This window comes from Lentilactobacillus senioris (assembly GCF_026798195.1).
In the GTDB taxonomy this organism is placed as follows: domain Bacteria; phylum Bacillota; class Bacilli; order Lactobacillales; family Lactobacillaceae; genus Lentilactobacillus; species Lentilactobacillus senioris_A.
This window is the reverse complement of record NZ_JAPQEZ010000001.1, coordinates 57,672-115,342: the sequence shown is the minus strand read 5'-3', so window position 1 is coordinate 115,342 and position 57,671 is coordinate 57,672. Positions and strand designations below refer to the sequence as shown.

Sequence of the window (57,671 nt, the reverse complement as noted above, 5' to 3'; positions counted from 1 at the left end):
TTCAGGAGGATTAAGCATGTTCACCTATTCAGACATTATTCTTAAGCTAATTGTTGGTTTTTTGTTTATTACTTTTTTGATCAACTTTACTGGTAAGGGTAATTTGGCTCCTACTTCGGCTTTGGACCAAATGCAAAACTACGTCTTGGGCGGTATTATTGGTGGGGTTCTCTATAATCCGGCAATTACGCTGACTCAATTTGTGGTGGTTCTGCTCATTTGGTCCCTATTAATTTTAGTCACGCGCTACGTTAAGACCCATATTCACTGGATTGGGAAGTTGATTGATGGAGAACCAGTCACGATCATTAAAAACGGGCGGATTTTAGTAGATAACTGTTTGAAGGTTAACCTATCTGCTAAAGAAGTGGATTTTAAGCTGAGAACCGCCGGAGTTTATAATATTAGTGAAGTCAAACGAGCTATTATTGAGCAAAATGGTAGTCTTACTGTCTTGAGACAGGGGGATGGAAGTATTCGTTATCCGGTGATCGTTGATGGTCAAATTGATAACGATGTCTTGGAAATTATGGGCAAAGACGAAAAGTGGCTAACCCAAGTTTTGGCTCAGCATGGGGTTACCAATGTTAAGGATGTTTTTATGGCGACCTTTAAAAACAATGAACTCAAGATTGTTCGCTATACCGATAATGATCAATAACAAGGGTATTCAACTTAACGGCATAAAATATAAAAATAGCTAAATCCTTGTTCTTAAATTGAAAACGCTATAAGATGAATACTAAATTATTTAGGAGGTTGGCAATGACACAAACAGGGCACTTATACGAAACATTTCAACCAGAGCACTACGATTTAAACATTGATATTAACCGGGCTAAGAAAACAATCGCTGGAACTTCAACGATTACCGGGAACGCGGTGGACCCAACCATTGCGGTGCACCAAAAATACTTAACGATTGAGTCCGTCATGGTGGATAACCAAGAAGTAACGTTTGAAACCGATGATAAAGCGGAATTAGTGCGGATTAATTTGCCAAGGGCGGGGAAGGTAACCGTGATGATTGCCTATGAAGCACCCTTAACTGACACGATGATGGGGATTTATCCTTCATACTATGAACTGGATGGCAAACGCCAAGAAATTATTGGGACCCAGTTCGAAACTACGGCAGCTCGACAAGCCTTTCCTAGCGTGGACGAGCCAGAAGCCAAAGCTACCTTTGACTTGGCAATTAAATTTGACGAAAAACCTGGTGAAACCATTTTGGCTAATATGCCGGAAGTGCGTGAAGAAAATGGCGTTCACTACTTTGACACCACTAAACGGATGTCGACTTACCTGATTGCGTTTGCCTTCGGTGACCTTCAAAGCAAACAAACTACCACCAAGAGTGGAGTTAAAATCGGTGTCTACTCCACCAAAGCCCATGATATTAATGAGCTTGATTTTCCGTTAGACATTGCTAAACGCTCAATTGATTTTTACGAAGAATACTACGAAACTCCATACCCATTACCCCATTCTTGGCAGTTAGCCTTACCAGACTTCTCCGCCGGAGCAATGGAAAACTGGGGCTTGGTCACTTATCGTGAATCTTACCTATTATTTGACCCAGCCAATGCTTCCATGGCTACCAAGCAACATGTGGCCACTACTATCACCCACGAACTAGCTCACCAATGGTTTGGAGATTTGGTAACCATGAAGTGGTGGGATGATCTGTGGTTGAACGAAAGTTTTGCCAACATGATGGAATACGTGGCAGTAGATGCCTTAGAACCAGATTGGCACATCTGGGAAACTTTCCAAACCTTAGAAGTACCACGGGCTTTGCAACGGGATGCTATTGATGGCGTCCAACCCGTTCACGTGGCGGTTGAAGATCCCGCTGAAATTGCGGCGCTGTTTGATAGTGCCATCGTGTACGCCAAGGGTTCTCGAATGCTGGTGATGGTTCGTTCCTTAATCGGTGATGAAGCCTTACGTTCTGGCTTAAAGAACTACTTTGCAGCTCACCACTACGGTAATGCTACCGGTGCTGATCTATGGGCAGCGCTAGAAGAAGCTTCCGGTCAAAACGTGGGAATGATTATGAATTCTTGGTTGGAACAACCTGGTTACCCAGTAGTATCTGCCTCCGTGGTTGACGGTCAATTAACGCTAAGTCAACAACAGTTCTTTATTGGAGATGGCAAAGACCAGGGACGTATCTGGCAAATTCCGTTGAACGGTAACTATGATGTGGTACCAACCATTATGGCCGGCAAAGAAATTAAGTTGGGTGATTATCAAGAACTCCGGCAACAAGCCGGGCAGGCGTTTAGATTAAACGTCGGCAATAATTCCCATTTCATTGTGAAGTATGATGAAACCTTGTTGAACGACTTATTGAGTGAGATGGCTGACTTTGATGCCATTACCCAATTACAGTTCTTACAAGATTTACGGTTATTAGCGGAAGGCCAACAAATTAGTTTTGCGAAAGTTATTCCATTACTACAACAATTTGCGGCCAGTCATTCTTCAATTGTCATTACCGCCCTTTACCGAATTACTACAGACCTTAAGAAGTTTGTGGCACCAGATTCTGCTGAAGAACAACATCTACAAGCCTTCTTAGGTCAACTAAGTAAGGACCAAGTGGCACGGTTAGGCTTAACTAAGCGCGATAGCGATACGCCTGACGACTTAGTAATCAGACCCGCAGTTATTAGTGCGGCTTTGTATGCGCAAGATAAAGAAATGATTGCCCAAATCCATGAATTATTTAATGAACATCAAGCTGACTTGATTAATTTGCCGGCAGAAATTCGAGCCTTAACGATCGGTAATGAAATTAAGCATTACAATAGTATGGAACTATTTGATCATTTAATTAATTTGTACCAAAAATCTAGTGATGCCAGCTTTAAGGCGGATTTACAAGTAGCCTTAGCTGAAACTCCAGATGCTAAACAAGTGGCTAAGTTGATTGAAGATTTTGAAAAACCAACGATCATCAAGCCACAGGATTTACGGGCCTGGTTCCCAGCGGTGCTGGCTAATGATGCTGGTCAACAAGCAGCCTGGGATTGGATCCGCAACGATTGGGGTTGGATGCAAAAGACGGTTGGTGGTGACATGGAATTTACTGGTTTTATTACCTCGATTGCTAACATTTTCAAGACCTCAGCTCGGTTACAGGAGTTTAAGGACTTCTTCACTCCTAAGCTCAATACACCAGGTTTAACCCGTGAAATCACGATGGACGAACGGATTATTGCTGGGCGAGTGGCGTTAATTGAAGCGGAACAAGCAGCAGTCAATGATGCAGTTGCTGCTGAAAGTAAATAAGCCAACTGACTTTATTAACCAGAAACTTCAATCGCAAACCTACCGCACCATGCCCGTTATCATGGGATTGTGGTGGTTAGCGATTCGAAATTATTAATCGGGTTATCAGAAAAAACACTACCCAAAAATTAAATTTCGTGTTAGGTTAAATTGACTAATCAATTGAATATCGTAACTTTAAATTAGTCCCGTGAGGCTAGGAAGTTGAAGGTTTAAATACCAGTGGCAAAATTAAGAAACCACTGTAAATTAAACGGACCAAATACTAGTCTCTTGTAGACCTGAGGCTTTTTTAGTACTTATTTTTAAATAAAGTTCGTTATTTTACACAAAAAAATAAATTTAAACGGTATATCAGCTTTTAAAACGGTAAAACACGAACTTGAATCGAAAAATAAATTGACTAAGTTCGTTTATTGGGGTTAGGATGGGATATGAATCAAATACACTATTGGAGGGACCACTTGATGAGATTTAATCACCGTGCCAAATATGGAATTGCTATTATTTCCTTGCTGTTACTATCTGTCGGCTTGACGGGTTGTGGCAAGTCTAGTGCCAAAAAGGGGGATTATACTCCTAAGAAGTTAACCGTTGAATTCGTGCCTTCATCCAATGCTGGTACCATCGAAGCTAAGGCCAAACCATTAGAAGGGCTACTGAAAAAGGAACTGGGGATTCCCGTTAAGGTAGCTGTTTCTACGGATTACAACACGATCGTAGAAGCGATGGGGTCTAAAAAAGTCGATGTTGGTTATCTCCCACCTGATGCTTATGTTTTGGCACATAAACAATACAATGCCAAGGTTTTATTACAAGCTCAACGTTACGGGGTTAAGGAACCTAACGATCAATCAACCGGCAAATTAGTTGATTACTATCGTTCTCAAATTTTGGTCCGGAAGGATAGTGGCATTAAAGATATTCAAGATTTAAAGGGCAAAACAATTGCAACCCAGGATACTACCTCAACTGCCGGTTGGATTTATCCAGCCGTAGAAATGCTAAACCACGGGGTTAATATTAACAAAGACGGAATTAAGACTGTTCAAGTGAAAGGTCACGATCAAGGGGTTCTGTCGGTTTATAACAAAAACACCGATGCAGCCTTTGTTTTCCAAGGAGCCCGGTTATTAGTACAGGGCGATGAACCAGACGTCATGAAAAAGGTAGTGCCGATTTATACTACGGGCAAAATTCCTAACGATACCATTACGGTTCGTGGTGACATGAGCTCTAAGTGGCAAAAGAAGATCTCCAAAGCGTTTAAAGACATTGCCAAAACCAAAAAAGGGCACCAAATCATCTCGAGCGTTTACAGTCATGAAGGTTACGTCGACTCTAAGGACAGCAACTTCAACATTATTCGTAAATACGATAAAGAAGCTACTAAGTTAGATAAATAAACCCCAAAACTGTGATTGTAAAATTAATACTGAAAATGGCTGCTGAAATATTCCGAATGGAGATTATTTCCAGCCATTTTTTTGGAGGAAAAGGGAAATGGATGCAAAACCAATTATTGAATTTAAAGACGTCAATAAAATTTACGATAACGGCACGGTGGGCTTAAAAGATATTAATTTGACGGTGAAACCGGGCGAATTTTTGGTGGTAGTCGGATTGTCGGGGGCTGGCAAAAGTACCTTGATGCGAACCATCAATAAAATGCATAATCCTAGCTCTGGCAGGGTGTTAGTTGATGGAGTGGAAGTAACAAACCTTAAAGGGCGGTCATTACGAGAACTTCGCCGCAAGATTGGCATGATATTTCAAAACTTTAACTTGGTGAAACGAACTAGCGTGGAACACAACGTTTTGTCCGGTAAAATTAGCTACTATCCCACTTGGAAGAGTATCTTGAACTTGTATAGTAAAGCCGATAAACAACAGGCCGCTGTGGCGTTAGACCGGGTAAACTTACTCGAAAAAATTTATATGCGGGCTGATGAATTGTCCGGGGGCCAACAACAACGGGTAGCGATTGCCCGAACTTTGATGCAAGATCCCAAAATTATTTTGGCCGACGAACCAATTGCTTCCCTGGATCCGTTGACCACTCAAGCAGTAATGAACGACTTGAAAAGATTGAACAAAGAAGACGGCATTACCGTGGTGGTGAACTTGCATTCGGTTCCGTTAGCTTTACAGTATGCGGACCGCATTATTGGGATGCGCGGGGGACAATTAGTTTACGACCAGCCGATTGACCAGGTAACTGAAGACGCCTTAAGCGCCATTTATCAACCGATTTAGGAGGACCTTCATGGAAGTCATGAAAAAACTCCCCCACCAATCCTGGGGGCAAAAGTATCACGTCAAAACGGTTAGTGTAACGGTCGTCATTATTGGGTTAGTAATTTTATCTGCTAAGGTGGCGGGTGTGGACGTTGCCATGTTCTTTACTAACTTAGATCAATTTACTGATTTATTAGTTCGAATGTCACATCCAGATTGGAGTTACATCGCCATTATTTGGCAGCCGATTTTAGAAACAATCCAAATGGCAGTAATGGGAACCACAATTGGGACGCTGTTTGCCATCCCCTTTTCCTTCTTGGCAGCTAGTAATATCGTTAAAAACTCCTGGGCGCACGGACTAATTCGTTTCTTCTTGGATTTAGTTCGGACCTTACCAGACTTACTGTTAGCGGCGATCTTTGTGGCCATCTTTGGCATTGGTTCCACCGCTGGGGTAGTGACCTTAGCCATTTTCTCGTTTGGGATGGTTTCTAAATTGTTTTACGAAGTAATCGAAACGATTGATGAAGGCCCCATTGAAGCGTTGGAATCAGTAGGCGCTCGGAAATTACAAATCATTCATTTTGCGGTGGTGCCCCAAGTAATGAACCAATTTATCAGTTACTTTTTATACACATTAGAGATTAACGTACGGGCTTCAACGGTGTTAGGTTATTTAGGAGCTGGTGGGATTGGGGTTTATCTGCAACGGTCACTCAATGAATTTAATTACAGCCAAACGGCGGTTATTATTTTGATGACGTTGGTAGTCGTTATCGTGATTAACGGAATTAGTAATTATCTAAGGGAGTGGTTAATTTAATGACAAAATCACCAGAACTAAAAATAGAAAAAAACTACTATGACCGCTACGGCTGGTTACTTTGGGCGTTTATTATCTTAGTGATTTATGGTTGGGCGTTAAAGGGGCTAAAATTAAGTGGAATTCAGGATTCGGCAGGCCCGGTGTCCAAATCTATTTTGCACGGTATTTTTCATCCGGATTGGGCCTACGTTTACAACGGTAGTGGGGAAGATTTGGTTTCGTTAATTGGTCAAACCCTGGCGATTGCTTTTTTAGGAACCATTATTTCAGCCGTGATTAGCGTGCCCTTTGCCTTTTGGGCGGCCCGAAGCAAAACTGAAAAATGGTATCTCCGTTCTGGAAGTGGCAAGTTGGTGCTCACTTTGATTCGTACCTTCCCAGAAATTGTATTGGCAATTATGTTCATTAAAGCGGTGGGCCCGGGTTCTTACGCCGGGGTGCTAGCAGTTAGTGTGCACTCCGTGGGGATGTTAGGGAAGTTATTTAGTGAGGCTATCGAAAATATGGATGGTGGGGCTGAAGAAGCGATTGTTAGTGTGGGGGGCAATGCTAGTCAGGTGTTTATGCTGGCGACGTTACCCACGATCATGCCAGAATTTATTTCCTACACCCTTTACCGGTTTGAAATCGCCGTGCGGTCAGCCACCATTTTAGGGATGGTAGGCGCCGGCGGAATCGGGACCCCCATGTTGTTTGCCATTCAAACACGAAACTGGCCCCGGGTCGGCATCATTTTGCTAGGGATTATTATTATGGTACTGGCCATTGACAGTTTGTCTGGCCGGTTGCGAAAGAAGTTGGTTTAATAATGAAAGTTAAAATTTTATCGACTAGTGATGTCCATGGTTACGTTTATCCCACGGATTACAGCACGCCTAATAACGTTGCTGATTACGGGATGTTAAAGGCCGCCACCTTGATTAAGCAACAAAAGCAAGCAGCCGCCGCAGATGAAATCGTGATTGCCGTGGAAAATGGTGATTGGATTCAAGGCTCACCGTTAACTAGTTACGTGGCTAAACAAACCACGGCCAAACAGCAAGGCATCTTTAGCCAAATTACTAGTAACATCGGCTATGACGCGGGCGTATTAGGTAATCATGAGTTTAATTACGGATTGGATTATTTACGGGCGACTGAACACTATCGTAACTATCCGCTGCTAGGTGCCAACATTGCTGGTGGGCGGCAACAACAAATTGTGGACGCCCCTTACACGATTGTGGAACAAAAGGGCATTAAGGTTGCCATTTTAGGGCTAACGACTGCTTATATTCCCGTTTGGGAACAGGCTGACCATCTAACCGGCTTAAATTTTAAGTCAGCACTGGAAACTGCCAAACTGTGGGTACCGCGATTACGTAAAATGGCAGATGTGGTCGTGGTGGCCTACCATGGCGGGCTGGAGGGAGATCTAAAAACGGGGCTCCCCAGTGAAAAAATCACGGCTGAAGATGAAGGCTACCGGATTTTGACCCAAGTGCCTGGAATCGATGCGTTGATTACCGGTCATCAACACCGCCACATCGCCGCAGTTTACAACGGCTTGCCAGTTACCCAGCCAGGAGAACGGGGCCGGTTTGTCGGCTGTATTGAACTTCAGCTGGATAAGAATAATGAAGTGCAAGGCTCAACTGCCACGTTACTAGCGACTGAAGAAATGATACCGGATTCGCCGTTAACGCAAATGACCGCCAAGCTAGAACAAAAGGTTCAGACGTGGTTGGATCAACCACTAGGACAAGTTAATGGGCCGGCAATGACGATTGTTGATCCAATGCAGGCTAGGTTACACGGGCATCCATATTTACAGTTTATTAATCAAGTTGAAATGGCAGCTACGGGGGTCGACATTGCAGCTACGGCGTTGTTTAACAACGAAGTCCGGGGCTATGAAGCGGAAGTTACCATCCGCCAAGTCTTAAACAGTTACGGTTACCCCAATACGTTAGTCGTGGAACGAATTACCGGAGCGGATTTGAAAGCCGCTCTGGAACGGTGTGCTAGTTTTTTTGAGGTTCAAGCGGGCCAAGTAGTGGTGGCAGCGGCGTTTGTGAAACCGAAAGTGCAGTATTATAACTACGATTTTTATAGTGGCATTGATTATGAATTTGATTTGCGTCAACCGGTTGGTTCCAGGGTGACCAAGCTTAAGTACCATGGCGAAACGGTAACGGCAGAGCAAACCTTGCAAGTAGCGATGAACCAATATCGTGGTAACGGTGGCGGTGAATATGACATGTTTGGAACCGCCAAAGTAGTCAAAGAAGTGAATCTGGATATGACCGAACTAATTACCGATTATTTTGAACAAAACAACCCCGTGACGGCCACCCAACCCGAAAATTTTCAAGTTAAATGGTAAATTTGCGACTATACTAAGGGAAATGGCTTCATTAAAAATAGTGGGGTGATAGTATGAACATGGTTAATTTCAAAGGCCAAGCGGTACTGCCAATTGGACTAGGAACTTGGCATATGGGTGATGAACCGCAGCATCGGGCCACCGAAATTGCGGCCTTGCGGTCCGGAATTCAAACAGGGACGGAGTTAGGGACGTTGGCGATTGATACGGCTGAAATGTATGGCGAAGGGCGCTCCGAAACATTAGTAGGGGAAGCCATTCAGCCAGTTGAGCGGCAGAAACTATATTTAATTTCTAAGGTGTATCCATGGAATGCTTCTGAGAATTTGTTGCCTAAGAGTTTGGACGCTAGCTTAAACCGGTTAGGTGTGGATTATTTGGATTTGTATTTACTACATTGGACCGGTAATATTCCGTTAGCGGAAACGGTTTTGGCAATGCAACGGGCCCAAAAGGCCGGCAAAATTCGGCACTGGGGTGTTTCTAACTTTGATACTAGTGATATGCAGGAACTTTGGCAGGTTCCGGATGGCGACCAATGTGTGACTAACGAGGTGCTATACAATCTGGGGTCACGGGGAATCGAATACGATTTGGTTCCGTGGCTACAGGCTCATAAGTTACCGGTGATTGCTTATTCACCAGTGGCTCAAGGAGATAGTTTAGGCAATGATTTAACTGCTGATCCATTGCTTAACGAAATTGCGGCTGCCCACCACGTTTCTGTTTTCCAATTACTATTAGCGTGGGTAATTCGAAACGGCGAGACGTTGGCAATTCCGCAATCTAGTAGTGCAGACCACGTTCAGGATAATTTAGCGGCAGCTAAGTTAGAGTTGACCGCGGATGAGTGGCAACTGATTCAAGCAAAGTACCCAACGCCAACTAAAAAACAACCATTAGATGTATTATAGAAAATTCTAAGCAGGGCACAAAAATGTGCCTTATTGCCATTTGGCTGGAACGGTATTTATAATATATCTACAAGTGCTGACAGTAATTTACTTGGAAAGGAAGTATATTATGGAAAATCAAACTTTAAGTAACGGGGTTACCATCCCTATGATGGGCTTTGGAACCTATCTAATTGATAAGGCCGACGTTAAAGACATGATGCAAACTGCTTTAGATGCTGGTTATCGGCATTTTGACTTTGCCGAAATTTACGGTAATCAAGCAGAAATTGGTGACGTGTTAAGCCAAACTGATGTTGCCAGAGAAGATTTATTCTTAACTTCCAAGGTTTGGAACACTGATCAAGGTTATGAAAGTACGTTGAAAGCTTTTAATAAAGCCATCAATGATCTCCAAGTTGATTACTTAGACCTATACTTAATTCACTGGCCTAACGAAGACAACTTCCAATTGTCACTGGATACTTGGAAGGCGTTAGAAACCCTCTATAAGCAAAAGAAAGTTCGGGCAATTGGGGTTTCTAACTTCTCAGAAGACCAATTACAACAAGTTTTTGATATGGCAGAAATTAAGCCAATGGTAAACCAAATTGAACGTCATCCTTACAAAACGCAAGCAGAGTTAGGGGCCTTTGATACTGCCAACGGCATCGTTAACGAAGGCTACTCCCCAATTGGTCACGGCCACTTGATTTTGGAAGATCCCGTTATTGTGGAACTTGCTGACAAGTACGGTAAGACTCCTGCTCAAGTAGTTTTGCGTTGGCAAATTGATACTGGCTTCGTAGTCTTTCCTAAGTCCAGCAAACCAGCTCGAATCAAAGAGAATATTGATATCTTTGATTTTAAGTTGGACGCTGATGATATTAAAAAGATTAACGCTTTGGATCAAGATAAACATTTGAACTACGATTAAATCAAAATAGGCTTTAACTCATTGCCATGGGTTAAAGCCTATTTTTTTGAAATTGAAAACGTAAAAAATCCCCTAATCATTTATTTCAATGTTAGGGGGTATAGAGGTATTAATCTAAAATTTTTAAGACATCGCTAACCGGTTCGCGATCGGTGTGCAGTTGGTTGATTTGTCTAGTATCATCGACGTAACCCAAACCAATGCCCATGGCAACCGCCTCCTTAGTGGGAACGTCTAGTACGCCGTAAGCTAGTTCAGGATACTTAACGAATTCGTAGGATGGTACGGTGGCAATTCCGCGATCTGTGGCTGCTAGCATTAGGGTTTGCGCAAAGGCACCCAGGTCGTAAACGGACCAGGCTAAACTGTTTTTGGGGATGGTCAAAATTGCGATTGCTGGAGCGTTATATAATGCGTATTGACTGTTGGAGTAAATGTATTGCATCCCGTCTAAGGTCTGGGCCAGTTGCACGTTCCATTTGGCCATGTTGACCTGTTCCTTAGGATGCCATTGACCATTAGCCATAGTTTCCAAAGCGGCTTTGGGTTTCTTGTTAGCTTCGTTTAAACTTTGAAACCGGCGTTTGTATTCTGCCAAACTATCACCAGTAGCAATATAAACTTTCCAGGGTTGAGAATTGCCCCAAGATGGAGTTCGTTGAGCATCGCGAACGATATCGATTAAGTCAGCTTGGGGAATTGGGGTGGACTGGAAGTCCCGAATGGCACGGCGATTATTAATCGCGGCTTGAGTTTCCATAAAAATGACCTCACTTTGTTTTTAACTAAGTAATTGTAAGTATTTAATTTACTCTTTTCTTAAGATTTGTCAAAAAAGAATTAAGCTTGAGGCTAAGTCAGCTTAGAAACTTGTTATTATAGTTAGTTTTGAGATAATGAAGGAGTTATTAAAAACAAGGAGGAAGTTAACATGCAATCACAAATGTACGCCTATTTCCATTTTATTAATGCTAGAGAAGCGATTGAATATTACCAAGAAGTTTTTGGGGCGACCAATGTGTTTCGGGTGAGTCCAGATGAGCAACAGGCTAAGGTGCTACATTTGCCAGCTAATGCTAACTTGGACAACATTACCATGAACGGTGGTTTTGACGTTTTAGGTAGCCACTTTGTCTGCGCCGATTCATTTTCTGGGGCATTGCAGATTGGTAATCAAGTTTCCGTTATGTTGGATTTGGATGCTAACGACAAAGAGAGCGTTAAAGCGGCGGCTGAATTTTATGAACGGGTTAAAGCTAGCGGTCGGGTTCAAATCACTATGCCGTATGCTGACCAATTCTGGGGTGGCAAACTGGGAATTTTCACTGATGAGTATGGTATTGAGTGGATGCTTCATGTGGCTCCTTGGGAAGAATAAATTTAACTTGCTCCTTGCAGTGGGGCTTGTTACACTAGGCTCAACAAACGATAAGTAGAAAGAAGGATCTAGATTGATAATTGCGATTGTAATCATTGCTATTATTGTGATAGCAGCGATTTTAATTTATAACGGCATGGTTAGTGCCAGAAACTCCGTAGATGAAGCGGAAAGTCAAATCGGAGTTCAACTCAAACGGCGAGCTGATTTGATTCCTAACTTGGTGAACACAGTTAAAGGCTATGCCAAGCACGAACACGATACATTTATGGATACCATTGCTGCCAGAAACGAAGGCACCAATGGTTCAACTCTTGATAACTTGGAAAGCGACGCTGCTACCATGGCTGATGACAACGCTGATTTAGCTCAACGGGTTAAAGCCAGTGATGCAGCTAGTGCCGGATTGGGACGTTTATTTGCTATTGCAGAAAACTATCCTAACTTGCAAGCTTCCCAAAACTTCAGTCAACTGCAAGAAGAACTTACTAGTACTGAAAACCGGGTAGCAGCTAGTCGGACCAACTTCAACCGAGTGGTTCGAGACTACAATACTCGAATTCAATCATTTCCAGCTAACTTGTTTGCAGGTATGTTCCACTTTACTAAGCGGGATCAACTCCCTACCGATCCAGCGACTGAAAAAGTCCCAGAAGTTAAGTTCTGAGGTGATTTGATTGGCTAGATTAGATACTTTAGGGGCTCAGGTAACCGCTAATAAACGGCGGTCTGCGTGGACCATTGCCGTTTTCTTATTATTAATCAATGTCATTTTTGTGGTGTTAGCTTACTTTTTCACCGGTGGTGACGTCAATAGTATGATTAGCTCACTAATTTGGTTAGAAGTAATTTTGGGATTATATATCCTGTACCGTTACTGGCAGGGTGGCATGGAAATTGTACGCATGAATAAGGGCCAAGAAATTCCAGAAGATACGACTGATCCGCAGTATAAGCAGGTTTATAACATTGTAACTGAATTAAGCTTAGCAGCAGGGATGCCAATGCCACGCGTGTTCGTGGTACCGGATGCTTCTCCGAATGCATTTGCAACTGGAATGAGTCCGGCTAAGGCCAGTGTTTCGGTCACTCAAGGGTTATTGGATATTATGGATCGTGAAGAATTAGAAGGGGTAATTGCCCACGAAATGAGTCACGTGAAAAACTATGATATTCGGGTCACTACCTTGTCGATCGCCCTGGTTGGGTTTATTAGTTTGATGGGTTATGGTTTAGTCCGGGTGGGACAATCAATGTCATACTTCGGGGGCTTTAGTAGTGATGACGATCGGGAAGGCAACAGTTCGGCAATGATCGGAGTCGCCTTGATGGCGGTTGGCTTTGTCATCGTGGTAGTAGGGCTACCGATTAGTTACTTGCTAGAAAAATTCCTATCTAGAAAACGAGAAGCGTTAGCGGACGTATCTGGTGCAGAATTGACAAGTAATCCCCAAGGGCTCATTAGCGCGTTAGAAAAATTACAAGAACCACAACCAGCCGCTAAGGTCTTGTCTCCTCAAGCTGCTGGACTATACTTGGTAGAACCATTATTTGGTAAGAATAATCAACGTTCATGGTGGTCAAGAATGATGGACGATCACCCACCGTTGGATGAACGAATCGCAAATTTAAAACGAGTATTGGGGGAAGAATCAGATTCCTCGGATTTTAAATAATTAGTAAAAGGCTGATATCTTAGGATATCAGCCTTTCTTTGAAGGTGAAAAATATGGCGTTTCACATTACGGTGACAGATTATGTTAAAGGGTACTTTAAAAAAGACAATGAGCAGGAGCAACTTCATCAGTTTTTAACGAATCAATTACCAGCGTATCTAACCCAACGCCCCGCCAAAATTAAGCCGGTGCACGGAGAATTCCAACAGTTATACGAGTTGAAGGTGCGCGTCGGGCGTAATTTTTATCGGTCAGCTTTTTTTCGGAATGCAGAGCAAATTCGAGTAGTATACATCACTGATACGTTGATTAAACGGAAATTTGATCAAGAAGTAACTCGATTTTTAGTAAAACAAAAAAATGCTATTTAGTTAATTGAAATAATTAACTAGATAGTTTTTTATTAGGAGCTAGTTATAAGTAAGTCGAATTGATACTAAAATCCGAGCATGTTATGATGGCGCTAACATATGAAGAAAAAGTTAATTTTTTTGTAATATAAATTGATAAGTAGCTAAATTTAGGCCAAATATGACAAGGGGGATTGTTATGCAACGGCAAGGACTCAAAAAATCATTACTACTGGTACCAGTTACATTACTATTAATGGGAATTACAAGTTATCAAAAACTAGACACCAAATTAGGTATTAAGGATAATGGTGAAGTGGCTGCTGCAACCACTCAACATGCGGATACTGATGTAGTGGCGTTTGAAGATCCATATTTAGAAAGTGATATTGAAGAAGATTTTCTAAGAGAACCAGGCCACATCAAGGGGCAAATCACTTATGGTGAACTCAGACATTATTCAGGAGATAGACTTTCAGTCAGAAACACCACCACTGGCGGAATGGATTCAACTTTTAGTAGTTTAGAGGGAATTCAGGCACTTAAAGAACTACCAGCAAATGTCAAACTAGATTTACATTTAGGACTGGATCCAGCGGTTAGTATGACTCCCCTACAGGGATTAAAAAATATTGTGCGTTTTGGCATTACTCAAGATAGTATGCATAAAAATATGACTGATCAAGATTTTGCTGCACTTAATAGTTTGGAATTTACTGAAGATACTTATTATCCAACCTTGAGATTGGATGCTTTTCAATATTATCGCAATCAGTTAGGATTAACGTCAGGCGACCTGGTTAAATTACAACCAATGCTTAAAAAATTTGCAACCGTCAATCAAACTCACACAGCTGCTGGTTATATAGACTTGACGGGTCAAGCAATTAAAGATTATTCGGTGTTAAACGGTAATGTGATCCAAGGGACAATAATTTTGGCCATAGGACAGTTTTTAAATTATTTAGGTGATGATGATCTTTGGTTATATGCAGATGATAAACTACCGGTTGCAGAGCGAAAAGTAGTAGTTAAACCGGGAACTAAGGGATTAAACGGTGAACCAATTCAAAATAGTACTAGGGATTCTTTGCTTGGATCCGATAATGCTGCGTATCGCAATGACAATATTTCGGATGGTTCCGGAACGGCAGAAAAAACCATATCTCAAATTGAGGATAAAACGGAAATGGTAGTTTTAGCTCAATATGATTCAGGAGCTAATCCTACGAAATCAATTAAGTATGCCGATGGAACTGAATTACAAGAAGACGGAGTGGAATACTACAAATTGATTTGGGGAGAAAAACCTAAGCCAACGCCAGATCCAGAACCAAAACCAGATCCGACCCCGACACCAACTCCTGATCCGGTACCTACTCCAGAACCTGAACCAAAACCAGATCCAACCCCAACTCCCGATCCTAAGCCTAGTCCCCAACCAAATCTTCCTAACCCAGGACCTGATTTAGCTCAAAAACGACAAGTAGTTTACACAACCAATAATATTTACTTGTATCGACAACCAACCTTTACTCAAAAAGCTCGTAAGTTATTTTATGCTAAAAAGGGCCGAATGAACCGGCCGATGTTTGTAGTGATTGGGTATGCTCGTTCTAACCGGGGATTAGTTAGATATAAAGTCAGGGATGTTAACCGGAATAGTAAAACTTTTGGTCAAACGGGTTACATTACTACCAAAACTAGTCGAGTAGTACCGGTATATTACCGAGCTCAACCTAAATATGTTATGGTAATTAATGCTTCAGGAGTTAATGCTTATTGTCAAAAAAATCTAACTGGTAAGGTTGCTAATTATCGTCAAGGAACTCAATTGCGGGTAGTAGAATTGGTAGAACACAACCTAACCACGCGCTTTAAACTTAGCAACGGTAAATATATTACAGCTAATAAGAAGTTAGTTTACGCTGGTAAACATTCACGAGTGACAAAAATAAAAGCGAAAACGCCAATTAATCGTTATCAAACAGTAAACCTAACCAATCGCTTACAACATTATAGTAGAGGAACCTACCTAAAGGTTAATGGTTATGTTTATTCTCACCCTAATGAGTTGCATCGGCATGATGCATTACGCTATCAGGTTAAGGGCGGTTATATTACCGGCAATAACAAACTAGTGAACAAATATAAATAAGAAGTAAAATTTAGACTAATATAATTTAACCGTTGTAGTTGTGATGGTAAATTAAAAAAGACAGATTACCTTTTGGGTGGTCTGTCTTTTTATAATTTATAATGTTTGATTTACTTTGCGGACTTGGCGACGGTATAAATACCAACCTAAGGCAGCTGTCAAAACATCGGCAACTGCTTGAGACCAAATGATTCCGTTGTAACCAAATAATAGGTTACCAATCACAATGGCAATGGTGAAGAAAACTCCTTGCCGGGAAACGGACATTACTAATGCGTTAAAAGCTTGAGCTGTAGATTGGAATACAGTGGTGTAAACCAAAATTGCACCTGCGAACGGAGTAGTTACTAGCAAAATTCTAAGCAACTGAGTTCCGTAATGAACAACATTAGGATTCTTCAAGAAGAGACTTACAATCCAAGGAGCTACTACAATCATCAAGGAAGCCATAACTAAGGACCAGAGCACTTCGACGATAATATCAAACCGAATGATAGCTTGAAGCCGTTTATGATTTTTAGCCCCGTAGTTGTAACCAACTAATGGTTGAGCACCGAAGGCAAAACCAACCATGATAGCATTAACCACTTGTGAGACTTTAGTGGCAATTCCCAAAGCGGCCACTTGATCTGCACCATAACGGGCTAAGTAGTTATTGAACAGAGCAGTTTGGTAACTGATCATTAGGTTGGTTACTGAGGCTGGAATACCGATGACTAGCACTTGCCAAACAGAGTCCCGTTGTAGACTCATTTTACGCCAATCAACAGTGATAACCCGACAACGTTTGATAATGTAAACCACTAGTAAAGCATCGGAGAGCAGGTAGCCTAATAAGTTGGCTAAGGCAGCTCCGGCAGCGCCCATATGAAGTCCTAAAATAAATAAGGGATCAAAAATAACGTTAATTACGATACCTAACACCGTGGCCACCATGGTTTCACGGGCACGGCCTTCAGTTCGCATTAAATTACCAGGAATAATCGACATGGTTACTAAGGTAGCTCCCACGTTGAAAATCCGATAAAATTGGGCAGCATAAGCATAAGTACTTGCGGTAGCTCCCATTAACATTAAAATTGGTCGTTCAAAGATCAACATTAAAATGGCAACTGCAATACTACTAAAAATACCAAAGTAAAAGCACCAACTACTAACGTGGCGAGCTAATTCGATTTTATGTTGCCCAAGTAGTCTAGAAATGTAGGCACTGCCACCTAATCCAAAAATATCCCCTAAAGCAATCATCAAATTAAAGAGGGGAGCACAGATGGCTACCCCTGCGACTAAATCGGTATTTTGGGTTAAGGACACGAAATATGTATCGGCTAGGTTGTAAATCATGCTGGCCAGCATACTAATTACGACGGGCATTGCCAGCTTAAAGTAGGCCTGTCGTATGGGTGCTTTTTCAAATAATTCTTCCAAGGCTGAAGAACCTCCTGTTTTTTCTCGATTCTTCTAGCATACTTGATTTTAAAAAAGGTGTCTAATTATAAATGATAGTTTGTGTCATTGGACTTATTGTATAATTCACAATGTATAAAAGAATAATTTCTGGGAGCTAAGCAAAAAAGGAGCTAGCAGTGGTGATACATGTTTCATGAAATGAAACACGTGTCATCTCCTTTAAGTCAAGTATCAATAGCATTGAAAACGCTTTAAAAATAGTTGGTAGTCTTTTATGATGTGTTTGTAAATTAAAAACAAAGACAGAAGAGGAGATTACTTATTATGACAAAACGCGACTTTGTAGATACTAACACATACACTCAAGATGAAATTCAATACATGATTGATTTGGCTTTGAAGATCAAAGAATCAATTAACAATGGTTACTATCCACAACTATTGGCTAACAAAACTTTGGGAATGATTTTTGAGCAAAGTTCAACTCGGACTCGGACATCTGCTGAAGCAGCTATGACTGAATTAGGTGGTCATGCTCAATACCTTGCCCCAGGTCAAATTCAACTTGGTGGTCATGAAACTATCGAAGATACTTCTCAAGTTCTAGGCCGCATCCTAGATATTATTGGTGCCCGGACCGATCGTCACAAGACAGTTGCTGAAGTTGCTAAGTACGCTAAGGTACCAGTAGTTAACTTCATGAGTGACTACAACCATCCTACTCAAGAACTTGGTGACATTATCACAATGACTGAACACCTACCAAAGGGCAAGAAGTTAAGTGATTGCAAGATCGTATTTGTCGGTGATGCAACTCAAGTTTGTGTTTCTACTATGTTTATGACTACTAAGATGGGAATGGATTTTGTTCAATACGGTCCTAAAGATTTCCAAATGAAAGACGATGTAGTTGCTATTGGTAAAGAAAATGCAAAACGTTACGGTGGTAGTGTTACCATGACCGAAAACGAAGACGAAGCATTGAAGGATGCTGACTTTGTTTACACCGATGTTTGGTACGGATTATATGATGCTGAAATGCCTAAAGAAGAAAGAATGGGAATCTTCTATCCTAAGTACCAAGTAACTGCTGACATGATGGCTAAAGCTGCTCCAGATGCTAAATTTATGCACTGCTTACCAGCAACCCGTGGTGAAGAAGTAACCGATGAAGTTCTTGATTCAGATTACTCAATTGTTTGGGATGAAGCTGGTAACCGTAAGACCGCTATGCGTGCAATCTTTGTTTACTTGTTAAACCCAGAATTAGAATATGCTTCTGAAAATGTTGCTGAAAAGTACAATGCTGAATTAGAAATCATGTTAAGAAACGCAATTGACAACCGTAAAAACTAATCTAATACCTGTAATTCTTGGTTTATAGATGGGAGACTCTATCATGACAAATGGTAAAAAAAAGTTCAGGTTGTTTGATGCAGTTTTAATGGCAGTAGTGGTTGTTTTGGTTGTTGAATCAGCAGCCCCGGCAGCGGCGATTGGTACGTCACAATTCTTTTGGTGGATCTTTTTACTAATCTTATTCTTTCTTCCTTACGGATTAATTTCATCGGAATTAGGAACTGCATACGCCGGTGATGGTGGCCTTTATGATTGGGTAAAGCAAGCTTTCGGAGCCAGATGGGGTGGCCGGTTAGCTTGGTTCTACTGGATTAATTATCCAATTTGGATGGCCAGTTTAGCAGTTTTGTTTTTCCAAACTGCCGAAAAGATATTTGGGCTGCATTTAAGTACTGCTGTTTCAATTATAGTGCAATTGATTTTCGTTTGGGTAGTGGTATTTGTGGGTAACAAGCCGGTATCTGAAAGTAAATGGATTATGAATTTAGCAGCGTTTGCTAAAATATTTACGATTGCATCATTAGCTATCTTAGGTATTTATGTGGCAGTTACCAAGGGAGTCGCCAATGACTTTTCGCCACATAACTTACTTCCCCAATTAAACGTTAAAAGTTTAAGCAACCTGTCTGTAATTATATTTAACTTTTTAGGATTTGAAGTTGTTGCCACAATGGCGGATGATATGGATAACCCTAAAAAACAAATTCCACAAGCGATTATTTATGGTGGTGCGTTAATTGCTTTCTTCTATTTAATCGCAGCATTCGGTATGAGTGCAGCAATTCCAACCGATAAATTGTCAGCATCCAGTGGATTAATCGATAGTTTTATCTTACTGGTTGGTAACTTAAACTGGTTTGTAATCTTGATTGGTGTGTTGTTCTTATACATCTTAGCTTCAGAAATGGTTTCCTGGGCATTAGGAGTTAACTATGTTGCGGATTACGCAGCTAAGGACCACGTTTTACCAGCTATTTTTGGTAAAGAAGACGCCAAGGGGATGCCAGTAGGAACCGGTTATTTAAACGGAATTGTTGGTACCATTTTAGTGGTAGTCGCTCCATTTATTCCTAACCAAGATATTTTCTGGGCCTTCTTCTCATTGAATGTTGTTGCCCTTCTGATTTCCTACACTATGATGTTTCCGGCATTTCTTAAGCTTCGGTATTCAGATCCTGACCATGAACGGCCATTTAAAGTGCCTGGTAATAAATTTATGATTCAACTAATGACTTGGATTCCAGAAGTTTTATTAATAGCAACCATTGTATTGACGGTAGTTCCACTAAATGGCAGCCAAGAAGAAATCTCAGCTAAAATGCCAATTTTGATTGGGGTCATTATTACGGTAGTCATTGGAGAAATTGTTGTTCGTTATGCCGAGCATAAAAGCAAGGTAGGTACACCGGTTGCTAATCATATAAATTAAGGAGAGATAGTTATGAAAACACTTGATAGTACCCCAAAACGTGATGGATATAGAATGCCCGGCGAATTTGAACCTCACCGTGGAGTATATATGCTTTGGCCTCAACGCCCAGATAACTGGCGTGATGGTGGTAAGCCAGCTCAAAAAACATTTGCTGAAGTGGCCAAAGCCATTTCTAAGTATGAACATGTTACCGTTGGGGTTAATGATGATCAATTTAACAATGCTCGCCACATGTTAGCTGATGAAGTAGAAGTCATTGAACTTTCTAACGATGATTCATGGATTCGTGATTGCGGGGCAACGTTTGTTAAAAACGAACAAGGTCAACTTAGAGCAGTAGACTGGACCTTTAATGCTTGGGGCGGTTTGGTTGATGGCTTATACTTCCCATGGGATAAGGACGATCGGGTAGCCCAAAAGATGGCTGAATTAGAACATACTGATCGTTACCGGTTGGATGACTTTGTATTAGAAGGTGGTTCAATTCACGTTGATGGTGAAGGGACTTTAATCACTACTGAAGAATGCTTGTTATCTGATGGTCGTAATCCACAACTGTCTAAAGAACAAATTGAAAACGTCTTAAAAGAACATTTGAACCTAGAAAAAGTCATTTGGTTGAAAAAGGGAATTTACCTTGATGAAACTAATGGCCACGTTGATAACATTGCTAACTTTGTTAAACCCGGTGAAGTAGTTTTAGCTTGGACCGACGATAAAAATGACCCTCAATACGAAATTTCTAAAGAAAATTTGGAAATTTTGGAAAATGCTACTGATGCTAAGGGTCGTAAAATTAAGGTAGATAAGCTTTACGTTCCATCACCTGTTAAAATCACCAAAGAAGAAAGCGAAGGAGTAGACGCTGTTGACGGTACTCTTCCTCGTCAAGAAGGAGACCGGTTAGCTGCTAGTTACGTTAACTATTACACCGCTAACGGAGCCATCATCGTTCCTCAATTTGGCGACCCAATGGATGAAAAGGCTAAAGAAACATTAGCTGAATTGTATCCAAACCGTGAAATTGTGGGTGTTTATGCTCGCGAAATTCTCTTAGGTGGCGGTAACGTTCACTGTATTACTCAACAAGTTCCGGAAGGTAAATAAGCAAACTAGGTGGGCCAGAACTTCTGTTTTGGTCCACTAATCTTAACCGGGTGGAGGAAATAAAAAATGGCAAGAAGAATTGTAGTGGCACTAGGTGGAAATGCAATTTTATCTAAAGATGCATCGGCGGCTGCTCAACAACAAGCATTAAAAGATACGGCTAAATATTTAGTTGAATTTGTTAAAAACGGCGATGAATTGATTGTCTCTCATGGTAACGGCCCACAAGTAGGTAATTTATTATTACAACAAGCTGCGGGAAGTACCGATACTAACCCAGCTATGCCAATTGATACGGCAGTGGCAATGACTCAAGGAAGCATTGGTTATTGGCTCCAAAACGCTTTGGATGAAGAATTACGTAATAATAATTTAAGCCAAACTGTAGCCACGGTTGTGACTCAAGTAGAAGTTAGTGAAAATGACTCAGCTTTTACTAATCCAACTAAGCCCATCGGTCCGTTTTATACTGAAGAAGAAGTTGCTAAACAACGGCAAGCTAATCCAGACTATACGTTTGTAGAAGACGCAGGTCGGGGTTACCGGCGGGTAGTTCCATCACCTAAGCCAATTAATGTTGTTGAATCAGAAGTGGTAGACACGTTGGTAGCAAATAACGTAATTCCAGTATCAGTTGGTGGTGGTGGCATTCCGGTAGTTAAAGAAGGCAATCATTTAGCTGGTCGAGAAGCGGTAATTGATAAAGATTTCGCTTCTGAAAAACTGGCAGAACAAATTAACGCGGATCTCTTAATTATTTTAACGGCCGTTGATCATGTTTTCGTTAACTTTAATAAACCGGATCAAAAGGCCTTAAGCCGTGTTACAATTGATGAGTTGAACCAATACATTCAAGAAAATCAATTTGCCAAGGGAAGTATGTTGCCAAAAGTGCAGGCCGCAATTGATTTCGTCCAAAACAAAGATGATGCTCAGGCGGTTATTACTTCGTTGGATAATATCTCTGGCTTCCTAGCAAATGGTGATGCAACCATTGTTACCAAATAAGCAGTAACTAAATATTCTAGATAAAGTTAATAAATGAAGTGGGGTGTGTCAGAAAACGTGGATTTCTGGGACACTCTTGCTTTGTTGAGAAGGGATTTTGCATAATGGAATTAGTAACTAATACAACTCCAGCTCAAGATCAATTTAGATTACCAGCAGAATTTGAACCGCATCAATCGGGATACTTAATTTGGCCGCAGCGTCCGGATAATTGGCGTAATGGCGGTAAACCAGCTCAAAAACAACTTACCCAGTTAGCACAGATATTGGCTCGCTACCAAGCCACCACCGTGTTAGTTAATGAATCCCAGTATAAAAATGCGAGAGCAATGCTGCCTAACAACGTCAGAGTAATGGAAATGAGCAGTGACGATGCTTTTATTAAGGATACTGGTCCGTTTTATGTAGTAAATGCTGATGGTGAAGTGCGCTGTGTTGATTTTCAATTTAATGCTTGGGGTGGCTTGACCGATGGTTTGTATTTTCCATGGGACAAAGACAATGAAATTGCCGGTAAATTAGCAGATATTGATAGTTTAGCAGTTTATCAAAATCCAATGATTCTAGAAGGTTGTTCAGTTATTGTTGATGGCCAAGGAACCTTAATTACGACGGAAGAGGTAGTATTATCTGAAGGTCGTAATAAAAATATGACTAAAGAACAGGCTGAAAAAATTTTTGCGGATTATTTTGGCGCCCAAAAGGTAATTTGGCTTGAAGAAGGCTTTTACTTAGATGAAGCTGGTGGGGATATTGATAACCTAGTTAATTTTGTTAGACCGGGGGAATTAGTTCTCTCCTGGACTGATGACCCTAATGATCCCCAAGCTGCTATAAGTCAGGCCGCTTATGAACAATTGCAACAAGTAACCGACGCTGTCGGGAGAAAGTTTAAGATTCATAAAATGCAGTTACCAACTCCACAAGTGTTATCGGTAGAAGAAGAACAGGGCGTGGAATCAATTAACGGGATGTTACCAAGAAATATGGGACAAAGATTAACGGCCACTTACGTTAACTACATTACCGTTGATAAAGCAATTATTTTTCCGGAATTTGATGATCCCAATGATGAATTAGCTAGGCAACAATTAATGAATTTATACCCAAAACGAGAAGTGGTTGGCATTAAAGCTCGTGAGTTTCTAACTGGGGGTGGAGGAATTCACACACTAGTAACGAGTGTCCCAGGTAATTTAAAGGAGAGTTAAAGATGAACTTCTTTGAAATTGTTAACGCCCATATTAGTTCATTGACGAAAAGCGAGCAAGCATTGTTTGATTACGTAGTTAAAAATATGGATCAAGTAAAAAACCAAAGTATTCGAGAGGTGGCTGCTGAAACCTTTGTTTCTACTGCCACGTTTTTGCGATTTGTAAAGAAAATTGGTTTTACTGGGTTTAGTGAGTTTACCACCGTGATTAAATATACCGTCTTAAATAATCAAACGGCTACTAAGCCAATGCCTTTTACCGTTCAACAGCGCGATTATCGAGAAGAGTACTTAAAAAATATTACCGAATCTGTTCGGGTGATTTCGCCAACCAAAATTAATGAGATAGTTAGTCACTTGGCCACTCATCCTAACGTTTACCTGTTTGCTAAGGGCATTAGTAAGTACGCAACGGAGTATATTTATTATTTGTATAGTATGGCCGGTTTTTCGGTTACATATCCTAAAGACTATGAGTTTCGGCAAGTAACTATGAAGCAGGTTCAAAAGGACGACCTGGTATTTATTATTTCCTATGACGGCCAAAATAGTGAATTCTTGGAAATGATGCATTCCTTTGAAGCCTCACACCAAAGACCTTTCATAGTTTCGATTACCGAAGCTGATAATAATACTATTCAGAATTTAAGTGACGTTAACCTCTACGTTTTTACGGATCAGGTAACTGTTAACCAAACTGAAATTAGTTCTCAAATTTCAACGATTGCATTATTGGAATTAGTGTTATATCAGTACATTGAAGACTATGGAAAGCGGGATTTTAACTTTATCAAACAATAAAAAACGCAAACTTCGGGGAAAGTTTGCGTTTTTTGATTGCTATTATTTAATGTGAAGCAAGCGAGCCGCATTATCATAAGCAATTTGTTGCTTGAGATCTTCTGGCAGACTTAGTTGGTCAAACCAGTTAGCAGCGTCAGAGTTATTTTCATATGGATAATCTACTGAAAACATTACTCGATCAGGGCCAAATGCTTCGATGGCACTTTCCAGTGCGTCGGTGTCATAGTGGCCGGAAGTAGTGCACATGAAATTAGTGTGCAAGTATGAGGTGAGTGGTTTAACGTTTTTGGCGTTCACTTCACCATTTCGTTGCCGGAACAAGCGATGTTCAGTTCTAGGCAAAGTTTGGGAGAGCCCTTCACCTAAGTGGCCTAAGACAACGGTGAGGTTAGGGTAACGATCGAACAAGCCACTCATAATCAAACGAATTGCATGAACCGCGGTTTCTTGAGTGAAGCCCCAAGCAGAACCGATTAATTCTGGATAGCCTTGATAAATTTGAGTAGAAGCTGGCATTGGTTCTCTAGGATGCAAGTAAACTGGAACATCCAATTCACTGATCTTTTGCCAGAAAACATCCACTTTAGGATCATCTAAGTACATAGGAGTGTTAACATCACCCATATTGGTGTAACCGTTAATCAAAATTCCCTTAGCACCCAAATCCTTTACAGCATGTTCAGCTTCCTTAGCAGCTTCGTTGAGATCTTGTAAAGCAACTGCGGCAAACATACTAAATTGCTTTGGATTGGATTTTACATAGTGGTCATAGGCATCTTGATTACTACTATGAGCTAAATCCACTGCAGTTTTAGGGTCATCGATTCCTTGAACCCCAGGAGAAGTTAATGACATTACGGTGTGAACTATGCCTAACCGATTTAATTCATCTTGATAAGCCTTGTTATCATCCCACAACCGATCTACGATAAAATCAGTATAACTTTTACCATTGCGATCTGCCTCGCCAGAGTCATTCCAGAGTTTACTATTTTCTGGTGTGGAAAAATGTTCCTCAATTGCAATTTTTTTAACAACCATTTAAAAAGCTCCTCACTACATATTTACTAAATTACCCGTTAAATGTATAGCTAACAGTGGAAATGGTCAAAAAAATTAACGTTAATTTGGGGAATATGATAAGTGCATAAATGCCCATTTAATAAGTACTTTAAGGTAAAATAACAATTAGTAAAAAAACTGGTTATACTCATAAGACAGGTGAAGGAATATGACTATTCGAATTCCGCTATATCAAAAATTAGAAAATACTATTATTAAATTAATAGAGTCTAAGGTCCTTTTACCAGGCACTAAGTTGCCTTCGGAAAGCAAACTACATAGAGATTATCAAATGAGTCGGATTACTATTCGGCGAGCATTAAAGGACTTAGAAACTAGTGGTTATATCGAAACTTTTCAGGGAAAAGGCTCCTTCGTTAAAAAACGCGAACACGAAGTAGGCGGAATGCATTACTTTAATGTTTATGAAGCAATTAAGGAAATGGGAGGTCAGGCCGAGGTTAAATTAGCGTCGTTTCGGTTAATTGTGGATGATAGCCTACAAAGTATCCGGAAAAAACTAAAAATTAATGATGATGATTATATCTATGAGATCAAGTATGTTACTACTTTTGATGGTCAAGCCGTCTTTTTTGATTCGGTGTATCTGCCATACTTGCGTTATCCGCAGATTTATCAAAGCGAATTAGCCAATTCGGGTCTCATGACGTTGTTGAAGCATAAATATAAATTTGACGGTAAGTTTCACACTACTTCTGTACCGGTAAAGGCAGCGAAGCCGGGAGAAAAAAATCCCCAAGAAGCAATGCGAGTTGAAACCTCAGCATACGAACTGCAAAACGGCCGCAAGGAAATGGTGCTCTGGAGTCGGGCGTATTCATTTGGGGAATTAATGCGGTATTTGAAGCAAACCCATTAAATAATGATATACTTAAAATTAAACGTAACGTATTATTGATTGAGAATATGGGAGAACGGAATGGAACTTACTGATCGGCAAAAAAAGATTATTGAGATGCTAAAAGCAAATAGCCCGATGACGGGTGAAACTATCGGTGAAAACTTAGGATTAAGCGTTCCAACTATTAGATCTGATCTGCGATTATTAACAGCAGTAGAAATTTTAGCAGCTCGACCAAAAGTAGGCTACATCTATCAAGGAAAACCTGCTAACCGACTTAACTATAATGAGCTATATGATCTTCCAATCGAAGATATTTTGTTGCCGGCCACCAAAATTAGTGAGGATACTAGCATGCAAGCTGCGATCACTAAGCTGTTTATTGAAGATGTAGGATCGTTATACGTGGTAGATTCTGATTCTAATTTGGTAGGATTAATTTCACGAAAAGATCTATTACGGGCTACGTTCACCAGCGATGATCCCAAGGCCGTTCCGGCCGGCGTAATCATGACTAGAATGCCTAATATCGTGATGGTAACGCCACAAACTACCATAATGGAAGCTGGCAACTTGTTGTTAACCCATGAAGTAGATTCCCTGCCTGTTACTGAAGGGGCGGGCAGTCACGTGGTGATTGGCAAAATTACTAAAAATCGAATTTTCCAGCATTTTATTGAAAACGGCCAATTTGATTCTTAAATGTAAATGAAATTAAACACTGAAAACAAGCTCTCAGGGCGATTAACCCTCTGAAGGCTTGTTTTTTATTTGTAAACGTTAGAAACCGTTTGCATTTTTCCAGAAGATAAGTTACATTATAAATAATAATTGTAATGTATTATTTTCCAGAAAGAAGGATATTATGACTCAACTAGTTTATAATTTTGCTGAAGGAAATATGAACATGCGCGATTTATTAGGTGGTAAAGGGGCTAATTTGGCGGAAATGACCAGATTAGGCTTGCCAGTTCCCCAAGGCTTTACCCTGACCACTACGGCCTGCCATGATTACCAAGAAACTCACCAACTAAGTGCAGAGCTATTACAACAGGTAGATCGGGCTTTAGAACAATTAAGTGAAACGAGCGGGAAACGATTTGAAGATGAACAAAACCCACTATTGATTTCGGTACGTTCGGGGGCGGCCATTTCGATGCCCGGAATGATGGATACGATTTTAAATATTGGTTTAAACGATAAAACCGTTGCTGTTTTGGCTAAACTAACTGCTAACGAACGGTTTGCCTACGATAGTTACCGCCGCCTGCTAGCCATGTTTGGCAACGTGGTTTATGGCATTGCTGAAGATGCTTTTGATCAAATTTTAACTGATATTAAAACCCAAAAAGGTTACCAATCTGATCTGGATCTAACTACGGAAGATTTAAAAACGGTTGTTGTGGAATTTAAACAAATTTACCGGCATTCTGATCAGGGCGAATTTCCGCAAAAACCCAAAGACCAGCTATTGGCCGCAATTAGAGCAGTGTTTGAATCTTGGGATAACCAGCGAGCTCGCATTTACCGCCGGGAAAACCAAATCTCAGAGGATCTGGGAACTGCGGTCAACGTTCAAGAAATGGTGTTTGGTAACGCCGGAGCTGATTGCGGTACCGGGGTGGCGTTCACTAGAAACCCAGCTACTGGGGAAAACAAATTATTTGGTGAATACCTGCAAAATGCGCAGGGAGAAGATGTGGTAGCAGGAATTCGAACTCCTCAATCAGTGGAAGTATTAGCCACGGAAGTTCCCCAACTTTACGATCAATTGCACACTATTGCCCACACCTTAGAGCAACACTATCGTGATATGCAAGATCTAGAATTTACCATTGAACACGGAAAGATGTTTCTATTGCAAGCCCGAGACGGTAAGCGCACCCCAGCGGCAGCCGTTAAAATTGCCATTGACTTAGTTGATGAGGGATTATTAAGCAAGCAAGAAGCTATTTTAAAGGTGAAGCCGGAATCACTGACGGCGTTATTACATCCGGAATTTGATTCACAAATGATGGCTGAGCATGCTGTTTTAACTACTGGGTTACCAGCTTCTCCGGGGGCCGCAACTGGGCAAGTCTACTTTACCGCTGCGACCGCTAAGCAGGCTAGTGATGAAGGCCACCGGGTGATCTTGGTTCGCCAAGATACGTCTCCAGAAGATATTGAAGGAATGATTGTTAGTCAAGCGATTGTAACGTCACGAGGCGGAATGACTTCCCACGCTGCTGTGGTTGCTAGGGGGATGGGCGCCACGGGAGTTGTAGGAGCCAGTGAATTAAACGTTAATTACGCCAAGAAGCAAGCTAGTGTAGGGGAGCAAGTGATTGAAGAGGGAGATTGGATATCTGTTGACGGAACAACGGGTAACCTGTATCTAGGACCAATTGAAACTACTCCGGCAACGATTAAAGGGGATTTATCGATTCTATTAGAGTGGGCGAAGGAGTTTGCTAAACTAGGGGTATACACCAACGCGGATACTCCCCGCGACTTTCAAAAAGCGTTGGAATTCGATGCCGATGGTATTGGTTTAACGCGAACGGAGCACATGTTTTTCAAACCAGAACGTTTACTGCAAATGCGGCGGGTAATTTTGGCCAAGACCGCCGACCAACGAGCAGAACCACTATCTCATTTGCTGGAAATGCAACAAGCTGATTTCTATGAAATTTACAAATTAGCTGGTGATAAAGAGGTGACGATTCGACTTCTGGATCCGCCATTGCATGAATTTTTGCCTCATGATGCAGCCGAAATTCAAGAGGTAGCCACACAGATTGGTGTTTCTGTAGATTACTTAACTACTAGAATCGATTCACTAAAGGAAAGTAATCCAATGCTGGGGCACCGGGGCGATCGATTAGCGGTAACCTTCCCAGACATTTACCAAATGCAAGTGAAAGCAATTATGACCGCTGTGTTGCGGTTATCTGATGAAGGCCAAATCGTTCACCCACACATTATGATTCCGTTGACTGACTCCCAAGCTGAAATGGGTTGGGTTCGCAAACTAGTTACCGATCAAATTGCAGAGATGCTGGCTGATCGAGATATCACGGTGGATTATACGGTGGGGACCATGATGGAAATGCCTCGGGCTTGTGTCACTGCTAACCAGGTTGCTAAAGAGTCAGACTTCTTTAGCTTTGGCACCAATGATTTGACCCAGTTGACGTTTGGTTATTCTCGAGATGACGTGGGTTCATTCATGCCAGAGTATATCAAAAAGGGAATTTTGCCGGCCGATCCATTCCAAACCGTTGATGTGGAAGGGGTAGGTGAACTGATGAAAATGGCAGTTAATCGGGGACGCTTAACTAAGCCAGACCTACCAATTGGTGTTTGTGGGGAAGTTGGTGGTGATCCGGCATCGATTAACTTCTTTGAACAAATTGGAGTAACTTACGTTTCTTGTTCTCCGTTTAGGGTCCCAGTGGCCAGACTGGCTGCTGCCCAAGCTCACATTCTCCAAACTGCTAATTAACAACTGAATGTAAAATAAAAAAGCTACCGTTCTTAACTTGGAATTAAGAACGGTAGCTTTTTTATTGTTTGATAAAATTAATATCCTACTGCACCAGCATTAGGATCTGCAGTAGCTATGCCGCTGTTAGGATCTGTGGCAGCTACATCGTTGCTAGGATCATAACTACTGGTATCACTTTGATAACTAGTAGTAGCCTCACTAGCAGTGGAATCATCGTTGTCAGAATTCTTAGAGTCTGATTTCGTAGAAGGTTTCACCGCGATGTTACCGGTTTTGGCCTTCTTTAATTCTAGCCCACTACGGATGAAGTTAGTAACTCGTTGCAGTTCTTTCTTAGGCATAACTTCCATAGATTGATCGTCGATTTGTTCTGACTTACCTTGAAGGTGAGTTTCTGATACCTTGGTAGCCTTACGGTAGTCATTGGCAATGGCGAAGAGGTCTTTGAACTGCAAGTCAGTTTTAACTTGGCTAGAAACAGAAGAGATGAAGTCTTGATTAATTAGCACTTGAGCGGCGCCACTCTTTTGGATGATTGCCATTAATACTTGGCGTTGCCGTTTTTGCCGGCCGTAATCATTTTGGGGATCATCGTAACGCATCCGAGAGTAAGCGAGGGCTTTTTTACCATCCATATGGACTTTTTTACCCTTTTTGAATTTGTAACCTTCGTATTTAAAGCTAAGGGTAGGGGTAACATCGATTCCACCAACGGTATCAACGATTTTCTTAATGCCGCCCATGTTGACTAGAACGTAAAAATCGATGGGGATGTTAAGCATTTGTTGAACGGTTTTCATACTAGTTTCAGCTTGGCCAAAAGCGTAAGCTGCATTGATTTTAGCTGGTGATTGTTTTTTATATCCCGGAATGTTGACAGCTGTATCTCGTGGAATACCAGTTAAAGTGGTTTTATTCTTTTTAGGATTTATGGTAACCACCATCATACTATCGGTCCGGCCTTTATAGTTCCGGCCTAAAGCGCCAGTATCGGTCCCCATTAATAAAATAGAAATGGGTTCTTTTTTGCTTAACTTATCGCTAGTATTTCGTTGTTTAGTCAAGTTGGTTGCCTGATAGGAATTACTAACGGTGTTTCTCAAACTTTGATACTTTAGTGCGCCAAACACGACGCCCCCGGTTAGTAAGATTGCCAAGGTGACGATAATGGCAGTCCAATGTTTATTATTGCGGTGATGTTTATTATTTGATTTCATAAATTATTTATACCTACTTTTTGGTTATGATTTTACACTATTTGATTATATTTTTAAATATAATCTTCAATCCCTAGCAAAACGATAAAACTAAAGTGGCAGTTGCTGTCTGTTTTAAAGTTCACTATAATAAGGTTAATTTAATATGTAATAACGTATTACTAATTTAACATTCTAGTCTGGGCTTTTAATGATATTTTCTGGTTAACATTTTAGAATTAGAATGCCGATTTTTTTACGAACATAATTGTAACCATATTATTAATTTGTAGCAATAACAGGCGGAGGACTTTATGAATCTTGAACCAACTTTTGGTAGCGTCAAGAATCTTGTGTAAATGAAATGCCTTCGTACATATAATATGCATCTAACTTAAATAAATGATGCTTCCAAGGTGTCCTGGAGTCCTTTGAACCCTCGGTGGATCCGCTTCAGAGACTTCTCGTTATAAACATTAAACTGAGAAACTAGTAAGCGATCCAGTGAATCTTCCGTTGGAAATTGTTCTTTGTGGTGGGTGGTGCGCTATGGTTTTCAAAAACATCCAGAGAAGTTATTTGACTTCGTTCAGCAAGGTTGCTTAACGCAATTAACCTCTAGTAGCTACATGGGGGTGTTTGGTTCAGAAGTGCAATGACTGACCGAAAAATTCATTGACGCCAACTTAGGATCGGTATTTGCTTCTGATGCCCATAACTTTGAAGGCCGGCGGTACTTGATGAAAGAAGCGTTTGCTAAGTTAGAAAATGATTTTGGAGCAGACATTGCTGAACGCTACCAGGATAACGCCCGAAACATTTTAAATGGTGATCCGGTAGACGTAGTGGATATTAAAATGGTAGATGATACTAAGAAACACAAAAAGAAGTTTTGGCTGTTTTAACATAGAAATTTTAACTTTTAGTGGGGGATACGTTTAGTAATATAGAGACCATGAGCGATAAAAAGAGTGAGGATAATTTAACTAATAAAAATAGTGATAGCACTACTTATTTACGTTATAAGAGGTTGTTTGATGTTATCAGTGCAGTTACTGGGTTAGTAATACTAAGTCCACTACTGCTATTAGTGGCTATTTTAATTAAAATTGATGATCCATCAGGTCCTGTTTTTTATTCCCAAATACGGGTAGGCAAAAATGAATCAGAATTTAGGATGTACAAGTTTCGTTCAATGTACAACGACGCTGATAAGAGATTAAAGAAGCTACTTCAATATAATGAAGTAGATGGTGCAATGTTTAAAATGAAGGAAGATCCTCGTATTACTAGAGTAGGAAAGATCATTCGAAAGTATAGTATCGATGAGATTCCTCAATTATGGAATGTTATAAAAGGTGATATGACGGTGGTTGGGCCTAGACCAGCATTACCGAGAGAAATAACTCAATATACTGATCATGATCGGCAACGATTAGTAGTGAAACCGGGATGCACAGGCTTGTGGCAAGTCGGTGCTCGCAGTGCAGTTGGTTTTGATGAAATGGTAAGGCTTGACCTTGAGTATATTCGTACTCGAAATACTTGGTTAGACATCAAAATTATGTTTAAAACCGTTAAAATTATGATTATTCCAAACGAAACAGCTTAGAAAAAAGGATTATGAGGGATAAAATCTTTTGAAAAAACATGTATTTATTGTAGGATCTAAAGGAATTCCGGCTAATTATGGTGGTTACGAGACTTTTGTTGAGTATCTAACTAAAGATCAGAGAGATCAAAATATTCAGTATCATGTAGCTTGTAAGGTAACAGACAAAAGTCAACCTTCCAGCTTTTTTTATAATGGAGCAGATTGTTTTAATGTATATGTACCTAATATTGGGCCAGCTCAAGCTATTTATTATGATATTGCCGCATTAAATCAGTCAATAAAGTATGTCCAAGATAACAATATTAAAAATCCTATATTTTATATTTTAGCTTGTCGCATCGGTCCCTTTATGAAAATAGGTAGCGTCAAGAATTGTAGCTGAGGAAAAGGAGTTTAATTAATGGGAAAATTAAAGGTAACCACAACTAACTTGCAAGACGTTAAAATTATTGAACCAGCTGTTTTTGGAGATAATCGGGGCTTTTTTACTGAATCTTATTCTGAACGTGATTTTAAAGAAGTTGGAATTGATATTGATTTTATTCAAGATAACCATTCATTATCTACCCAAGCTGGCGTTTTAAGAGGTCTGCACTTTCAACGTGGTAAGGCGGCCCAAACTAAATTAATCCGAGTTGTAACTGGGGCTGTTTTAGATGTCATTGTAGATGTTCGTAAGGGTTCTCCAACATATAAAAAATGGGAAGGCTATATTTTATCCGAAAGTAATCATCGCCAACTCCTAGTTCCTAAAGGCTATGCTCATGGTTTTGTCACCTTAACAGATAACGTTAACTTTTTGTACAAGTGTGATAATTATTATGATGCAGCAGCTGATGGTGGAATTACTTTTACTGACCCTGAGTTAAATATTAATTGGCCAATTGATTTTGACCAAGCTATTACTTCAGAAAAAGATGCTAAGCAACCAACCTTGGCAGAATTTGAAAAAGATAATCCGTTTGTCTATGGTGAAATATAGGAGTTTAAAATGAAAAATATTATTGTAACTGGAGGAGCCGGGTTTATTGGCTCTAACTTTGTACATTACGTTGTTAATAATCATCCCGAAGTTCATGTGACAGTACTAGATAAATTAACATATGCTGGTAATCGAGAAAATTTAGCTGGCCTACCTGAAGATCGGGTAGAATTAGTAGTCGGTGATATCTGTGATGCTAACTTAGTCGATCAACTTGTTAGTAAGGCCGATGCAGTAGTTCATTATGCTGCTGAAAGTCATAATGATAATTCTATTCTTGATCCTTCACCATTTATCCAAACTAACATTGTAGGAACTTATACCTTATTACAAGCTTGTCGTAAATATGATGTTCGTTTTCACCATGTTTCAACTGATGAAGTTTACGGAGATTTGCCATTGAGAGAGGACTTACCAGGTCATGGTGAGGGGGTAGGGGAGAAGTTTACCCCTGATTCTCCTTATCGTCCAAGTAGTCCTTATTCATCATCTAAGGCCAGTTCTGACTTGTTGGTTAGAGCTTGGGTACGTTCTTATGGATTAAATGCAACTGTCTCTAATTGTTCTAACAATTATGGCCCTTACCAACATATTGAAAAATTTATCCCACGCCAAATTACTAATATTTTAAGTGGTATTCGTCCTAAGCTGTATGGTAGTGGTAAAAATGTTCGTGACTGGATTCATACAGATGATCATTCTCGAGCAGTTTGGACTATCTTAACTAAAGGTAAGATTGGCGAAACTTATTTAATTGGTGCTGATGGAGAAAAAGATAACATCACCGTTTTGGAAATGATCTTAGAAGCAATGGGACAACCCAGAGATGCTTATGATCAAGTTAAGGATCGACCAGGTCATGACTTGCGTTATGCTATTGATTCAACCAAATTACGTGAAGAATTAGGATGGCAACCAGAATTTACTGATTTCAGTACTGGATTACAACACACAATTGATTGGTATACTAATCATGAAGATTGGTGGAAGAATGAAAAGGCTGCTGTAGAAGCCAAGTATGCTAAAAATGGTCAATAGATTCATATGAGCTGACAAATGTCGATGAGACGGTCAGCTTTTTGTTGTGTAAAGGAGAATGAAATTATGGAAATTTTAGTTACAGGTGCTAATGGACAACTAGGGACGGAGCTATGCCATCTCTTAGATGAGCGAGGTTTATCTTACACAGGAACAGATTCAAAGGAATTGGATATTACCGATCCTAAGGCTGTTAATGATTATTTTAAACAAAATCAACCAAAAGTGGTTTACCATTGTGCTGCTTATACAGCTGTTGACCAAGCTGAAGAAGAACCGGGAAAAAGCATTGATGAAAAAGTTAACGTATTAGGAACTGAAAATGTTGCTAAGGCGGCAGCTAAAGCGGGATCAACGTTAGTCTATATTAGTACTGATTATGTATTTGATGGAACTAATGAGGAAATGTATACGGAAGAAGATGTTCCTAATCCTAAAAATGAGTATGGTCGAACTAAATACCTAGGTGAACAAGCTGTTCAAAAATATGCAGACAAGTATTATATTATTAGAACTTCTTGGGTGTTTGGACAATATGGCAAGAATTTTGTGTATACTATGTTGAAGCTTGCTGAAACTCATGATCAATTAACAGTTGTTGCTGATCAATTTGGGCGTCCCACTTGGACTCGTACACTGGCTGAATTTATGACCTATGCGGTAGCAAATGATATTCCATTTGGTGTTTACCAATTGTCTAACGAAGGGTCATGTAATTGGTATGAGTTCGCTACTGAAATATTAAAGGATAAGAATGTTAAAGTTTTACCTGTAACCTCTGAAGAATATCCACAAAAAGCTTATCGTCCGCGTCATTCTATTTTGGACTTGAGTAAGGCAGAAAATACCGGCTTTAAGATTATTTCATGGCAGGATGCGTTGAAGGAATTTAGTACTGAAATTTAATACTGTATATTTTATTAAGGAGAATAAATAAATGAGTAAATATTTAATCGTCGGTGCCGGTCTTTACGGTGCTGTGTTTGCTAGCGAAGCTGCTAAGAAGGGGCATGAAGTTACCGTTATTGAAAAGCGGGACCACATTGCTGGTAATATCTATACAGAAGACGTTGAAGGAATTCAAGTTCATCGGTATGGTGCTCATATCTTCCATACTTCAGAACAAAGAATTTGGGATTACATTAACCAATTTTCTGAATTTAATCGTTACACCAATTCACCAGTAGCTAATTACCATGGTGAAATCTACAACATGCCTTTTAACATGAATACTTTCAACAAACTTTGGGGCGTAGTTACTCCAGCTGAAGCTCAAGCTAAAATTGAAGAACAAAAAGCCGTTCTTAACGGTAAAGAACCAACTAACTTAGAAGAACAAGCTATTTCACTAGTTGGAACTGATATCTATGAAAAGTTAGTTAAAGAATACACCGAAAAACAATGGGGTCGGCCTTGTTCAGAATTACCAGCTTTCATTATTAAGCGGCTTCCAGTTCGGTTTATCTACGATAACAATTACTTCAACGATAAGTATCAAGGAATCCCAGTAGGGGGCTACACTCAAATCGTTGAAAAAATGTTGGATCATCCTAACATTACTGTGCAATTAAACACTGATTTCTTTGCTAATAAAGATAGCTATTTGGCAGATTTTGATAAAGTTGTTTACACTGGAATGATTGACCAATTCTATGATTACCAATTAGGGGAATTAGAATATCGGTCTTTGAAGTTTGAAACTGAAGTGCTAGATATGGAAAACTATCAAGGTAATGCGGTAGTTAACTATACTGATAAGGACCATGCTTATACCCGAATTATTGAACACAAGCACTTTGAATTCGGCACTCAAGCTAAGACTGTAATTACCAGAGAATATCCAAAAGACTGGCACCGTGGTGATGAACCTTACTATCCAGTTAACGACGAACGAAATGGTGAACTTTACCACCAATACGCTAAGTTAGCCCGCCAAAATGACCAAGTTATTTTTGGTGGCCGTTTGGGCGGTTATCGTTATTACAACATGGATCAAGTTATTGGAGCAGCGCTTTACGCAGCTAAAAAAGAATTGAGCTAATTTAAATGAAACTGGTTAAAAATTATTTTTACAATGTAGGCTATCAAGTTTTTATTTTAATTGTGCCGCTAATTACCACTCCTTACATTACACGAGTCTTAGGTAGTGAAGGGGTAGGGATTAATGCCTATACCAACTCGATCATTCAATATTTTATTCTTTTAGGAAGTATTGGAATCGGATTGTATGGTAATCGGACCATTGCTTACGTTCGTGACGATAAGCAAAAAATGAGTCAGAATTTTTGGGAAATTTCGATTTTAAGATTTATTACAATTGGAATTGCGTATGCTGCCTTCCTGATTTTCTTGATTTTTACTAAGCAATATCAGCAGTTTTATCTGTATCAGTCTGTTCAAATTATTGCAGCGGCCTTTGATATTTCTTGGCTATTTATGGGAATTGAAAACTTTCAGCGGACAGTTTTACGAAACTTTTTTATCAAAACCTTATCCGTTATTGCTATCTTTGTGTTTGTAAAAAACAGCCATGATGTTGGAGCTTATATTTTGGTTTTGACCATTTCAACGTTGATTGGTAACGTTTCTCTTTGGGGATATCTAAGAAAAACTGTTAGTAAACCTAATTTTAGTCAATTAAATTTAATTGGACATATTAGACCGTCTGTTGGATTATTTGTTCCGCAAATCGCTACTCAAATTTACTTGGTGCTTAATAAAACCATGTTAGGAAGTATTGATGGTGTTCAAAGCGCCGGTTTTTATGAAAACTCTGATAAAATGGTTAAGATGGTTTTAGCAGTTGTTACCGCAACTGGGACTGTTATGTTACCAAGAATGGCGCATACTTTTGCGGCTCATGACTATGAGAAACTACATCAGTATTTGTATACTTCTTTTGATTTTGTAAGTTTTATTTCCGTTCCAATGGCGTTTGGTTTATCAGCAATTGCGCCTAAGCTAGCGACTTGGTTCATGGGACCGGAATTTGCTGTTACTGGTAATTTAATTGCGGTGTTATCAATAGTAATTGTGTTGATTGCTTGGAGTAATGTATTAGGGACTCAATATCTATTACCTACAAACCAAACTCGCCAATATACTGCCTCAGTTACAGCAGGGGCGATAGTGAATTTGCTTTTAAATATTTGGTTGATCTTACAATATCATGTAATGGGTGCCGTGATTGCTACTGTATTATCAGAGGTTGCCGTTACTGGATTACAGCTATATTTTATTCGCAATCAATTAAAAATTTCTAAATTATTTTATGGAATTTGGAAGTACTTTGTTGCGGGAATAATTATGTATTTTGCAATAAGTTATCTTAATGAAATTCAAGGAGCTTCATTTACCAATTTTGCAGTTCAGATAATTATTGGAATATTTATTTACTTTATTCTTACGGTTATATTAAATGCACCATTTATTCATGTAATACGTGGCTTTATTAAGAATAAAAAATAGGATATCTTCATATTAGATGGTAAGTCTAGTATGGATATCCTATTTTTATTTTGTTAAAAATTAATTGTCCTTTCGTACCATTACAATCATTCCATACCCCACCAACACACCTACCAAGTTAGTCAGCACATCCGTCACATCCACCGTTCTATTAATATGAATTAAAATATCTAATATGAACTGAGTTACTTCGTTAAAACCACCGATAAGAAATGCTATCAAGAGAATATGGTACCAAGCTAAATGCTTGGGAAAAATAAGAGCTAGATATACTCCAGCTGGAACAGTCATTATGACGTTAAAAAATGCACCTTTAGTAAGTATGCCGGCAGGAAGATAAATAATTTTGGCAGTGTTAAAGTAAATGTAGTGGCTGTGGTAGCTTTCTGGTGATCCAAAATAAGTGCCCGGGGTAAAAATTAGCCACCAGACGCACATTAAGTAAATAGCCAGGGAAGTAAAAATTATCCAGCCTTTAAAATTAGCGTGACACTTGATTTGATAACCACAAAAAATAATGGTGATGACGCAGAGCAGTACAAAAGGTACGTATTTAATAATTAGAGCCAACCTCCTAAAATCTAATGAAGTCCATTATAAATCAATATCATCCCCAACACTACCAAGATAACCCCGGTAATGTTTTCGCAATACTTGTTAAAGAAGACTTCAAATCCCTTGAAATGAGTTAACCACAACCCTAAGCCGCACCAGAGGCCAATTAGGATCACTAGGTAGATATTAACCAGAATAAGGTTAACGTCCGCTAGCGTTGAAAAGAATGGGATATAGATGGCTAGGTTGGCGCCACCGTCGGCTAGAATAGTAATAAAGACAAAACCTACTGAAACTACGTGGTAATTGATGGTTTTCTTTTGGTGTTTTCGCCGAGCGTGATGATCTGTCCAAAAAATCTCACAGCCCATGAAGAGGGGGATGGCCCCCAAGTCGCTGGACAACATTTTACCTCCGGACTGCCTAAATTAGCTAACAATAAGATGGCAATGCATCCTAACACCTGCCCGCTGAAAACTAGCGGATAATTATTTAAAAAATTACTTATTTGGCAGTTAGGTTTAATTTATTTAGCATTTTTAATGTATAAAAATTATTATTTAACAATAATAATTGCATAAAAAAACACTAACAATTATAATTGTTTTTAATAACTAAGCGAAAAAGGAGCGCTGATAATGAAAGTACAGTCGAAGATTTCTCTGACCGGCTTGATTTTAATGATTTTTTCTACTATTTATGGATTTGCTAATACAACGGTGGCGTTTGCCCAAATGGGTTACGCTAGCATTATTTGGTACATATTTGGGGCAATTGTGTTCTTCTTGCCATCTGGCTTAATGTTTGCTGAATATGGTTCTGCGTTTAAAGATGATCACGGTGGCTTTTACTCCTGGTTATCTGAATCAGTCGGTGAAAAAACGGCTTTTGTGGGAACCTTTATCTGGCTATCTAGTTGGGTTATTTGGTTAGTTTCTACTTCTTCGAAAGTTTGGATTCCGCTAACCACGTTGCTAACTGGATCTGATAAAACACAAACTTGGCATTTTATAGGTTTGACTCCAATTCAAACGGTTGGGATTTTAGCGTTACTGTGGATGCTAGCCATTACTTTCTTTAGTAGTAAGGGAATCGATTCCATTGCTAAAGTAGGATCAATTGGTGGGACATTTGTAATGATCTTAACCGGAATTTTCGTTGTGGCTTCTGTGATTTTACTGTTTGTGAACCACGGGCAGTTACAAGAACCAATTCATGGGGCGGCTAGTTTTATTAAGTCACCCAACGTTGGTTTTCAATCACCAATTGCTGTCTTCTCCTTCGTAGTGTACGCTATTTTTGCTTATGCTGGTATGGAATCCATGGGGGGGATCGTGGATGACCTCGATAAGCCAGAAAAGAACTTCCCTAAAGGCATTTTAATTGCTACTATCTTTGTGACCGTCTTTTACTCACTTAGTATTCTGCTTTGGGGGATTAGCACTAACTGGAGCAAGGTGATCGGCAGCGATGACGTTAACTTGGGGAACATTACTTATGTCTTAATGAATAACCTAGGGCTGTTCTTCGGTCAAAGTTTAGGGCTATCTCATTCAACATCGTTACTATTGGGCTCTATTTTAGCCCGATTTACCGGTTTAAGTATGTTCTTGGGCTACTTTGGTTCCTTCTTCATTTTGACTTATTCACCATTGAAGTCGTTTATCTTGGGATCGCCTAAAGAGCTCTGGCCAGAAAAAATGACCAAACTTAACAAAAATGGTATGCCAGCCTACGCAATGTGGGTTCAAGCAACCATCGTGTCAGTGATTGTCCTATTGATCTCATTTGGTGGTTCTGGCGCCCAAAAATTCTATCTAATCTTAACTGATATGGGGAACATTTCGACTTCCGTTCCTTACCTCTTCTTAATTGCAGCCTTCCCATTCTTTAAGCGCAAGCAAAATATTGACCGGCCATTTGTGGCATTTAAAAATAAGACTTGGACTAACATCATTGTGGCCTTTATTTTGATTATTTTGTCATTAGGGATTATCTTTACCGCTGTAGAACCAATCTTAGAACACGACTACACTACCGCCTTTTGGACTATCATTGGCCCAATCTTCTTTGGGGGCGTAGCCTTGCTATTCTACGCTAGCCAAAGCAAGCGGCTGAAGAAGCATCAGTAATTAGTTAGCAATTAAAAAGGGGAGTGGAGATTATGACTAGTAGTAAATTAGGAGTGCTCCTAACCGGGGTTAGCTTAACCTTACAGACTGCGATTGCGGTTCGCAGCACTAAAAAATTCATGGCTGCTCAAGGTGAGCAACGTCAAGAACTATTGTTACCAATGGTAGTTGATGATTTAGGAATTTTATCTGCAGCCGCAATTCATGCGTTAACCATTGTGATAGATAAAGAACATCAAGATTAAATAAAAACTGGAGTTTTGACATTTTAAGTCAAAGTTCCAGTTTTTTTGTGGGCCCCATTAGGCCGTATTTTTTTAGATCAAAATGCCCTCGCAGTGATCAATTTCGTGTTGGATAATTTCAGCAACGAACCCGGTAAATTGTTGGGTTTGCGGTTGAAACTGTTCGGTTTGGTATTTCACGGTAATGGTTTGATAACGGGTAGTGGGCCGCTCTCCCGTTAACGATAAGCAGCCTTCGTTGGTGGAGTAGGCTTGTTGTTGCTTAGTAATAGTGGGATTGACCATGATTAATGGAAAAGCACCAATTTCGGCGATGATAATTCGTTTATTTTGGCCAATCATATTAGCAGCCATACCTACACAATGTTCTTTGTGGGCTGCTAAAGTATCTTTTAAGTCGGTAATGATCTGACGGTCGGCAATTGTAGCCGGTTGGGCTTTAGTGGTTAATTGTAGGTGATTAGTTATAATTGGTTGAATCATATTAGGCTCCTATGAAAATCTAAGATTAATTATCAGGATTTATTATACGCTAACTAAGTGAGCAATTAAAATAAGTGAAGATTGTGAAAATAAAAACTTATTTTATCGCTTGATTTAATCGTAAAAACAGTATATTGGATTAGGAATAGCCATATTTAATGAAATAATTGCAATCGATTCCATCATTGATAAAATCACAAGTAATGATTATATAAGAAAACGTTACGGTAGTTGAGGTTGGACCGAATGAAATCCATGAATAATTAGTGAAATTTGAAAATGTTATTGCAATCGTTTGCATGTGATGATATTATATTTTTTGTCGCTTAATCGTTTTACTAAAAAAATAAAGTACACAAGTTTATTTTTTTGCAGCAAAAGTAAAAAGGTTTACTAAAACGTATAACCTAGTTAATGAGGAGAATTGATTATGAAAAAAACTACTGTGATTAACTCAGAACTATCAACGGTAATCGCTGGAATGGGCCACATGGATTGGCTTTCAATCGGGGATGCTGGAATGCCCGTACCTGCTGATACCAAGAAAATTGATTTGGCCCTAACAAAGCAACTTCCTAGCTTTATGGACGTTTTAAAAAACGTGTTAGCTGAAATGGAAGTTCAACACATTTACTTGGCTGATGAAATCAAGGACCAAAACCCAGAACAACTAGCTGCTATTAAAGAAGTTTTACCTAATGTGGATATTACCTTTGTTCCTCATAGTCAACTTAAAAAAGATCTTAGCAAAACTCACGCTTTCGTACGAACTGGTGAAATGACACCTTACTCAAACATTATTTTAGAAAGTGGCGTTACATTTTAATTAAGGAGGAAAATAATTTGCAAGCCAAAGAAGTCGAATCAAAACACGGTTGGATTCAATTGTCCGACGGTTATTTGAATAAAACCCCAATTTTTCAATTTATCTTAGTTTGTTTGATGTTCCCATTGTGGGGCGCTGCAGCTTCATTAAACGATATTTTGATCACCCAATTTAAGACGGTGTTCATGTTAAATGATGCTGCTACTGCCTTTGTCCAAAGTGCCTTCTACGGTGGTTACTTCTTAATCGCCATTCCTGCATCATTAGTTATCAAGAAGATGAGTTACAAGTTTGCCATTATGATTGGTTTGATTGCCTACATCGTTGGTTGTGGCTTGTTCTTCCCAGCTTCTCAAGTTGCTACTTACGGAATGTTCTTGGCAGCTATCTTTGCCATTGCGATTGGACTGAGCTTCCTAGAAACTTCTGCTGAAACTTACAGTTCAATGCTTGGACCTAAAGAATCAGCTAACTTCCGGATTAACTTTGCCGGAACTTTGGTACCACTAGGGGATATCTTAGGAATCGTCTTAGGTAAGTACTTGATCTTTGGTACCGTCGGCAACCTATCTGAAAAGATGGCGAACATGCATGGTGCAGCACGGCTTGCGTACGGTGAAAAGATGTTGCAACTTACCTTGCGACCATACAAGTACATCTTGATTGTTTTAGTAGTGATGTTGATCATCTTGGCCTTGACTCCAATGCCTGCTGCTAAAGCTACTAACGCTGCTAGTGATGGTGCAAAAGAAGAAAAGCCATCATTGGGTGAAACCTTCCGTTACTTAGTTAAAAATGCTCGTTTCAGAAAAGCCATCGCTGCTCAATTTGTTTACGTTGGTATGCAAACCACTGTTTGGTCATTTACCATCCGGTTGGCTTTGAAGATGGGGGATCATTTGACCGATAGTGCCGCTTCTACCTTCATGATTTACAGTTACATTGCTTGGTTTGTTGGTAAAGTGGTGGCCAACTTCTTAATGGGCCGTTTCTCAATTACTCGCGTGCTTGCAATTTATTCGGTCTTTGGGACAATCGCTTTGATCTTAACTATGAGTATTCCAAATATGACTTCAGTTATCATGGCTATCGCTGCTAGTTTCTTCTTTGGTCCTCAATGGCCAACGATTTACTCCCATGCTTTAGACACTGTTACTGAAAAGAAATACAACGAAACTGCCGGAGCATTCGTGGTTATGGCAATTGTTGGTGGGGCAGTAGTTCCAGCTATCCAAGGTTGGGTATCTGATATTACTGGTTCAATGCAATTCTCATTCGTTGTTCCAATGCTTTGCTTCTTGTACGTAACAATTTACTGGGCATTAGAATACCGTTATGATAAAAAACACCCTTACACGGTGGTAGAAGATTAAATTAGTAAATAAAAGGAAACCATTTAATGGTTTCCTTTTTTTGTAGTCATATATTCATTTAAGACATCACATTGAAAATGTTGAAAATAAAAACTTAGTGAAAGGCTATACCAAAATTAAAGATAATTTTTGATAAGAATGCTGAAACGATAAACTAATTGATACTCCGGTAATAAAAAAATTAAAACTGTTTGTGAAAAGTATTGTAACCGTTAACATATTATTGTAAAATTACCTCGTAAGGTATAGGAAAGCGATTTCATAATGAAGTAATGTTACATAACATTTGGAACGGATTGCCTGTATCTAAGCTCTAATTGGAGGAGGAGAATATGAAGAAAAATGGCGTAATTAATTCTCAAGTGGCCGCTGTAATTGCGGACATGGGTCACATGGACTGGCTATCCATTGGAGATGCAGGAATGCCGGTTCCTATGGGAACACCTAAAATTGATTTAGCTGTAGAAAACGAAATTCCTAGTTTTATGACGGTACTCCGAAATGTATTAACTGAAATGGAAGTTCAAAGAATCTATTTAGCTGAAGAAATTAAGGAGCAAAATCCAGAGCAATTGGCAGCTATCAAAGAGGTCTTACCTAATGTAGAAATTACATTTGTGGACCATAGCCAGTTGAAGCAAGATTTAGCTAAAACACACGCGTTTATCAGAACCGGAGAAATGACACCATATTCTAATATCATCTTAGAAAGTGGCGTAACTTTTTAGGAGTTATTGGTAAATATGGATAGGAGGTTATCCTTTGCAAATTGAAATGAAGGGAATTTCCAAAGCATTCGGGAAAAACGAGGTCCTAAAGGACGTTAATTTTTCGGTCCATGGCGGTCAAGTACACGCCTTAATGGGTGAAAATGGTGCTGGGAAATCCACATTAATGAATATCTTAACCGGGTTATTAAAAGCAGATGGTGGACAAATCCTCGTTGATGGCAAGGAAGTTAAGTATCAAAATGCTTTAGATGCAGAACATCACGGAATTAGTTTTATTCATCAAGAAATGAATAATTTTTCCGAAATGACAGTGCTGGAAAATATGTTCCTTAATAAGGAAATTACAAATAAAGCCGGCTTGTTAGACACCAAAACCATGCGTAAACAAGCGCAAGAGGTACTTCAACGGTTAGATGCAGATGTAAATTTGGATGCTGAAATTGGAACACTTAGCGTGGGGACTCAACAAATGATTGAAATTGCTAAGTCATTAATGAACGATACGCAAATTTTGATCATGGATGAACCATCAGCAGCCTTAACCGAAAAAGAAATTGATCGGATGTTTGAAATTGTTAAAACCTTACAAAAACAAGGGGTAGGGGTTATCTATATTTCTCACCGGATGCAAGAAATTTTCCAAATTACCGATGAAATTACGGTAATGCGAGATGGATTAACGGTTGCTAATTACCAAACCAAGGACACCGATGTACAACAAATTGTTAAAGACATGGTGGGGCGGGAATTGGATGACTTTTACCCAGAACGACATCCTAACTTTGGCGAAACTCGGCTTAAATTAACTAACTTCACTCAAAAAGGCGTCTTTAATAACATTTCATTTGAAGTTAAAGCTGGTGAAATTTTAGCTTTTTCTGGATTAATGGGTGCTGGTCGAACTGAAATTATGCGGTCATTATTTGGAATTGATCCACATGATTCAGGTGAAATTGAAGTTAATGGCAAGACCGTTAAAATTTCCTCTCCTAGTGATGGAATTAAAAATGGTATTGGCTTCTTGACGGAAAACCGAAAAGAAGAGGGCTTGATCTTAGATGCAACGATTGCAGCCAACATTGATTTACCAAGTATTGACGGATTTGTTAAGCACGGAATTATTGACCAAAAGGCTGATGACGATTTCGTTGACATGTTGATTAAACGGTTAACGGTAAAAGCAACTAGTCGCAATAATTTAGCCGGAGATCTTTCTGGTGGTAACCAGCAAAAAGTAGTTTTGGCTAAGTGGGTTGGTAGTGGTTCGCAGATCTTAATCTTGGATGAACCTACCCGTGGGGTTGACGTTGGTGCCAAGCGAGAAATTTATGATTTAATGAACGAATTAACTGATCGTGGTGTGGCAATTATTATGATTTCTAGTGACTTGCAAGAAGTAATCGGTTTTTCTGATCGAATTGCAGTTGTCTACGAAGGAACCTTAACCGGAGAAATCTCAACTGCTGATGCCACCCAAGAAAAAGTAATGACGTTAGCCACTGGAGGTAAGTTAGATGAATAACGATGGGACCGTAAAGAAAGAAAAGTTTAGTATTGGTAAGTTTTATTCCAAGCTAGGACCGTTGGTGGCCCTACTAGTTTTAGTTATTATTGTTAGTATTTTAAATACATCATTTTTAAACGTTTCCAATATCATGAACTTGCTGCAACAAGTTTCTATTAACGCTTTGATCGCGTTTGGGATGCAGTTTGTTATTATGACCGGTGGGATTGATTTATCCGTTGGTGCCATCTTGGCATTGAGTGGGGCGATTGCCGCTAAATTAATCCTCGGTGGAATGTCACCAGTGTTGGCATTCTTAGCCGGAATTTTATGTGGGGCAGTCTTTGGGGCAGTGAACGGATTATTAATTGCCTATGGTAAAGCTGCACCATTTATCGTTACCTTAGCTACCATGTCCATTTTCCGGGGGATGACTTATGTGTTAACCAACGGAAATCCGATTACCGGCCCTAAGATGAATGATAGTTTCTCATTCCAATTTCTAGGCCAAGGTTACTTGTTTGGAGTACCTTTCCAAGTTTACCTAATGATTTTTGCCTACATCATTTTCTACGTCTTGTTGCACAAGACATCATTTGGTAGAAAAACCATTGCGGTTGGTGGTAACGAAAAGGCCGCCTACGTTGCCGGGGTTAAGGTAAATAAGGTTTTGGTTTGGATTTACGTGATTGCCGGAATTTTATCAGCCGTTGCCGGGATGGTGCTAACTTCTCAACTAGCATCAGCGCAACCTGATGCCGGAACCGGATACGAAATGGATGCCATTGCCGCCGTTGTTTTAGGTGGAACTTCATTGGCTGGTGGGACTGGTAAGATGTCTGGTACCTTGGTTGGTGCCTTGATCATTGGGGTCTTAAACAACGGGATGAACCTGTTGGGGATCTCTAGTTTCTACCAACAAATCGTTAAGGGGATCGTTATCTTAATCGCCGTATTGTTAGATCGTAAGCAAGCAAACGATTAATTCATTGATTGTTTGATAAAAAATTGGAGGTATTTACCATGAAGTTAAGCACTAAGAAAGTTCTTTCTGTACTAGCCGTCTTGTCAGCAGGGATGTTTTTCCTTGCCGGTTGTGGTGGCGCAAGTATTGGTAGTAAGTCCAGTAACAACACTAAAGTAACTAAAAAAGCCAAAAAAGACGTTAAAGTAGGGATGTCTCTTTCGACTTTGAGTAACCCATTCTTCGTTAACTTGAAGCAAGGGGTAGACCAAGTTGCTAAGGAAAATGGTACTAAAGTTCAAACATTTGATGCTCAAAACGATAGTGCCAAGCAAAATAACCAAATTTCTGACTTAGTTACTAAAAAAGTAGACGTAATTATCGTTAACCCAGTTGACTCAGACGCAATTGTTCCAGCTGTGAAAAAAGCTAATAACGCTGGGATTCCAGTGATTGCTTGTGACCGGGGCTCAAATGGTGGTAAATTATTGACTACTGTTGCTTCTGATAACGTATTAGCTGGTAAAATGGCTGGCCAATACCTAGAAAAATTAGTTGGTAAGAACGCTAAGGTTGCTGAACTTGAAGGAACTCCTGGTGCCGATGCTGCAGTTCAACGTGGTAAAGGTTTCGAAAAAGAAATCAAAGGCAACTTAGACTTAGTTACTAAGCAAAGTGCTAACTTCGACCGGGCTAAAGGATTAAGCACTATGCAAAACATCTTACAAGCCCACAATGATATCAAGGGAGTCTTCGCTCAAAACGATGAAATGGCTCTTGGAGCAGTTAAGGCTGTTAAAGACGCTGATATTAAGATCGTTTCTATTGATGGTACTCCAGACGGCTTAGCAGCTGTTAAGAAGGGTTCTATTGATGGTATCGTAGCTCAAGAACCTAAGCAAGAAGGTAAGCTAGCTTTACAAGCAGCATATGATTACTATGCTGGTAAGACTATTGATAAAAACATCAAGTCACCAATCCACTTGGTTACTAGTAAAACCGCTAAATAATTTGTAGAAATTAATTGTGCTTGCTGAAAAAAAGACCGCTGAATAGCGGCCTTTTTTGATTGCTGATTATCACCTTGAGCAAAACGGTTGTTGTGATCAAAATTCAGCGTTATATTATGATTGGTTTTAGTTAGTAAAGGGGGAAGCTAGATGACTGTTAAAAGTAAATTAGACGTGGTTTATGATGAATCTAATCACTTGGCATTAGATTATTATTGGGATCCTAGCATCACTAATAAAGGGGTATTAATTGATATTCATGGTGGCGGTTGGTTTAGAGGCGATAAAAGTAAAGACGCGGACTGGGCAACGCGGTTAGTAGGCGAAGGGTATTTTGTGATAGTGCCTAATTATCGTTTAACTCCGCAAGGATATTATCCTGATCCATTAACTGATATGGACAACGTAGTAGCTTGGGTTCGTGACCATGCAGCTCAATTGGATTATGATGCTGCTAAAATTGGGGCAGTCGGCTCTTCAGTTGGCGGTAATATGACGATTGAATTGGCGATTAAATACGGCATTCCGGCCGTGTCGCTTTCTGGCATTTTAGACATTGATAGTTGGTTATCTACCCATCTAGAAGTAGTAGCACAACAAGATGCTCGCCAAAACTTTAACGGCGCTAGTTCAGAGATTAACCAAGCTGGCGCTAATGACTCATTTTACAAGTGGTTTGTGCTGAACTACTTCCATGACAGCGATGACCATCGATTATGGCAACGGGCAACTCCTTATCACCGAGTGGATGAAAAAACGGGGCCCATTTTTATGGCGAACTCATTAAATGAATTCGTTCCAACCTCTGGGGTCACTACGATGATTACCACCCTAAATAAATTTCAAGTGCCATCAGAAAGTCATTTTATTAGTGGAACTGAGCATGCTAAGGGTTATTTAGACGAAGTTTTTGATCAGTCCGTCCTTTTTTTGAATAAGTTTGTAGCTCATGATGGTTTGCAAGCTAAGTCAGTTGATAATCAAGCTGACTAAATAAAAAGATTTCTCACTTTAAACGGTGAGAAATCTTTTTTAGTTAATTTTGTTTTAGGTAGTCAATTAGATCATCGATGGTAATCATAGTGAAACCATGTTCATTAGAGAACTCAACTAACTCCTGACCCTTAGCCATATGGCCATCAGCCTTAACAATTTCACAGATGTAGGCTACTGGACTCTCACTGGTTAATTCTGCCAAAGCGACACCGGCTTCGGTGTGACCATCACGTTCCTTAAGGCCACCAACGGCAGCATGTAATGGAAAAACGTGACCGGGATGATAGAAATCAGCAAAGGTAGATTTGGGATCAGCCATTTGCTTGATGGTATCTGCTCGATCAAAAGCCGAAATTCCGGTACTAGTGGTTCTAGCGTCAGCACTTACTAGGAAGGGAGTGCCAAACGCATCATTGTTGACGTCCGTCATCCGTTCTAACCCTTGGTGGCTAGCCCATTCTTCTGTCATGGGTACACAAACTAACCCACGAGCCAAAGTGATCATTGTGTTAACTGTTTCTGGAGTGGCGTATTCTGCTACCCCAAGTAGATCGCCTTCGCCTTCTCGATCTGGATCGTCAGCGACCACGATTAACTTACCTGCTTTTAAATCTGTTAATGCTTGTTTAACATTATTCATGGAGGTCATCTCCTTTAAATTTTCGACTAAATATTAAGGCAACCCTTACATTATAAAGATAATTGAGCTACTATTCAAATTAAAGTGGCTTTTGAAGTGATTATGCTAAATTAAGTATAATTTTCACAATTTTTACTTAGAGGAATTATCCCCGGAAATACTACCAATATGGCGGTTAAATGAGCTATAATGTTACTAGTTGGTGAAATAGTTCGCGAGTGCCTGAAAGGATCTTAAATGACAAAACAAATAACGACCCTCTTAGCTGAAGATTTGTCGGCGGTCGGCAATATTTCGATGACAGAAGCGCTGCCCATTTTGACCGCTTTTGGTCAACGGCCGGTACCGTTACCCACGGTGGTTTTGTCGGCCCAAACAGAAGGATTGGGATTGCCAGCCAAGCTTCAAACGGCTCAATGGTTAGAACAAACTAATCAACAATGGCAAGGAATTGACGATTTGCGGTTTGACCAAGCGTTAATTGGATACGTTGGAAACGTTGCTGCTTTAGCGGCCTTGCAGCAACTTTTAACTACTTGGCAACCAACTGAAGTTATTTTAGATCCGGTATTAGGAGATCACGGAACCCTTTATCCGGGGTTGGATGCCAAATATGTGACGGCCTTGAGTTCATTGTTAGAGCTAGGAACGGTACTGACGCCTAACGTGACAGAGTTAGAACTATTGAGTGGGGTTAATTTGGAGGTGGTAGATGAGCAACATTTATACCAGGCTATTCAAACGCTGAACCACAAATTATCGACACCCAAACAAATCATTGTCACTGGAGTTAAACGGCAAGATCAAATGGGCAGTTTTTGGCTGGTAAATGGACAATTGCAATCTTATTTTGTTAAATACTTGCCTCGTCATTTTAGTGGTGCCGGAGATGCCTTTGCGGCAATTTTAACTGGTTATCTGGGCCGCGGATTGAATTTATCAGTAGCAGTCCAACAAACTATGAACACGTTACAATTAGCGATGAACGCTACGTTAACTTCGGACTATGATTCCGGCCTTAATTTAGTGGATGTATTACGGTTAATTACGAACGGTGAAAATAAGGAGTAGGGAATAATGGAATTAGCAGACATTCAAGCAGATATTAGACGGGTAATGGACAATTACTTAGAATTAGTAAACTTTCCTAAAGGGGGCTTATTTGTTGTCGGGTGTAGTACCAGTATGATTCGGGGCCACTGGATGGCAACTGATTCCAGTCTTCAAGTTGGTGAAGTAGTTTTTAATACTCTGAATGAATATGCGCAGAAATACGATTTTGATTTGGCTATTCAAGGTTGTGAGCATATCAACCGTTCCCTTTTGATGGAACGCGCTACAGCCACAAAACATAATTTTGAACAAGTGACCGTAGTTCCCGCTTTGCATGCTGGGGGCGCAACTTCTATAGCTGGTTGGCAAGCAATGAATGATCCGGTGGAAGTCGAACACATTGTTGCCGATGGCGGAATTGATATTGGTGGTACTGAAATTGGGATGCACGTCCGATTTGTTCAAGTCCCAGTTCGTTTGACTGAAACCAAGATTGGTGGCGCTCATGTAGTAGCCTTAACTTCGCGGCCTAAATTGGTGGGTGGTCAACGAGCTAAGTATGATTTTACCGAGGCTAATTTAAAATAATGACAAAACAACGATCAGAACTTCAACAAATGGTAATTGCTGCAGTTTTAATTGCTGTCAACGTGGTGGTGAGCCGGATTTTCGTAATTCCGGTGCCCATGACTAACGGCTACCTTAACCTCAGTGATGGCTTAATTATTGTGACCGCCCTTACCATGGGGGCTAAGTGGGGAGCAGCAGTTGGGGGCCTTAGTGGTTTCTTACTAGATCTGTTTGCTGGTTACGGTCAATATATGTTTTTTTCATTAATTGTCCACGGCCTCGAAGGTCTGGTAGCTGGTTCTGCCCTTCATTTTGAAAATAAATACGTTAGATTTTTAATTATAGTTGCTAGTGCGCTATTGATGGTGGTTGGTTACTGGCTGGTAGATACGTTCTTGTATTCTCCTGCTGCTGGATTAGCGGGAATTATTCCGAACCTCTTTCAAGCAGGGGCGGGAGTATTAGTAGCGTTGGTCTTATTGCCAATCTTTAGGGATCGACTAACGATTAAATAAAAAGGTGAACACTTAGGGGTTCATCTTTTTATTAGCCAAAATATTGATTTCAAGACGCATCGCTTGCGTTAAAACCAACCATTAGGCTTAAATAAAGATAGTTAAAATTAATGGGGGTTAAGAGATGACAAAACTATTAATTATTGGAGCTAGAAAATCCGTACCGCAAGCAGTAACAGCCAATGTATTAGCTGAATCTGAAGCCGAAATCACGTTGTTTGATCATAGTTTGAACGTAGAAGACGTTACTAACGAAATGCGAGAACGAGTAATCACCGGTGAGATTAGTGATGAGCCTTTATTAGCTAGTGCCATGCGAGATCAAGATGTGGTCTTCATGGTGGCTAACGATAACACCCAAGTGGCCACGGTTATGGCGCAAATGAAATCAGCTGAGGTGGAACGGTTAATTTTAGTACTACCTAAAGAAAGTGACGATGAAGCAACGATTAATGATGCAGTTGAAAATTCTGGTTTGAATTATACGATTTTACGACCAGATTGGTTACCTTTAGATGTAGCTAGTTTCACTGAAATCCAGCATCAGATTGCCCATGTTGCGACCCAGATTGTTCAAGATCCGCAAAATTATCAAACTGAAAGTATGGAAATTAATTAAATGAAAAAGCTTTGACATGATTAAATCGGTCAAAGCTTTTTTCATACATATTTTTCAAGAATGTTTTATTATTTATGCATAAAAATAGCTTTTTATAAAAATATATTGCATAAATAATCATAAAGCTTTATACTCAATTCATCAGTTAACGAAATGAGGAAAGCTTATGAAAAAATGGATGGGTTGGTTGTTAGTGCTAGTAACAATTTTAACGGTGGGGTTGGTGTTTAACGTCCAGTCAGTTTATGCGGATGATTCTTTAGCGCAGGTGAAGCAAAAAGGAGAACTAGTGATGGGAACGTCACCGGATTATCCCCCGTATGAATTTGAAGCCACTGAAAACGGCAAAACTAAAATTGTCGGAATGGATGTCGAAATTGCTAAACAAATCGCCAAAGATTTAGGGGTTAAGTTAGTGATTAAAAAAATGTCCTTTGATTCACTATTAACCGGTTTGCAGACTGGGAAAGTTGATATGGTAATTTCAGGAATGAATCCCACCCCGGCCAGAAGAAAAAACGTCAGCTTTTCTGACGTTTATTACCAAGGTGGTTACTCTATTTTGGTTAATAAGACTGATAGTTGGCGGTACAAAGATAAGGATTCCTTTGAAGGCAAAACCGTGGGTGCTCAAACCGGGACGACGCAATACGTAGAATCCCAAAAACAAATTAAAGACGTCAAAGTCAAAGGAATGACTTCTGCGGCTGATTTGGTTTTGGCGTTGCAAAGTCATAAGGTCAACGGAGTGGCGATGGAAAAGCCGACCGCAGAAGCTTACGTGGCCAATAATAAATCTTTGGTGGCCGTTCCTAGTCATTTTGACTTGAGTTCATCAGCTACCAGCTCAGCCATTGCTTTTCCCAAAGGGGATAACACTTTAGTGGCGGCAGCTAATAAGTCGATCACCAAAATTAAAAAAGCTAATTTAATCAAAAAAGAGTACTTGCCAGCGGCTGGTAAGTACATGAAAACTAACACGGTAAATACTTCGATGTGGCATTACTGGAAGGCATTTGCCATCGGGGTGGAATATACCTTAATTATTACCGTTTGTTCCGTCTTCTTTGGCTTCATTATTGGAGTAATTTTGGCACTGCTGAGAAGATTGCATGGTAACTGGTTCAAGGACATTATTCGTTGGCTAGCAACGGCTTACGTGGAATTTATTCGGGGCACACCGATGATGGTCCAAGTAATGTTTGTATACTTCGGGTTAGGGGTATTAGTGAACATTCCGGCGCTATTGTCCGGGATCATCGCGATTTCCTTAAACTCGGGAGCCTACGTTGCTGAATATATCCGGGGCGGCATTAACTCCGTGGATCCAGGTCAAACCGAAGCAGCTAGAAGTTTGGGATTATCTAGCGCTAAAACGATGCGCTACGTAGTTTTACCGCAAGCAGTGAAAAATATTTGGCCTTCTTTAGGAAATGAATTTATTACCTTGATTAAGGATAGTTCGATCGTGTCCATCATTGGGGTGACCGAATTAATTTACCAGTCCAACATTGTCCGTTCCGACACGTATCGAGGAGTAGCACCCATCTTTGTTATCATGGTAATTTACTTCATCTTAACGTTCACGGCATCACGGATTTTGAATCACTTTGAAAAGGGGATGCAACATGACTAAAACAATGATTGCAGTTGATGATTTAACTAAAAACTACGGCAAACAAGAAGTCCTTAAGGGAATTACCAAACACGTGGATCAGGGCCAGGTGATCGTGGTGATTGGGCCTTCTGGTAGTGGTAAAAGTACCTTTTTACGGTGTTTGAATTTACTCGAAACGCCTACCAGCGGAACGGTGAGTTTTGAAGGTCAACAACTAAACGGGTTAGCAGAAAAAGACCTCGATCAGCTTCGTGAAAAAATGGGGATGGTATTTCAAAGTTTCAATTTATTTGCGAACATGAACACGTTAGAAAACGTTAAGTTAGCTCTGATGAAAGTCAAAGGACTGGGCGATGCAGAAGCTGATGAGATTGCCAAAACACAATTGGCCCAGGTAGGAATGCTAGAGTTCGCGAACCAGTTTCCGGATAGTTTATCCGGGGGCCAAAAACAACGGGTAGCGATTGCTAGGGCGTTAGCGATGAATCCGGAAGTAATGTTGTTTGACGAACCCACTTCCGCATTAGATCCCGAAATGGTGGGCGAAGTACTAAGTGTAATGAAGGATTTAGCTAATAATGGCATGACAATGGTGGTGGTTACTCACGAAATGGGTTTTGCTAAATCGGTGGCCGACCAGATTTGGTTTATGGCCGATGGTTACGTACAAGAAACGGGTAGTCCGGAAGCTTTTTTTGCTAATCCACAAACCGAACGGGCACAGGATTTCTTAGGCAAATTATTAAATGTCTAGTGATGTTAGCGCCTAATCTTTAAAATTGACCCTTACTAGGGGGTCCCATATAATGACTTATATAAACATGTTGTCTGTAGGTTGTTGTGAACGGAATTTGAAAGGAGAGAGAACAATGGCAATTAACGCAAGTCCATCCAAGATGAACAGAAGTAATAACGCTGATATTGTTTCTGGTTTGAGCTATTTAAGTATTTTCTTCTTACCAATTATCTTTCCAATCATTACCTGGATCGTCGGCCGGAAAAATAAGGAAGTAGTAGCTAATTCTAAAATGGCACTATTGCTCCACGTGATTCCGGTGGTTCTTACAATAGGGCTCATGTGGCTAATGAATACGGCTCAGATTTATGCAATTGGGTCATGGGTTGCTTGGGTTGATACTCCATCAACTACCGCAATCTTTTTCATCCTAGCAATCGCTGCCTTCTATATTATTAACATTTATATGGGAGTAAGAAGAATGTTAGGACTCCACAGTCCTAGCGGAGAAGAAGGGTAATGAATAAGTTTCTTCCTGCAGGAAGCTAAAAAAACACCGCCATTGGCGGTGTTTTTTTATTGATTATTTAAAATTTGTTGGCGAATAAGGTTAAAGGCCCGCAGAACGGAACGTTCACGCACGGTATTTCGGTTACCTGGTACATGAAATAATTTAGCAATAGTTGGTTTGTCTTTAACGGCTAAACCAATCCAGACCGTTCCGGCAGGTTGACCTTCTAGTGGATCGGGTCCAGCTGCGCCGGTGAACGAAACGGCGATGTCGGTGTTCATTTTTTTTCGAGCTTGTTCAGCCATCCAGATAGCAGTTGGCTCACTGACGACGCCATTAGTTTCGATAACGTTAGCTGGAATGGTCAATAGCTGTTCTTTGGCTTCATTGGCGTAAGTGACAAAGCCTCCTGGAAAAATGGCGGAGACTCCAGGAATGGTAGCCAGGGTGCTTTGGAACAAACCAGACGTTAAACTTTCAGCAGCGGTAATGGAAAGATCTCTCTTGATTAATTCTTGAACCACCGCGTTAGGTAGGGAATTATCATCGCCGTAACCATAAAAATAAGAACCGACTCGTTGTAAAATTTGGTGTTCTAAATCATCTAACAGTTGGTTGGCGGTTACTTCGTTTGAAGCTTTGGCAGTCAATCGGAGAGTAACTTCGTTAGGTTTAATATAGGGAGCTACAGTGGGATTAGTTTGGTTAGCAATCAAATCATCGATTTTAGTAACTAATTCGGATTCTCCAATTTCGGTGAAGCGCAACACCCTTGAAATTAAAAATTCATCACGGTGATAGGCGGCTTTCAAAGCAGGAATGGCGTAATGATCAAACATCCAGCTCATTTCCTTGGGAGGTCCTGGTAACACTAAAACGTCTGGTCCATCAGTTTGCTGGTAAAAACTGCCGACGGCATAGCCCACATCATTGAGTAATTTAGTGGAATGATCTAAGTACATAGCCATTTGTTGGTTGTTAGGTAATGGTTCAATCTGTGATTGTTGGTAGTATCGATCTAATTTGGCCATCGTGAGGGGATCAATAATTAAATCAGTATGTAAAAATTTAGCGACGGTTTGTTTGGTTAAATCATCGGCAGTAGGACCTAAGCCACCACTCATAACAATCAAGTCACTTCGAGTAGCTGCTAGTTGCAAGGCTTTAGTTAACCGATTGGCATTATCGCCCACAACGGTGTGGTAGTAAACTTCAATTCCTAAATCAGCTAATCCCCGAGCTAGGTACGCAGAGTTAGTATCTACAATTTGTCCCAGCAAGATTTCTGTGCCAATTCCAATAATTTCTGCGTGCATAAGCGCTCCTTTGGTAAGTTTTATTTTTAAAGCTAAGTATATTCTGAGGGCAATAAAAGTCAAACATTGGTAATTCTTTAAATATCAGACTCAATAAATACGGTATAATGATTCATAGATTAAAAACAGGAGAAATGCCATGAAAGCCGCTCAAATTAAACGTTACACCCATCGTATTAAAGCCAACATTGTTGATGTTGATGTTCCAGCTTTACGTCCTAATGAAATCCTAGTAAAAGTAGTTTGTGCCGGTGTCAGTCCGTTAGATGTGATGGATATGACGGGCCAATTCAAATTAATTCAAAAATTCCCAATGCCACTTAAACTGGGAAATGAGTTTTCTGGCGTGGTAGAAAAAGTTGGCCAGCAGGTTACCGACTTTAAAAAGGGAGATAACGTTTACGGCTTACTCCCCATGAATCGGTTGGGATCCTTTGCTGAATACGTAGTAATTAACGAACGCGACTTGGCTCCCATGCCAGCCAACGTTACTTTCCAACACGCGGCGACAGTACCATTGGATGCCATGACCGCAGTCCAGGCGGTTATGGAAGAAATGAGTGCGCAAGCGGGACAAAAACTGTTTATGCCATTGGGCAACGATGGCTTGATTAACTTAGTATTACCATTAGCTAAACGGTTAGGGGTAGAAGTTAACGTAGCTGGAGATGGCCGGTTAAAAGAACCACTACTAGCAGCTGGGGTAACGCAGTTTATTGATATGGCAGAAGAAAACTATTGGGAAGTTGCTCCTAAATCTGACATGATTATTGATACGTTAGGAAGTAGTGAATTTCGCCATGAACTAGCGGTAGTCAAAGCTGGTGGGCAAATCGTTAGTCTGCGAATGAAGCCTAACGAAAATTTTGCGGTGGAACACGGAATGCGACCTGATAAACGAGTATTATTTTCAGTGATGGGAGCCAAATATGATCGATTAGCTAAAGAGCAAAATGCGCGTTACCGGTTTTTATTTGTTCGCTCAGACGGCAAACGACTTCGCGAAATTACTAAACGAATTCAAAAAGAAGGGTTTAACCCAGTAATCGATCCGCATGAATTTGATTTGGATCATATTAATGATGCCTTGCAATTAGTGGCTAA

Annotated in this window: 56 protein-coding genes and 3 pseudogenes (2 of these 59 cut by a window edge); 49 read left to right on the top strand and 10 right to left on the bottom strand. The window is 40.1% G+C overall.

Translation table 11 applies throughout. The annotated features are described in order from the left end of the window. The 10 genes from OXT66_RS00540 to OXT66_RS00495 form a co-directional block, all read left to right on the top strand. Positions 1 to 14: the 3' portion of a DUF3290 domain-containing protein gene (locus tag OXT66_RS00540; RefSeq protein ID WP_268595132.1), read on the top strand. Its footprint begins 439 nt before the window's first position; only the last 14 of its 453 coding nucleotides appear in the window; its start codon lies beyond the left edge, outside the window; its stop codon occupies positions 12 to 14. Between the two features lie 2 nt (positions 15 to 16). Next, a complete protein-coding gene (locus OXT66_RS00535; RefSeq protein ID WP_268595131.1) occupies positions 17 to 661 on the top strand; it encodes a DUF421 domain-containing protein in 645 nt (214 codons plus the stop codon). 104 nt (positions 662 to 765) lie between these two features. Further along, complete coding sequence (locus tag OXT66_RS00530; RefSeq protein WP_268595130.1) at positions 766 to 3,300, top strand: M1 family metallopeptidase; 2,535 nt, start codon at positions 766 to 768, stop codon at positions 3,298 to 3,300. Between the two features lie 467 nt (positions 3,301 to 3,767). Beyond that, positions 3,768 to 4,706 (top strand): phosphate/phosphite/phosphonate ABC transporter substrate-binding protein, encoded by a 939-nt coding sequence (locus OXT66_RS00525; protein WP_268595129.1) that lies wholly within the window; start codon positions 3,768 to 3,770, stop codon positions 4,704 to 4,706. Between the two features lie 97 nt (positions 4,707 to 4,803). Next, positions 4,804 to 5,556 (top strand): phosphonate ABC transporter ATP-binding protein, encoded by a 753-nt coding sequence (gene phnC / locus OXT66_RS00520; protein ID WP_268595128.1) that lies wholly within the window; start codon positions 4,804 to 4,806, stop codon positions 5,554 to 5,556. 19 nt (positions 5,557 to 5,575) lie between these two features. Next, the gene (phnE, locus tag OXT66_RS00515; RefSeq protein ID WP_268595427.1) at positions 5,576 to 6,364 is read left to right on the top strand and encodes a phosphonate ABC transporter, permease protein PhnE; all 789 of its coding nucleotides are present in this window, start codon (positions 5,576 to 5,578) and stop codon (positions 6,362 to 6,364) included. Continuing rightward, a complete protein-coding gene (gene phnE / locus OXT66_RS00510; RefSeq protein ID WP_056977351.1) occupies positions 6,364 to 7,173 on the top strand; it encodes a phosphonate ABC transporter, permease protein PhnE in 810 nt (269 codons plus the stop codon). The genes phnE (OXT66_RS00515) and phnE (OXT66_RS00510) overlap by 1 nt, the downstream gene beginning before the upstream one ends. 2 nt (positions 7,174 to 7,175) lie before the next feature. Then, positions 7,176 to 8,732, top strand: a complete 1,557-nt coding sequence (locus OXT66_RS00505) for a bifunctional metallophosphatase/5'-nucleotidase (protein WP_268595127.1) — start codon at positions 7,176 to 7,178, stop codon at positions 8,730 to 8,732. Between the two features lie 53 nt (positions 8,733 to 8,785). Continuing rightward, a complete protein-coding gene (locus OXT66_RS00500; RefSeq protein ID WP_268595126.1) occupies positions 8,786 to 9,646 on the top strand; it encodes an aldo/keto reductase in 861 nt (286 codons plus the stop codon). A 109-nt stretch (positions 9,647 to 9,755) separates the two neighbouring features. Continuing rightward, the gene (locus OXT66_RS00495) at positions 9,756 to 10,562 is read left to right on the top strand and encodes an aldo/keto reductase (RefSeq protein WP_268595125.1); all 807 of its coding nucleotides are present in this window, start codon (positions 9,756 to 9,758) and stop codon (positions 10,560 to 10,562) included. A 109-nt stretch (positions 10,563 to 10,671) separates the two neighbouring features. On the opposite strand, the gene OXT66_RS00490 is transcribed toward OXT66_RS00495, so the two are convergent. Beyond that, entirely contained in the window at positions 10,672 to 11,322 is a 651-nt protein-coding gene (locus tag OXT66_RS00490; protein ID WP_268595124.1) for a nitroreductase, read from the bottom strand. A gap of 171 nt (positions 11,323 to 11,493) precedes the next feature. Here OXT66_RS00490 and OXT66_RS00485 point away from each other — a divergent pair, with 171 nt between their 5' ends. The 5 genes from OXT66_RS00485 to OXT66_RS00465 all read left to right on the top strand — a co-directional run bounded on the left by OXT66_RS00485 (position 11,494) and on the right by OXT66_RS00465 (position 16,124). Continuing rightward, entirely contained in the window at positions 11,494 to 11,940 is a 447-nt protein-coding gene (locus OXT66_RS00485; RefSeq protein WP_268595123.1) for a glyoxalase/bleomycin resistance/extradiol dioxygenase family protein, read from the top strand. A gap of 73 nt (positions 11,941 to 12,013) precedes the next feature. Then, positions 12,014 to 12,607 (top strand): LemA family protein, encoded by a 594-nt coding sequence (locus OXT66_RS00480; protein WP_268595122.1) that lies wholly within the window; start codon positions 12,014 to 12,016, stop codon positions 12,605 to 12,607. A gap of 10 nt (positions 12,608 to 12,617) precedes the next feature. Next, a complete protein-coding gene (locus tag OXT66_RS00475) occupies positions 12,618 to 13,616 on the top strand; it encodes a M48 family metallopeptidase (RefSeq protein WP_268595121.1) in 999 nt (332 codons plus the stop codon). A 53-nt stretch (positions 13,617 to 13,669) separates the two neighbouring features. Beyond that, a complete protein-coding gene (locus OXT66_RS00470; RefSeq protein ID WP_268595120.1) occupies positions 13,670 to 13,987 on the top strand; it encodes a hypothetical protein in 318 nt (105 codons plus the stop codon). Positions 13,988 to 14,165: 178 nt separating this feature from the next. Next, the gene (locus tag OXT66_RS00465; RefSeq protein WP_268595119.1) at positions 14,166 to 16,124 is read left to right on the top strand and encodes a DUF5776 domain-containing protein; all 1,959 of its coding nucleotides are present in this window, start codon (positions 14,166 to 14,168) and stop codon (positions 16,122 to 16,124) included. 96 nt (positions 16,125 to 16,220) lie between these two features. Here OXT66_RS00465 and OXT66_RS00460 read toward each other — a convergent pair whose 3' ends face one another. Then, entirely contained in the window at positions 16,221 to 17,552 is a 1,332-nt protein-coding gene (locus OXT66_RS00460; RefSeq protein WP_268595118.1) for an MATE family efflux transporter, read from the bottom strand. 306 nt (positions 17,553 to 17,858) lie between these two features. Here OXT66_RS00460 and ptcA point away from each other — a divergent pair, with 306 nt between their 5' ends. From ptcA to OXT66_RS00430, 6 genes are all read left to right on the top strand, one after another. Next, positions 17,859 to 18,890 (top strand): putrescine carbamoyltransferase, encoded by a 1,032-nt coding sequence (ptcA, locus tag OXT66_RS00455; RefSeq protein WP_268595117.1) that lies wholly within the window; start codon positions 17,859 to 17,861, stop codon positions 18,888 to 18,890. A gap of 43 nt (positions 18,891 to 18,933) precedes the next feature. Further along, a complete protein-coding gene (locus OXT66_RS00450) occupies positions 18,934 to 20,322 on the top strand; it encodes an APC family permease (RefSeq protein WP_268595116.1) in 1,389 nt (462 codons plus the stop codon). A gap of 12 nt (positions 20,323 to 20,334) precedes the next feature. Next, a complete protein-coding gene (aguA, locus tag OXT66_RS00445; RefSeq protein ID WP_268595115.1) occupies positions 20,335 to 21,432 on the top strand; it encodes an agmatine deiminase in 1,098 nt (365 codons plus the stop codon). A gap of 66 nt (positions 21,433 to 21,498) precedes the next feature. Further along, positions 21,499 to 22,440 carry a carbamate kinase gene (arcC, locus tag OXT66_RS00440; RefSeq protein WP_268595114.1) on the top strand — a complete coding sequence of 314 codons (942 nt, stop codon included), beginning with the start codon at positions 21,499 to 21,501 and terminating at the stop codon, positions 22,438 to 22,440. 104 nt (positions 22,441 to 22,544) lie between these two features. Continuing rightward, entirely contained in the window at positions 22,545 to 23,651 is a 1,107-nt protein-coding gene (aguA, locus tag OXT66_RS00435; RefSeq protein WP_268595113.1) for an agmatine deiminase, read from the top strand. 2 nt (positions 23,652 to 23,653) lie between these two features. Further along, complete coding sequence (locus OXT66_RS00430; RefSeq protein WP_268595112.1) at positions 23,654 to 24,454, top strand: MurR/RpiR family transcriptional regulator; 801 nt, start codon at positions 23,654 to 23,656, stop codon at positions 24,452 to 24,454. Positions 24,455 to 24,496: 42 nt separating this feature from the next. On the opposite strand, the gene OXT66_RS00425 is transcribed toward OXT66_RS00430, so the two are convergent. Further along, positions 24,497 to 25,498 carry an amidohydrolase family protein gene (locus OXT66_RS00425; RefSeq protein ID WP_268595111.1) on the bottom strand — a complete coding sequence of 334 codons (1,002 nt, stop codon included), beginning with the start codon at positions 25,496 to 25,498 and terminating at the stop codon, positions 24,497 to 24,499. Positions 25,499 to 25,688: 190 nt separating this feature from the next. Here OXT66_RS00425 and OXT66_RS00420 point away from each other — a divergent pair, with 190 nt between their 5' ends. The 3 genes from OXT66_RS00420 (at position 25,689) to ppdK (ending at position 29,868) form a co-directional block, all read left to right on the top strand. Next, positions 25,689 to 26,399: a GntR family transcriptional regulator gene (locus OXT66_RS00420; RefSeq protein ID WP_268595110.1), complete on the top strand. Its 711-nt coding sequence runs from the start codon at positions 25,689 to 25,691 to the stop codon at positions 26,397 to 26,399. 60 nt (positions 26,400 to 26,459) lie between these two features. Beyond that, on the top strand, positions 26,460 to 27,083 hold the full coding sequence (locus OXT66_RS00415) for a helix-turn-helix transcriptional regulator (RefSeq protein WP_268595109.1): 624 nt from the start codon (positions 26,460 to 26,462) through the stop codon (positions 27,081 to 27,083). A gap of 163 nt (positions 27,084 to 27,246) precedes the next feature. Continuing rightward, positions 27,247 to 29,868 (top strand): pyruvate, phosphate dikinase, encoded by a 2,622-nt coding sequence (gene ppdK / locus OXT66_RS00410; RefSeq protein ID WP_268595108.1) that lies wholly within the window; start codon positions 27,247 to 27,249, stop codon positions 29,866 to 29,868. 77 nt (positions 29,869 to 29,945) lie between these two features. On the opposite strand, the pseudogene OXT66_RS00405 reads toward ppdK, so the two are convergent. Further along, positions 29,946 to 30,821: pseudogene (locus OXT66_RS00405) on the bottom strand (LCP family protein); the annotation flags it as partial. A gap of 640 nt (positions 30,822 to 31,461) precedes the next feature. Beyond that, positions 31,462 to 31,614 (bottom strand): annotated as a pseudogene (locus tag OXT66_RS00400) (IS256 family transposase); the annotation flags it as partial. 193 nt (positions 31,615 to 31,807) lie between these two features. On the opposite strand from OXT66_RS00400, the gene OXT66_RS00395 reads away from it, so the two are divergent. The 8 genes and pseudogenes from OXT66_RS00395 (at position 31,808) to OXT66_RS00360 (ending at position 38,170) form a co-directional block, all read left to right on the top strand. Next, positions 31,808 to 31,972, top strand: coding sequence for a hypothetical protein (locus tag OXT66_RS00395; RefSeq protein WP_268595106.1), 165 nt, complete (start codon positions 31,808 to 31,810; stop codon positions 31,970 to 31,972). Between the two features lie 50 nt (positions 31,973 to 32,022). Beyond that, a complete protein-coding gene (locus tag OXT66_RS00390; RefSeq protein ID WP_268595105.1) occupies positions 32,023 to 32,679 on the top strand; it encodes a sugar transferase in 657 nt (218 codons plus the stop codon). 28 nt (positions 32,680 to 32,707) lie between these two features. Continuing rightward, positions 32,708 to 33,034 (top strand): annotated as a pseudogene (locus tag OXT66_RS00385) (DUF1972 domain-containing protein); the annotation flags it as partial. Between the two features lie 48 nt (positions 33,035 to 33,082). After that, a complete protein-coding gene (gene rfbC / locus OXT66_RS00380) occupies positions 33,083 to 33,664 on the top strand; it encodes a dTDP-4-dehydrorhamnose 3,5-epimerase (RefSeq protein WP_268595104.1) in 582 nt (193 codons plus the stop codon). Positions 33,665 to 33,673: 9 nt separating this feature from the next. Continuing rightward, a complete protein-coding gene (rfbB, locus tag OXT66_RS00375; RefSeq protein WP_268595103.1) occupies positions 33,674 to 34,702 on the top strand; it encodes a dTDP-glucose 4,6-dehydratase in 1,029 nt (342 codons plus the stop codon). 66 nt (positions 34,703 to 34,768) lie between these two features. Beyond that, entirely contained in the window at positions 34,769 to 35,608 is an 840-nt protein-coding gene (rfbD, locus tag OXT66_RS00370) for a dTDP-4-dehydrorhamnose reductase (RefSeq protein ID WP_268595102.1), read from the top strand. Between the two features lie 31 nt (positions 35,609 to 35,639). After that, positions 35,640 to 36,743: a UDP-galactopyranose mutase gene (gene glf, locus OXT66_RS00365; protein WP_268595101.1), complete on the top strand. Its 1,104-nt coding sequence runs from the start codon at positions 35,640 to 35,642 to the stop codon at positions 36,741 to 36,743. A gap of 5 nt (positions 36,744 to 36,748) precedes the next feature. Continuing rightward, positions 36,749 to 38,170: a polysaccharide biosynthesis C-terminal domain-containing protein gene (locus OXT66_RS00360; protein ID WP_268595100.1), complete on the top strand. Its 1,422-nt coding sequence runs from the start codon at positions 36,749 to 36,751 to the stop codon at positions 38,168 to 38,170. Between the two features lie 60 nt (positions 38,171 to 38,230). On the opposite strand, the gene OXT66_RS00355 is transcribed toward OXT66_RS00360, so the two are convergent. Together OXT66_RS00355 and OXT66_RS00350 are read right to left on the bottom strand one after the other, a co-directional pair. After that, a complete protein-coding gene (locus OXT66_RS00355) occupies positions 38,231 to 38,608 on the bottom strand; it encodes a VanZ family protein (RefSeq protein ID WP_268595099.1) in 378 nt (125 codons plus the stop codon). Positions 38,609 to 38,751: 143 nt separating this feature from the next. Further along, complete coding sequence (locus OXT66_RS00350) at positions 38,752 to 39,132, bottom strand: cadmium resistance transporter (protein ID WP_268595098.1); 381 nt, start codon at positions 39,130 to 39,132, stop codon at positions 38,752 to 38,754. Positions 39,133 to 39,363: 231 nt separating this feature from the next. Between OXT66_RS00350 and yjeM the strand changes: the two genes are divergently transcribed. Continuing rightward, a complete protein-coding gene (gene yjeM, locus OXT66_RS00345) occupies positions 39,364 to 40,857 on the top strand; it encodes a glutamate/gamma-aminobutyrate family transporter YjeM (protein ID WP_268595097.1) in 1,494 nt (497 codons plus the stop codon). Between the two features lie 32 nt (positions 40,858 to 40,889). Continuing rightward, complete coding sequence (locus tag OXT66_RS00340) at positions 40,890 to 41,102, top strand: hypothetical protein (protein ID WP_268595096.1); 213 nt, start codon at positions 40,890 to 40,892, stop codon at positions 41,100 to 41,102. A gap of 72 nt (positions 41,103 to 41,174) precedes the next feature. Here OXT66_RS00340 and OXT66_RS00335 read toward each other — a convergent pair whose 3' ends face one another. Beyond that, on the bottom strand, positions 41,175 to 41,585 hold the full coding sequence (locus tag OXT66_RS00335) for a peptide deformylase (protein ID WP_268595095.1): 411 nt from the start codon (positions 41,583 to 41,585) through the stop codon (positions 41,175 to 41,177). 430 nt (positions 41,586 to 42,015) lie between these two features. Between OXT66_RS00335 and rbsD (OXT66_RS00330) the strand changes: the two genes are divergently transcribed. From rbsD (OXT66_RS00330) to OXT66_RS00300, 7 genes are all read left to right on the top strand, one after another. After that, positions 42,016 to 42,411 carry a D-ribose pyranase gene (gene rbsD, locus OXT66_RS00330; protein WP_268595094.1) on the top strand — a complete coding sequence of 132 codons (396 nt, stop codon included), beginning with the start codon at positions 42,016 to 42,018 and terminating at the stop codon, positions 42,409 to 42,411. A 17-nt stretch (positions 42,412 to 42,428) separates the two neighbouring features. After that, positions 42,429 to 43,784, top strand: a complete 1,356-nt coding sequence (gene fucP / locus OXT66_RS00325) for an L-fucose:H+ symporter permease (RefSeq protein WP_268595093.1) — start codon at positions 42,429 to 42,431, stop codon at positions 43,782 to 43,784. A gap of 332 nt (positions 43,785 to 44,116) precedes the next feature. Further along, positions 44,117 to 44,512 carry a D-ribose pyranase gene (gene rbsD / locus OXT66_RS00320; protein ID WP_268595092.1) on the top strand — a complete coding sequence of 132 codons (396 nt, stop codon included), beginning with the start codon at positions 44,117 to 44,119 and terminating at the stop codon, positions 44,510 to 44,512. Between the two features lie 34 nt (positions 44,513 to 44,546). Continuing rightward, a complete protein-coding gene (locus tag OXT66_RS00315) occupies positions 44,547 to 46,037 on the top strand; it encodes a sugar ABC transporter ATP-binding protein (RefSeq protein WP_268595091.1) in 1,491 nt (496 codons plus the stop codon). Further along, positions 46,030 to 47,004, top strand: coding sequence for an ABC transporter permease (locus tag OXT66_RS00310; RefSeq protein ID WP_268595090.1), 975 nt, complete (start codon positions 46,030 to 46,032; stop codon positions 47,002 to 47,004). Before OXT66_RS00315 ends, OXT66_RS00310 begins: the two co-directional genes overlap by 8 nt. Before the next feature lie 38 nt (positions 47,005 to 47,042). Then, on the top strand, positions 47,043 to 47,993 hold the full coding sequence (locus OXT66_RS00305) for a substrate-binding domain-containing protein (protein WP_268595089.1): 951 nt from the start codon (positions 47,043 to 47,045) through the stop codon (positions 47,991 to 47,993). Between the two features lie 150 nt (positions 47,994 to 48,143). Further along, positions 48,144 to 48,986 carry an alpha/beta hydrolase gene (locus OXT66_RS00300; protein WP_268595088.1) on the top strand — a complete coding sequence of 281 codons (843 nt, stop codon included), beginning with the start codon at positions 48,144 to 48,146 and terminating at the stop codon, positions 48,984 to 48,986. Positions 48,987 to 49,029: 43 nt separating this feature from the next. On the opposite strand, the gene ribB is transcribed toward OXT66_RS00300, so the two are convergent. Continuing rightward, a complete protein-coding gene (gene ribB, locus OXT66_RS00295; protein WP_268595087.1) occupies positions 49,030 to 49,629 on the bottom strand; it encodes a 3,4-dihydroxy-2-butanone-4-phosphate synthase in 600 nt (199 codons plus the stop codon). A 237-nt stretch (positions 49,630 to 49,866) separates the two neighbouring features. On the opposite strand from ribB, the gene OXT66_RS00290 reads away from it, so the two are divergent. The 7 genes from OXT66_RS00290 to OXT66_RS00260 all read left to right on the top strand — a co-directional run bounded on the left by OXT66_RS00290 (position 49,867) and on the right by OXT66_RS00260 (position 55,260). Further along, positions 49,867 to 50,700: a PfkB family carbohydrate kinase gene (locus OXT66_RS00290; protein ID WP_268595086.1), complete on the top strand. Its 834-nt coding sequence runs from the start codon at positions 49,867 to 49,869 to the stop codon at positions 50,698 to 50,700. Between the two features lie 6 nt (positions 50,701 to 50,706). Next, complete coding sequence (locus tag OXT66_RS00285) at positions 50,707 to 51,270, top strand: TIGR01440 family protein (RefSeq protein WP_268595085.1); 564 nt, start codon at positions 50,707 to 50,709, stop codon at positions 51,268 to 51,270. Continuing rightward, positions 51,270 to 51,767 carry an ECF transporter S component gene (locus tag OXT66_RS00280; RefSeq protein ID WP_268595084.1) on the top strand — a complete coding sequence of 166 codons (498 nt, stop codon included), beginning with the start codon at positions 51,270 to 51,272 and terminating at the stop codon, positions 51,765 to 51,767. The genes OXT66_RS00285 and OXT66_RS00280 overlap by 1 nt, the downstream gene beginning before the upstream one ends. Positions 51,768 to 51,891: 124 nt before the next feature. After that, positions 51,892 to 52,386, top strand: coding sequence for an NAD(P)H-binding protein (locus tag OXT66_RS00275; protein WP_268595083.1), 495 nt, complete (start codon positions 51,892 to 51,894; stop codon positions 52,384 to 52,386). A gap of 166 nt (positions 52,387 to 52,552) precedes the next feature. Then, positions 52,553 to 54,022, top strand: coding sequence for an ABC transporter substrate-binding protein/permease (locus tag OXT66_RS00270; RefSeq protein WP_268595082.1), 1,470 nt, complete (start codon positions 52,553 to 52,555; stop codon positions 54,020 to 54,022). Next, complete coding sequence (locus OXT66_RS00265) at positions 54,015 to 54,758, top strand: amino acid ABC transporter ATP-binding protein (RefSeq protein ID WP_327058985.1); 744 nt, start codon at positions 54,015 to 54,017, stop codon at positions 54,756 to 54,758. Before OXT66_RS00270 ends, OXT66_RS00265 begins: the two co-directional genes overlap by 8 nt. Before the next feature lie 115 nt (positions 54,759 to 54,873). Further along, positions 54,874 to 55,260: a hypothetical protein gene (locus tag OXT66_RS00260; protein WP_268595081.1), complete on the top strand. Its 387-nt coding sequence runs from the start codon at positions 54,874 to 54,876 to the stop codon at positions 55,258 to 55,260. Positions 55,261 to 55,316: 56 nt separating this feature from the next. On the opposite strand, the gene OXT66_RS00255 is transcribed toward OXT66_RS00260, so the two are convergent. Further along, positions 55,317 to 56,567: a competence/damage-inducible protein A gene (locus OXT66_RS00255; protein WP_268595080.1), complete on the bottom strand. Its 1,251-nt coding sequence runs from the start codon at positions 56,565 to 56,567 to the stop codon at positions 55,317 to 55,319. Between the two features lie 139 nt (positions 56,568 to 56,706). Here OXT66_RS00255 and OXT66_RS00250 point away from each other — a divergent pair, with 139 nt between their 5' ends. Beyond that, positions 56,707 to 57,671, top strand: partial view of an NADP-dependent oxidoreductase gene (locus OXT66_RS00250; RefSeq protein WP_268595079.1) — the 5' portion only. Its footprint extends 136 nt past the window's final position; the window shows 965 of its 1,101 coding nt (coding positions 1-965); the start codon lies at positions 56,707 to 56,709; the stop codon falls past the right edge of the window.

Coding starts and splice junctions, on each gene's coding strand:
- ppdK (WP_268595108.1), top strand. CDS start 27,247: ATGACTCAACTAGTTTATAATTTTGCTGAAGGAAATATGAACATGCGC.
- rfbB (WP_268595103.1), top strand. CDS start 33,674: ATGAAAAATATTATTGTAACTGGAGGAGCCGGGTTTATTGGCTCTAAC.
- OXT66_RS00530 (WP_268595130.1), top strand. CDS start 766: ATGACACAAACAGGGCACTTATACGAAACATTTCAACCAGAGCACTAC.
- OXT66_RS00350 (WP_268595098.1), bottom strand. CDS start 39,132: ATGTTGTCCAGCGACTTGGGGGCCATCCCCCTCTTCATGGGCTGTGAG.
- OXT66_RS00395 (WP_268595106.1), top strand. CDS start 31,808: ATGAAAGAAGCGTTTGCTAAGTTAGAAAATGATTTTGGAGCAGACATT.
- OXT66_RS00265 (WP_327058985.1), top strand. CDS start 54,015: ATGACTAAAACAATGATTGCAGTTGATGATTTAACTAAAAACTACGGC.
- aguA (WP_268595115.1), top strand. CDS start 20,335: ATGAAAACACTTGATAGTACCCCAAAACGTGATGGATATAGAATGCCC.
- rbsD (WP_268595092.1), top strand. CDS start 44,117: ATGAAGAAAAATGGCGTAATTAATTCTCAAGTGGCCGCTGTAATTGCG.
- OXT66_RS00275 (WP_268595083.1), top strand. CDS start 51,892: ATGACAAAACTATTAATTATTGGAGCTAGAAAATCCGTACCGCAAGCA.
- OXT66_RS00420 (WP_268595110.1), top strand. CDS start 25,689: ATGACTATTCGAATTCCGCTATATCAAAAATTAGAAAATACTATTATT.
- rfbD (WP_268595102.1), top strand. CDS start 34,769: ATGGAAATTTTAGTTACAGGTGCTAATGGACAACTAGGGACGGAGCTA.
- OXT66_RS00290 (WP_268595086.1), top strand. CDS start 49,867: ATGACAAAACAAATAACGACCCTCTTAGCTGAAGATTTGTCGGCGGTC.
- OXT66_RS00270 (WP_268595082.1), top strand. CDS start 52,553: ATGAAAAAATGGATGGGTTGGTTGTTAGTGCTAGTAACAATTTTAACG.
- phnE (WP_056977351.1), top strand. CDS start 6,364: ATGACAAAATCACCAGAACTAAAAATAGAAAAAAACTACTATGACCGC.
- OXT66_RS00485 (WP_268595123.1), top strand. CDS start 11,494: ATGCAATCACAAATGTACGCCTATTTCCATTTTATTAATGCTAGAGAA.
- OXT66_RS00495 (WP_268595125.1), top strand. CDS start 9,756: ATGGAAAATCAAACTTTAAGTAACGGGGTTACCATCCCTATGATGGGC.
- OXT66_RS00260 (WP_268595081.1), top strand. CDS start 54,874: ATGGCAATTAACGCAAGTCCATCCAAGATGAACAGAAGTAATAACGCT.
- OXT66_RS00305 (WP_268595089.1), top strand. CDS start 47,043: ATGAAGTTAAGCACTAAGAAAGTTCTTTCTGTACTAGCCGTCTTGTCA.
- OXT66_RS00300 (WP_268595088.1), top strand. CDS start 48,144: ATGACTGTTAAAAGTAAATTAGACGTGGTTTATGATGAATCTAATCAC.
- OXT66_RS00285 (WP_268595085.1), top strand. CDS start 50,707: ATGGAATTAGCAGACATTCAAGCAGATATTAGACGGGTAATGGACAAT.
- phnC (WP_268595128.1), top strand. CDS start 4,804: ATGGATGCAAAACCAATTATTGAATTTAAAGACGTCAATAAAATTTAC.
- aguA (WP_268595113.1), top strand. CDS start 22,545: ATGGAATTAGTAACTAATACAACTCCAGCTCAAGATCAATTTAGATTA.
- rbsD (WP_268595094.1), top strand. CDS start 42,016: ATGAAAAAAACTACTGTGATTAACTCAGAACTATCAACGGTAATCGCT.
- OXT66_RS00390 (WP_268595105.1), top strand. CDS start 32,023: ATGAGCGATAAAAAGAGTGAGGATAATTTAACTAATAAAAATAGTGAT.
- phnE (WP_268595427.1), top strand. CDS start 5,576: ATGAAAAAACTCCCCCACCAATCCTGGGGGCAAAAGTATCACGTCAAA.
- OXT66_RS00525 (WP_268595129.1), top strand. CDS start 3,768: ATGAGATTTAATCACCGTGCCAAATATGGAATTGCTATTATTTCCTTG.
- OXT66_RS00425 (WP_268595111.1), bottom strand. CDS start 25,498: ATGGTTGTTAAAAAAATTGCAATTGAGGAACATTTTTCCACACCAGAA.
- OXT66_RS00355 (WP_268595099.1), bottom strand. CDS start 38,608: ATGTGCGTCTGGTGGCTAATTTTTACCCCGGGCACTTATTTTGGATCA.
- ptcA (WP_268595117.1), top strand. CDS start 17,859: ATGACAAAACGCGACTTTGTAGATACTAACACATACACTCAAGATGAA.
- OXT66_RS00500 (WP_268595126.1), top strand. CDS start 8,786: ATGAACATGGTTAATTTCAAAGGCCAAGCGGTACTGCCAATTGGACTA.
- OXT66_RS00470 (WP_268595120.1), top strand. CDS start 13,670: ATGGCGTTTCACATTACGGTGACAGATTATGTTAAAGGGTACTTTAAA.
- rfbC (WP_268595104.1), top strand. CDS start 33,083: ATGGGAAAATTAAAGGTAACCACAACTAACTTGCAAGACGTTAAAATT.
- OXT66_RS00535 (WP_268595131.1), top strand. CDS start 17: ATGTTCACCTATTCAGACATTATTCTTAAGCTAATTGTTGGTTTTTTG.
- yjeM (WP_268595097.1), top strand. CDS start 39,364: ATGAAAGTACAGTCGAAGATTTCTCTGACCGGCTTGATTTTAATGATT.
- ribB (WP_268595087.1), bottom strand. CDS start 49,629: ATGAATAATGTTAAACAAGCATTAACAGATTTAAAAGCAGGTAAGTTA.
- glf (WP_268595101.1), top strand. CDS start 35,640: ATGAGTAAATATTTAATCGTCGGTGCCGGTCTTTACGGTGCTGTGTTT.
- OXT66_RS00465 (WP_268595119.1), top strand. CDS start 14,166: ATGCAACGGCAAGGACTCAAAAAATCATTACTACTGGTACCAGTTACA.
- OXT66_RS00505 (WP_268595127.1), top strand. CDS start 7,176: ATGAAAGTTAAAATTTTATCGACTAGTGATGTCCATGGTTACGTTTAT.
- OXT66_RS00360 (WP_268595100.1), top strand. CDS start 36,749: ATGAAACTGGTTAAAAATTATTTTTACAATGTAGGCTATCAAGTTTTT.
- arcC (WP_268595114.1), top strand. CDS start 21,499: ATGGCAAGAAGAATTGTAGTGGCACTAGGTGGAAATGCAATTTTATCT.
- OXT66_RS00490 (WP_268595124.1), bottom strand. CDS start 11,322: ATGGAAACTCAAGCCGCGATTAATAATCGCCGTGCCATTCGGGACTTC.
- OXT66_RS00450 (WP_268595116.1), top strand. CDS start 18,934: ATGACAAATGGTAAAAAAAAGTTCAGGTTGTTTGATGCAGTTTTAATG.
- OXT66_RS00430 (WP_268595112.1), top strand. CDS start 23,654: ATGAACTTCTTTGAAATTGTTAACGCCCATATTAGTTCATTGACGAAA.
- OXT66_RS00310 (WP_268595090.1), top strand. CDS start 46,030: ATGAATAACGATGGGACCGTAAAGAAAGAAAAGTTTAGTATTGGTAAG.
- OXT66_RS00280 (WP_268595084.1), top strand. CDS start 51,270: ATGACAAAACAACGATCAGAACTTCAACAAATGGTAATTGCTGCAGTT.
- OXT66_RS00335 (WP_268595095.1), bottom strand. CDS start 41,585: ATGATTCAACCAATTATAACTAATCACCTACAATTAACCACTAAAGCC.
- OXT66_RS00340 (WP_268595096.1), top strand. CDS start 40,890: ATGACTAGTAGTAAATTAGGAGTGCTCCTAACCGGGGTTAGCTTAACC.
- OXT66_RS00415 (WP_268595109.1), top strand. CDS start 26,460: ATGGAACTTACTGATCGGCAAAAAAAGATTATTGAGATGCTAAAAGCA.
- OXT66_RS00255 (WP_268595080.1), bottom strand. CDS start 56,567: ATGCACGCAGAAATTATTGGAATTGGCACAGAAATCTTGCTGGGACAA.